Source organism: Flavobacterium bernardetii (assembly GCF_011305415.1).
Lineage (GTDB): Bacteria > Bacteroidota > Bacteroidia > Flavobacteriales > Flavobacteriaceae > Flavobacterium > Flavobacterium bernardetii.
The window spans coordinates 862,793-920,463 of record NZ_JAANOQ010000001.1 but is presented as its reverse complement, the minus strand read 5'-3'; the positions used below and the strand labels follow the sequence as shown (position 1 = coordinate 920,463).

Sequence of the window (57,671 nt, the reverse complement as noted above, 5' to 3'; positions counted from 1 at the left end):
AGTTTTTGACAAAGGTTTTAAAAACTTCAATTTCAATCAGTTAACCTTATCACATAATAATCAATTTATTGATTTTAATGGTGAAATGAGAGGAAGTACTTTTAAAGATTTTAATTTTACATTTAATGATGTAGATATTTCCAAAGTCACACCTGATATTAAGAATTTAGATCTTGGTGGAAGATTGAATGGAGAGTTAAAATACAAACAAGATAATTTAATATATGAACCTTCAACCAATTTAACCATTGATAGTTTAGTGGTAAATGATATTCCAGTTGGTGACTTAAAATTAGACGTTTCTGGAGATGAAAGTTTCAAGAAGTTTGATGTTAATGCTGCCATTTCACACGAAGGTGAAGAAACCTTTTTTACAACTGGATTTGTTGAAGTGGTTAATAATAAAACCATTTTAAATCTTGATGCTGGTTTTCAAAGTTTTAATATTAAGCCAATTGGTGGGTTCTTAACTGGGATTTTAGATAATGTTCGTGGTTTCGCTTCGGGTAGAGCACATATTGTTGGTCCTTATGATAATCCAGAAGTTGATGGTATTTTATATTTATCAAATGCCGGAATGAGAGTTCCATATTTGAATGTAGATTACGATTTTGAAAAAAACTCAATTATTGATTTAACAGAAGAGAAATTTATTTTCAGAAATATTGATATTAGTGATACTACTTCTGAAAAAACTAAAGGTGTTTTAAGTGGAACCATTTCACATGATAAATTTGCTGATTGGGAAATGGATTTGAGAATTACATCAGAAAGGTTACTAGTTTTAGATACTAAAGATTCTGATGATGCCTATTATTATGGAAAAGCCTTTTTTGATGGTTTTGCTACTATTGAAGGGCCAATTGAAGCTTTAGTAATTAATGCCAAAGGAGAAAGTGCTAGTGGTACTTCAATTAAAATTCCTGTAAACGATTCTGAAAGTGGAGGCGGTAGTGGTGAAATACATTTCACAACTCGGGAAGAGAAATATGGTATTAAGAATCCAAATAACAAACCGACTAAAACATATCAAGGAATCGATTTAAATTTCGATTTTGAAATTACTCCAGATGCAGAAATTGAAGTCATTTTAAACAGAGATAACGGACACGCCATGAAAGGAAGTGGTTTTGGTTCTATGTATATGAGTATAAACACTTTGGGTAAATTCCAAATGAATGGTGACTTTATCGTAAGTAAAGGAGAATATTTATTTAGATATGGAAGTTTTATCGATAAGAAATTTATGGTAAAAAAAGGTGGAACTATAAGTTGGGAAGGTGATCCATTAGGAGCCAAACTAAATTTAGAAGCCGTTTACAAAACTCAAGCCAATCCAAATGTTGTATTAGAGACTTCTAGTTTTAACCAAAAAATCCCAACCGAAGTAACAATTGGAATTACGGGAGAGTTAAATGCACCACAATCTGATTTTAATATTATTTTCCCAAATGTTAGTTCTGTTTTAAAAAGTGATTTGGAATACAAATTACAAGATAAAGATTTCAGACAACAACAAGCATTTGCCTTATTAGCAACTGGAGGATTTATTGCACCAAATAATACCAATTATTTTGGTTCGCTATTTGAAAAAGCAAGTAGTGTTTTTGGAGATGTATTATCCGATGGAGAAAATAAATTAAAACTTGGTGTAAATTATCAATTAGGAAACAAACAACAAGAAATCTCAGATAGAGCATTAGTGACATTAACTACGCAGATTAATGATAAGATTAGTATTAATGGTAACGTTGGAGTTCCTGTTGGTGGTATCAACCAATCGTATGTAGTTGGAAATGTTGAAGTTGAAATGCGATTAAACACAGACGGTACATTAACAGCGAACGTTTTCAATAAAGAAAATGACTTAAATTCTAATACAATAGGTCAAAACGTTGGTTATACTCAAGGAATTGGTCTTTCTTATAGTGTCGATTTTGATGATTTTAAAGAATTACTGCAAAAGTTATTTAGATCTCAAAAATCAAAAGATAATTCTAATGGACCTATTGATGAATCGGATGATTCTGAAACGAATCCAGAGTTTATCAATTTTATTGAGGAAACTAGAAAGCGACAAATCAAAGAAGAGAAAAAAGTCGACCCTAAAGACAGAGTTCCAGATATTAATGATTTGGATTAATTTAAATTTTCGATTCAATACTCTTTTGCTTTAAAGTGGAATCTAACTGGGTTCATATTGTGAATTTCAGTTTAAACCCAAAAAATTATTAACGAAAACGTTTGAAACTATTATTATGCTGAAAAATAACTTGATTATTTGGCATAATATGTAATTTCCTTTGCTAAATTTACAATAATATAATTTTTGAATATGTCATCAACAATTAAAAAAATTGGAGTATTAACTTCGGGTGGAGATTCTCCAGGAATGAATGCAGCCATAAGAGCTGTTGTTCGTGCTTGTGCTTATTATAAAGTAGAATGTGTTGGAATTTACCGTGGTTATCAAGGTATGATTGAAGGCGATTTTAAACCAATGGGACCTCGTGATGTAAAAAACATTATCAATAAAGGAGGAACGATTTTAAAAACGGCTCGTTCTAAAGATTTTATGACACCAGAAGGTAGAAAAAAAGCGCACGATAATTTAAAAGAAAGTGGCGTAGATTCATTAGTTGTTATTGGTGGCGATGGTTCTTTTACAGGTGCAGAAATTTTTAATGAAGAATTCGGATTCTCTGTAATTGGAATTCCTGGAACTATTGATAATGATATTTTCGGAACAAGTCATACTTTAGGATATGATACGGCTTTAAATACAGTTGTTGAAGCGATTGATAAAATTAGAGACACTGCTAATTCTCATAACCGATTGTTTTTTGTGGAAGTAATGGGAAGAGATGCAGGACATATTGCTTTAAACGCTGGAATTGGAGCAGGAGCAGAGGAAATTCTAATCCCAGAAGAAGATTTCGGATTAGAGAGATTGTTAGAATCATTAAAAAAAAGTAAAGAATCTGGAAAAGCATCAAGTATTGTTGTAGTTTCTGAAGGTGATAAAATTGGTAAAAATGTATTCGAACTAAAAGATTATGTAGAAGAAAATATGCCAGAATATGACGTTCGAGTTTCCGTATTAGGACATATGCAAAGAGGCGGCGCACCGTCTTGTTTCGATAGAGTTTTAGCATCAAGATTGGGAGTAAAAGCTGTAGAAAGTTTATTAGAAGGAAAATCGAATTTTATGGTGGGAATTTTGCAAGATAAAATTGCATTAACACCATTAGAACAAGCCATTAAAGGACAAAGCGAAATTGATATGGAACTGGTAAAAGTTTCAGATATCGTTTCTTCATAGAGAAAGAGCCAAGTAAAAAGAGCCAAGTAAAAAGGCAAAAGGCAAAAGTAAAAAGGCAAAAGTAAAAAGTAAAAAGTAAAAAGTAAAAAGAGATAAGTTAAGAGCAACTTTTCGATTTTGATAGACATAAATGATTCCATCGGAATCAAATATTTATAGCGGAATCATATATAATAATCCACAATCAATTAAAACCAAAAATGATTCCATCGGAATCAAATATTTATAGCAAAATCATATATAATAATCCACAAGCAATTAAAATCATAAATGATTCCATCGGAATCAAATATTTATAGCGGAATCATATATATAATCCACAATCAATTAAAACCAAAAATGATTCCATCGGAATCAAATATTTATAACATTTATAACATATGTCAACAGTAAAATTAGGAATAAACGGATTCGGAAGAATTGGAAGAATTGTTTTTAGAGAAACATATAATAGAGAAAATGTAGAAGTAGTAGCCATCAACGATTTATTAGCAGTTGATCATTTAGCATATTTATTAAAATACGATTCAGTTCATGGTCGTTTTGCAGGAAAAGTTGAAGTAAAAGAGGGAAAATTATATGTAAATGATAAATACATTCGTGTTACATCAGAAAAAGATCCAACATTAATTAAATGGGATGAAGCATCAGTAGATGTTGATGTTGTTGCCGAATGTACAGGAATTTTCACAACCTTAGAAACTGCAAATGCTCACATTAAAGGTGGTGCTAAAAAAGTAGTTATTTCATCACCTTCTGCAGATGCACCAATGTTTGTAATGGGTGTAAATCACGAGAAAGTTACTGCTGCAGATACAATTGTTTCAAACGCATCTTGTACAACAAACGGATTAGCGCCATTAGCAAAAGTTATCAATGATAATTTCGGAATTGTGGAAGGATTAATGACAACGATTCATGCGACAACTGCAACACAGTTAACCGTAGACGGACCTTCTCGTAAAGATTTCCGTGGTGGACGTTCGGCTTTATTAAATATTATTCCTTCTTCTACAGGTGCTGCTGTTGCGGTAACAAAAGTAATTCCAGAATTAAAAGGAAAATTAACAGGAATGTCAATGAGAGTTCCAGTTGCTGATGTTTCTGTAGTCGATTTAACTGTGAAATTAGCTAAAGAAACTACTTATGAAGAAATAATGAAAGTCCTTAAAAATGCTTCAGAAACTTCAATGAAAGGAATTTTAGGCTATACAGAAGACGATGTGGTTTCTCAAGATTTTGTATCTGATACTCATACTTCAATTGTAGATGCAAAAGCCGGAATTGGTTTAAACTCAACATTTTTCAAATTGGTTTCTTGGTACGATAATGAATACGGATATTCAAGCAAATTAATTGATTTAGCGGTACATATTAATTCTGTAAAATAATATTTAAAAAAGTGATTTGTTTTTATTAACGAATCACTTTTTTTATTTTTGCCAATCACTAACTAAACTAAAATGAAATTACTTGTAGATAGCGGTTCCACAAAAGCCGATTGGATTGCCATTGATTCGAATGGAAAAATTTTATTTACTACACAATCTTTGGGTTTAAATCCAGAAGTATTAACAAAAGAAGAAATTATTGCTCGTTTAGAAGCTAAATTTGATATTTCTCACAATAAAGATAAAGCTGATTTCTTATATTTTTACGGAGCAGGTTGCGGTACCGATAGAATGAAGAATTTTTTAACGGAAGTTTTTCAAGAATACTTTTCCAATGCAAAAGTTTCGGTTTACGAAGATACGTATGCAGCCGTTTTTGCGACTACTCCAAAAAATGAAAAAGCCATTGTTTGTATTTTAGGTACAGGTTCAAATTGTAGTTATTTTGATGGAAATGTTTTGCATCAAAAAGTACAATCTTTAGGTTATATTGCGATGGATGATTGCAGTGGAAACCGTTTTGGACGTCATTTAATTAGAGCGTATTATTTTAATAAAATGCCAAAACATTTAGCAGAAAGTTTTGAAAAAGAATATAATTTAGAAGCTGATGTAATTAAACAAAACTTCTATAAAGAACCTAATCCAAATGCCTATTTAGCAACGTTTGCCGAATTTTTAATCAAGAATAAAGACGAGGAAATTTGTCAAGGATTTATACGTGAAGAAATGGTTGCTTTTGTAGAAAATTACATCACGCAATTTGAAAATTATAAAGAAGTTCCTGTTCATTTTATTGGTTCTATCGCGTTTTATTTGAAAGACGAATTAGAAGCAATCTTGAATGAATACGGGATTAAATTAGGAAATGTTTTGAGAAGACCAATTGATGGTTTAATTGAGTTTCATGTAGCCAATAGTTAAAAAAAAATAAAACTAATTCCGTTAGTTAAAATATCAAAACCTTAGTGAATAGTACTATTTACTAAGGTTTTTTATTTGAAAAAGTCGGTAAAAAATCGTAATTTTGTAAGAGTACTTACTAATATAATTCTATTAACTATGAAAATCACCAAACTATTTAAAGCCTTTTTTGAAAGCGAAAAACTTGGTGGATTAGTCTTAATTATTTGTACTTTACTTTCTTTATTACTTGCTAATTCTTCTTTTGGCGAAAGCTATCATCATTTTTGGTTAACCGAATTTGCAGGTCAAAGTATCGAATATTGGATTAATGATGGATTAATGACTATTTTCTTTTTGTTAATTGGTTTAGAATTAGAACGAGAAATATATCAAGGCGAATTATCGAATATTAAAGATGCATTATTGCCTATTTTTGCAGCAATAGGAGGAATGTTAATTCCAGCTGCTATATTTTTATTTTTCAATTTTGGTACAGAAACCCAATCAGGAGCTGGAATTCCGATGGCTACAGATATTGCTTTTGCATTAGGAGTTTTGTCGTTATTAGGAAATAGAGTGCCACTTTCATTAAAAATATTCTTAACCGCTTTAGCCGTTATTGACGATTTAGGTGCGATTTTAATCATCGCTATTTTTTATACTAAAACCTTACTTTGGACGAACTTATTCATTGCCTTAGGCATGTTTGTGTTCTTATATATTTTAGGAAAATATTTTAAAGTCAAAAATTTAATTCCGTATTTAATTGGTGGTGTGATTATGTGGTATTTCATGCTGAATTCTGGAGTTCATGCAACAATTACTGGAGTTTTATTGGCTTTCGCGATTCCTTTTGGAAATGGTGGTGAGAAATCAACTTCGTATATTTTACAACATTTTCTTCATAAACCTGTGGCTTTTATCATTCTTCCTATTTTTGCTTTGGCGAATACAGCCATTGTAATGAGTGGAAATATTTCTGAAATTCTAACAGAAAATTATAGTTTAGGAATTGCACTCGGATTAATAATTGGAAAACCTCTAGGAATCTTTTTAATTACGTTTATCGCAGTGAAAGTTGGATTTTGTAAATTGCCTAGCGACTTAAATTGGAAATCGGTTTTAGGTGTTGGGTTTTTAGGAGGAATTGGTTTTACGATGTCGATTTTTATTACTCTATTAGCTTTTGATAATGAAACCGTAATTAATAATGCTAAATTTATCATTCTATTGTCTTCACTAGTGGCTGGAGTTGTAGGATTTGTATTTTTGAAAGCCACTTTGAAAGATTCGCATATTGAAGTTGAAGAATAAGTAAATCTTATATAATGTCACACTGAGCGGAGTCGAAGTGTCTTGTTGGTCTTCGACTCCGCTCTGACTGACAGGTATATTGAAATAATCATAAAGTATGAATAAAAAAATGGAAATAGCAGTCATTGCTCACGATGGTAAAAAAGCCGATATGGTTCAGTTTTTAAACAAAAACCGCGACATTTTACTAAAAGAAAATATTAAAATTATTGCTACAGGAACTACTGGCGGAAAAGTGGAAGCTACGGGCATAAAAGTAAAGAAAATGCTAAGCGGACCATTAGGTGGTGATGCACAAATTGCGGCTAGGGTAGCGGAAGGTAAAACCAAAATGGTGTTGTTTTTTAAAGATCCCTCAAGTAGTCATGCGCACGAACCAGATATTAATATGTTGATTCGTATTTGCGATGTACATAATGTTCCTTTAGCAACAAATGAGGCTACAGCACAAATGTTGTTAAATGCTTTGTTATTGGAGGAATAAAATTTCTTACGTTTTATATAGTTAGACCTAACAGTTATTGAATTTCTGTTAGGTCTTTTGTTATTATAGAAGTTCCCGATGCGTTTTTAGAACTTCCCGATTCGTTTTTAGAAGTTCCCGGTACGTTTTTAGAAGTTCCCGATACGTTTTTAGAAGTTCCCGATGCGTTTTTAGAAGTTCCCGATACATTTTTAGAACTTCCCGATACGTTTTTAGAAGTTCCCGATACGTTTTTAGAAGTTCCCGATGCAATTTTAGAAGTTATCGGAGCGTTTTTAGAAGTTGTCGGAACGTTTTTAGAAGTTGTCGGGACGTTTTTAGACTTTGTCGGAACGTTTTTAGACTTTGTCGGAGCGTTTTTAGAAGTTGTCGGAACGTTTTTAGACTTTGTCGGAGCGTTTTTAGAAGTTGTCGGAGTGTTTTTAGACTTTGTCGGAGCGTTTTTAGAAGTTGTCGGTGTGTTTTATGAATTTTTTATTGGAACTGATTGCAAATCCGCGGAATCGAATTCTTTTATTTAATTCTACTTTTCAAATCACATTCCTTTTCAATATTCATCTTTTTTTGTGAATTTGTAAATTCTTCACTTGATAATTCTTTTGCTGAAAGTTTTTTATATTCAGTTATTTGACAATCACAAAATTTATTTAAGTCATTGGTTTTCGAATATTTACTATTTTTAAGATTATTTAAAATATCTTTTTTCAAGGATTCTTCTATTTGATCTGTCCAAATCATTTTAGTATTTGAGTCAAAACATTCTTCCAAATTTAGAACACTCAATTTATTCTCAGTATTTAATGAAATTAGAATTTTATCAATTTTACCGGATTTTAATTCAGTTCTATATTTTTCTGAAATGTTAGTATCATTTGCAAGTTTTGTAACTACACAAATGCAATATAATCGTCTTTGATTTTCATCAGGAATTATTTTTTTTGAGCCATTCATCATTTCAGCTATATCGATTTCAATTCCATTTATTGTGATTTTTTCAGGAATTGCTTTGTAAGTAGTAAAATTTACGAACGCAAAAATTAAAAATATACCAAAACAAACGGCAACATATTTCAGAAATTGAAATGAAATAATTTTAACTTTCTCTTTTGATGTTCCACTACCAACTATCCAAGCACAAAAAAGTACAACTAAAAAACAACCAATTAAAACACCAGGTGAAGTAAAAGTTAAAAGTTCTCGACTTGCATTCGCATATTCTGAACCTGCTCCTGATAATAATAAAATGGCTAAAATTATTTTTAAAACTTTCATATTTTGTTTTTTTTTGAATTACTGTCAACGGATTTTTTTTATTAAGAAAAACTCAAAGTTGGGAGACTTTGCGCGGCTTGGGATGTAAATCTTAGCTATCTTGTATGTTTAATTTTACCATTCCATAATTTTGTTTGGCACTTCCAATATACCATTAGTATTTTCAAATTTTTCTAATTCCCAATGTTCAATAATTCTTTGAGCGCTTTCTGATGGTGATAGATTTGCATCAACTTGAGCTAAAGCTGTTTTTAGTTTTCCTGGAGTTAAACTCACAAAATTTATGCCTTCAAACTCCAGTCGCAAACAATTTGTTAGCATATTTTGAGATGCTTTTGCAATTCTGTAGGAATAACTAACATCTAAATTTTTAAAAGTTCCAATACTTTGATGCGTTATAGAACCTAATCTTGAATTAAGATTGATAACTGTGGTTTTGTTATTTTGAATTAAATTTGGTGAGATAGATTTCATAACTCTTAAAACGCCAAGACAATGAACATTAATTAAATCAATGATTTCTTTTGAATTTGCACTTTCTAAATTCATTCCTTCACCACCAATTCCTGCATTATTTATAACCAAATCAATAGTAGTGTCTTTAACGATTTTATTGATTTCAATTATGCAATTATCATTAGAAATGTCTGCTAAAATGAGTTCAACATTTTTAGGTTTGTTTTTTAGAAGCTCTTTATACGTTTCTTCGTTTCTCAATAATCCGAATACAAAATATCCTTTATCGACTAATTTATTAAAAAGTTCTTTTCCAAGACCTTTATTTATCCCTGTTATTAAAATCGTTTTCATTATTTTTTGTATTCTACAATTTGTTGTAAATGATATTCTAAATGTTCAACATAGTCTGAAATTAAATACTCAATTGTATAGTTTTTATCATCACTAGTTTTGCATTCTTTCAATAAATTTTCATTTGGAATATTCTTAATTAGATGAACTAATTGTTTATTATAAATTGTCCAAAATTGAATAATTTGATTTTTGTCAATTTGTTGATAAAAGTTGAATTTATTCCAATTGTTTTGGTCATAAACTATTTTAGGAATATTTTCAAACTGACATCGGACAAAGCGTTGATGATTGTTTGTAGCACTATCAATTAAATGTCCTAATATTTCTTTTTTACTCCATTTTTCAAGATTTTGTTTTTCTGAAAATTTAATTTCTTCAATCTCTGTTAATAGAGAAGGAATTGTATCGATTAAATATTGTAATCTTGAAATGCTATTTTTTGTCATTTTTTCTAATTTTTTGTAGACTTACCGCTAACGGGCCGACTATTGGTGAGGTTGCAAATTTCAAAATCGATTATATAGATAAAGATAAAATTTCTTGCGAAATGCAAATGTGAATTTACTACAAAATTCGCAATCTTGCCAAACGGTTTTTGGTAGTAGTACTTATTAGTACTTTGGTGTTTTCTCAATTATTTTTTTATTCAATTCTTTTTGTTTAGCTATAGTTTTCAAAAACACTTCCTTTTTTGGTAAATTTTCTTTTTGATATTTTTCTATTAGTGGAATTGTCAAAACTATTTTTAGAATATTATGATTATCTTGAATTGAATTTTGAGAGTTAGAAATTTGTTTTACAAGTTCATTAATTTCTTCAGATTCCGAATCGTATTTTTTATTACTTTTTTCGATTAAAGCTAAAATTCTTTTTTTACTTAAACTATCAGTAATTCGATTTGTAAATCCACTTGCGTTTTTATAAAATTGAGTTGATTTCTCGTCATAATTGTAAAAAATATTTTGAGTTTCAGATTGAGTTTCTTGAAACGTTTCTAATTCTGTTTCTAATTTTTTTAATTCAGGAGTTTTTTCTACTAATTCTGCATAAAGTTCGTCAATTAAATTCCCACCTCGTTTCGATAAACTTCTTAGTTTTATGTTATCTTGTAACGCTTCTGGATTTTGCGCTTCAGAATTTTTATTTTCATTCTCGTTTCCATTACAAGAAACTAACATAAAAATTGACGTTATTACCAATAAACTTAATAAGTGTTTTTTCATTTTTCTTTAATTATTTGTTGAATTTAAGATTTATGCGTTTTTCAGGCAGTATTACTAACGTTCCGGCGCTTTGCACAGTTGAGAACTTCGGAACTAATTATTTTCTGTTAAAGATAAAATTTCTTGCGAAATGTAAACGTGAATTTACTACAAAATTCGCAATCTTGCCAAACGGTTGTGGGCAAATGTTTTTTATTTTTCGTTTGTTATTTTATTTAGTACAAATTCTAAAGATTTTTCAGCATCAATTTCTATGTCAGGAATTATTCCGTGAGAATCTTTATCTGTCGAACCAATAGTATAGAATTTTTTTGTTGATATTGTTAAAGGCATTTCTGTAATTGGAAGTTTTGTGATTATCTTGTCACCATAACAAACTATCCAACCGCCTGTTTCTTCTCCAATTATTGTTCCCATTTTATAGTTTTTGAAGCATTGCGCAAAATTTGAAGCAGACGAAAATGTTCTTAAACTTGTTAAAAGGTATATATTACCATCAAAATGGTTTGGAGAATTATTAGGAACAATTAATCCATCGCTTTTCAGATTTACTATTTTCCCATTTTTTTGCTTAGAAATATATTTATAAGTTTCACAAAATGTACTGTCTTTTTTGCAATTCTGTTCATAATACTCTTTTTGTAATTGACTGAATTTTATGGTGGTTTTTCCGAATTGAGTGAATGGTTTTCTTGCAATGTATTTAAAAAGTTGGTCGCCTAAAGCTGAATTCCCACCACCATTTGCTCGAATATCAATAATTAAATTTTTAATTCCAAGTTTGTTAATTGAATCAAATGATTTTTTGAGAAATAAGTCAAATTTTTCTTCATCATTAAAGTATTTGAAATCAATTATTGCCGTTTTAATTTCTGGTTTTACAGTTAAAATATAATCGGCAGATTCATCAACAACTTGATTTTTAGGACTTTTTTTTGATTTAGCAATATCCATAAAATTCTTAAAACTTATGGCTTCGATTGTTTTAGTTTCAATAGTATCATTTGCTTTGTACTTAACTTCAAAATTTTCGTTAAAATCAAAATAAGTTTTTAATATCATTCCAAAAAAGTAAAAATTGGAACCCATTTTTAATCTGTATTCTTTGCTTTCACCACTTGTGTTTTCTATGATTTTTTCTATAATCTTTTCAGAAGAAATATTATTTATGCTTATTAATTCTGCATTCGATGGGATTGAAGAATGTTCTCCGAAAAACTCGTTTAAAATAATTGATTTTTTTTTGAAATTACAAGTTGCTGAAAATGGAAATAATTTACTTCCGTCATTTAAAATTTTCCTTCCAGGAAATTTAATTGAAGTATGTCCATCAGCAATCGATGCAACAAGCGGTGTAATTAATCTATAGAATTCTCTGTAATCAAGTCCACTTTTAAAATTTGATTTGATTTTATCGACTTCACCAAAAAAAATCTTTTTTGAAATCTTTGAAAAAGGATTAGGATGTGTTTGAATTATAGAATTTACCAAAAAATCTAAATCTTTATTCAATTCTACTTCGGAATATTTTTTATCGTTTGAATTTGTTTGAGAAAATACTTTTGAAGTTGAAATTACGATAATTAAAATTAAAACTATTTTTTTCATTCATTTTTCTTATTAATATTGGGCGTTATGTCAGTAGTATTTTATGGATATATTACCTTCCATACTTTACCATCAATATCTTCAAATTCTACAATTCCAAAATCATAATCATATAAAACTTTATTTACATTTTTAGTCAAAAGTGCTCCGTAAATTGGTGGAAATGTAGTAGTGTTATTATTTGAATTAATTTCGACTATTTTGTTAAAAGTATGTCCATTAATGTTTAACTGAATTTTATTATTTGAATTGTATATATTTAATTCAATGTTAAAAGGTCTATCCACATCGTCATAAAATGTACTACTTGATTCCGTATTCCAAATTGGATTATTTAGCGTGTTTTTAAAGATATTTTGACTTTTAGAAAAATTATAAATGACCTGATTATATCTATAATTACTTTCGTTTTCAACAATTTCTAGACGTACAATTTTGCTGTCATAGTAGTAGTCTAAAGAACTGTAACTACCTACAAAACCACTTCCCGAATATTTAGATTCTTTTTTAAAAATGTTTGACATAACTTTATAGTGAAGTTTTTCTCCAAACTGATTTTCATAAGTTATTATTTGGTTTTCTATATAATTGTAATTTATGATTAAATTCAAATCAGAATCATTGAACTTATAGTATGGATGATTATCTTCTGGTTCTTTCGAACAAGATACCAATTCAAAAATTCCTAAAAATAATAAACAAATTATAATATGTTTTTTCATAAATATTTGAATTTAAACGTTTTTACTTAAGGTTACTGCTAACGTTCCGGCGCTTGGCACAATTGAGAACTTCGGAACTGATTATTTTCTGTTAAAGGTAAAATTTCTTGCGAAATGTAAACGTGAATTTACCACAAAATTCGTAATCTTGACAAATGCTTGTTAGCCGTTCGGTTTTTTTGTTAAATTTTCACTTGACTCCAATTTTCTCCACTTTTTATTCTTCTGATTTGCATTTCACTTACGCCAAATTGTTTTGCAATCATTTTTAATCTTGTTCTTTGTTCAGGTTTTGCTAAAAGTTTTTTTATTAGCATAACTTTGGTAACTGTTAGTTTTCTTCCGTTTGCTTTTAAGTTATGCTCAATTAATCTTTTTCTTGCGTTAATAACGTTTGGACTTTTATTCCAAAACTCAAGCATTTCTTTTCTTGTTGCCCATCTCAAATTTCTGTAATCGTCATTATCTCGTTTTCTGTCTAAATGTAAGACGCAAGTTTGTTCTTCTGAAGTTTTTGGTATAAAATATTCAGCAATGAGTTTTGAGAAAAATATATGTTTGTTAGTTATCTTTCCATCATTGTAGATTTTATATTTGAATATCTTGTAGCCATCAGCAGTTCCGCCTTTTAATTCTCTGCCAAATTTTATATCATTTATAAAACTAATTAATCTTCCTTTATTGGAAATTGCGTAACGCAATTTTAGCTTATCTTCAATTATAATTTCCCTAAATTCTTCGTTTGGAAAAACTCTAATTGGTATCATTGGTTCAAGTTTCATTTCAATCTAAATTTTATTTTTTACGATTTTTCTGCGTTCCGCAAAACTGACCGCTAACGTTCTCAGGCTTGGCGTCAGTTGCGAACTTCGGAATCGATTATTTTCTATCAAAGATAAAATTTCTTGCGAAATGTAAACGTGAATTTACTACAAAATTCGCAATCTTGCCAAACGGGTGTTAGCAGTAGGTTTTTATTTAGTAAGTTTAAATCTCATTGGTTTTTTCTGATTCTTATTCAGTAATTCCATTTCTGAGTTATTTAATTTCAATACTTTTAATTCAATTTTTGTATTTCCAGCATCATAATTGATAATTTTGGTTACCTCGTCAAATTTATATTTTGAACTTATTCTGGTTACCAACTTTTTTTTATCGTATTCTTCAAAAATCAAACTATCATTAGTGAAAGTTGTTTTCAGACTATAATTTTTAGGATATTGAGAATCCAAATTTGTTCTTTTCCAGCTTCCAATTAGTTCTTTTTGTTCAACATTATCTATTCTTTTCTAACTTCTAATCAGCTCATTTTGTTCAACATTTTTATTACAAGAAACTACCAAAAAAAATATTAAAAATGTATAGAATATAGTTCTCATGAAGTAGGGTTTTAAATCGCTTACAACGTTCCGGCGCTTGGCGAGGTTGCGAAGTTCGGAACCGATTATTTTCTATCAAAGATAAAATTTCTTGCGAAATGTAAACATGTATTTACTACAAAATTCGCAATCTTGCCAAACGCCTGTTGTGTGTAGTTTTTTTATTTACAAAAGTTAATAATATAATTTCGGACTTTAAAATTTTTTATGTCGCCAACTTTTAAAAATGAATTACAAGCTTCTTCATTTTTATTAACAGCTAAATATGAAATTCCTAAATTAGTAAATGTTTCACTGTATAAAAAACCCAATCTTTCTCTTGTAGAATTTAAATCCATAAGATTAAGTTTTTCATATTCGATTATTGCTTTATCAAATTCGTTATTCTCAAAGTGTAAATTCCCTTTTTTGTGAATCGCATAAAACTCTTTCTCTATTTTTTCAGTTAACCCTTTAAACATTTGAAAGAAATTAAAGTTATGTTTTATTAAAAAGTCTTTACCAGTTTCATTTTTAAAATACGTTTCAGCTTTATTTAATGCAACAATAAACTCGTTATCAAATGATTTTGAAATACCGCTTAAAATTTTAATGTCTTTAATTTTTCCATCTTTAGACAAAACAAATTCTGATTTAAATAAATTATTTTTTGTTGATTCAGATGTGTATTTCGAGATGTTTTTTCTTAAAAAGTCTTCAAAAGTTAATTCGTTATTAAATTGTGGTTTATAAATTTCATTTGAAATGTAAAGAGTATCTTGATTTCTAATTTCAATATCTGATTTGAATTCAATGTTTTTACTTAAAAAATCTTCTTTTTTTGATAGAATTTGAATCTTGTCATCACCTTTTTCCTGAATTAATAAATTGTTGTTTTCGAATGAAAAAAGCAATTCTCTGAAATCTAGTTTTATTGAATTATTTGAATATTTAGCATTAAATTTTTGGTCATTTATTTTAATTGAGTTTGTTAAAAAATCATATTTGGTAAAAATTGAATATGAAATATGATTTATTTCCAAAGGATTTCCATTTTCATAAATTGTTTTTTCTAAAATCCAAGTTCCAGTTAACTTTTGGGAATGAACATTTATAAAATTTATAAAAGTCAATAGTAAAAATATTTTCTTTCTCATTTTTTTTAAAATTACACACAACTCATAAATATGTGAACATTCGTTTACAAATAATTATAAGTGTTTATTGTTGTTTGTAAATATAAATAATTTCCACAAATTAACTCAAATTAGGATTTGTATTTATACCTATCAAGTCTTGGTGAGTATAATGTTTCGTGTTTTATGAGAGGAATTCGCGCTATTGGGATGTTTTGAATTAATTGGTTCTTAATTCGTATTCAATTTCGTTATCCTCTAAATCGGCAATTTTGATAAAATTAAGTTGTTCGAGAAGTTGTATTGCTTTTTCGTTGGTTTTAGTTGTTATGGCCCAAATACGATTTAGCTTGATAGTATTTAGTCCAAATTCTATGGCTAATTGCATGGCTGAAGTCATAAAACCTTGTCCGCGATAATTAGGTAATAAGATGCAACCAAGTTCTCCAGCACCTTTATCGAGTCCACGATAATAGCCACAAGTTCCGATAATTTTGTTTGTTAGTTTGTCTGCAATTCCCCAATGAATAGAATTCCCGTTCGCGTAGTCTAAGTTTATTTTAGTTTGCATTTCTGTAGCTTTTTGTACAGAAGTTGCTTGAATACCATCGTAAAAAGAAATTTCAATAAGGTCTTTAATATCTTCAGCTACAATTTGTCGCAATGAAATTGTTTCTCCAGAAAGCGTTGGGAAAATAGGATATGGAGGTAGTTTCATTGTGGTTGTTTATTAATGAAAGTGAAAGGAATCGCAAACGAAAGGTAATACGGATCGCAAATCTGTTGTATAGCGATGTTTTTTATTTAATTATTTGTTTTAACATTGCTTCAGACATACTTAATAACAACTTTGCCCTTCCTTCAGCTTTTTCAGATTTTAAGGTGTAGTACAAAGGTTTGTCTTCAAAATAATACCAATCCATTACTTTTTTATTACTACCTTCCATCATATATTCTTCAACTTTTATTAATTTATTTTCATTATAATAAAATGTTGTTGATGTTGTCATTTCTCGAGAGTTTCCATCTAGACTCATAGTTGTATAAACTAAATTCTCGTATTTCTTAAGTTGATTTTTATCAACTTTCATAGTTAAATAAGTTTTCGTTTTTAACCCATATTCTGGTTTATCCAAAATTATAGTGTCTCTTGTAATTTGATAATTGGATTGATTAATGGTATTTACTATTACATCAATATCTTTAATTTTTGAAGTTTCTTGAGAATAAGATTTAGTTATCATCAGGAATACTATTATAAAAAATGTATGTGTTTTCATTTTTATTTTTTTTATTTTATTTGTTTTTCACCCACCCCGTTTTTGTATTCTTCTTTACTTTAGGATAAATATCATCATTTGTATTTGGTTTTCTATCATTGCCAGAAGAAAAGAGTAAAAATTTATCTCCAAGATTTTCGTAATTAAAATATTTTTGTTGTTTTTCATTTACTCCTTGAGTAAGATCTTGAATAAATACAACTTCATTTTCTGATTCCAATTGTTGCAAGCTATCTGGATATTTACCATTTTCAATTTTATAATATTCAACGTTTTTAATTAAGCGATTCAAATGAATTTGAGATACTTGTCCCCAACTGTCTTTTCCTAAATCTGAAACAACTCCAATGTAATAGATAGAAGAATAAACTATAACTGTAAAAAGAATTCCACCGAGTCCGATTAGGGTTAACTTTTTGTCTTTGTATTGTGTAATGCCAAGAATTATTAAAACAACGCCAACAAAAAAACCAACAAGAGGAATAAATCCTAAAAGTCCCATCAAATAGGGAGGTTTTTTCTTATCACTTTCAAACTTTTGTATTGGTTTATTTACAGTTTCTTCCATTTTATAAATTTGTTTTAAAATTATTTTTATTGTTCTATGGCTTGGTGGTAGTTATTCTCTTTCGACATATTTGTCACTTACCCAGCCTCGTAATTTTTGCTCTTTAAATTCAAAGTTGATTGGATTACATTTCTCTGCAATCATGCTATTTTCGACTTCAACAAATAGCCATTTTCTATCTTTTTCTATAAGTTCAGATAGCACTTTAATTCTCGAAGTTATTTTTAATTTAGCGATGATGTTGGTTCCATCTTCACAAGCGTAGGTGAATGTTTCCTTAGCTTTTCCTTCTAATTTTTCTATACTTGGTGAAAATCTTAAATTATAATTGTCAAGGCTAACTTTTACAAAAAAAGGATTTGTTGAATAACTAAAGGGTGTCAATAGTGATATTTGTTCAGTGTATTCGCTATTTGTTAAAACATAATTGTCTTTAAGTGTTGTAGATGTTTGATTAAATTCAAATGTTCTGTTTGAAAAATAAGGACTTTCTCCGCAACAATGTGTTAAACCCAAATTCAAAATTTTCTTGTTCTCAACATTCCATAAAAAAGAGGAAGTACATTGTTCACTTATTTGCTCTTTATAAAGTCCACCAACGTTTAGGAATACTTTAATACATTTTGGTTCACCGCATTGGTATAAATAAATAATATCGTCTTTGCCGTCATTGTTTAGATCAATAATTTGTTTGTCAAACTTTCCCATCATTGCATTTTCCTTTATCTCACTTTCAATTTTGTCAAGTTGAGAAGTTTGCCCAAATATTTGAGTTATAAAAGTTAAAAAGAGTAGTGTTAATGTTGTTTTCATACTATTTGTTATTTTTTAAAAGTAACTTATTTAATTAAAAGTAAATATTGGGCATTTTCATGTAATCCAATTGTAAATATAAATCCTTTGTCATAATTGATAATCTCAAAAGCTCCTTCTTTGTCTAGTTCTAAGAGAACTTCATGTACTGCATAAAAACCTGCAAATGTATAGGCGTTGTCAAGTTCACTACAACCAATTTCCCAATAAATACCTTCGTTCTCTTCTATTTCTTGATATTTTTCTGGTAAATTATCATACTCTAATTGCTCAAGATTATCAAAAAATGATAAAGTAATTCCACAAGGCCCATAAAATTCATAAACTAATTCATAATCCCCAAATTCTATGTCTATCTGACTTAATAATTCATGAGTTTCTTTAAAGTAAATGTTGTCTGTTTGCTCTGGTTTAATTTCTATAGGTTTATCTGCAAAAATTCCAAAAGGGTTTGCTATTACATCTTTTTCATAATAAAAGCCACCATATTCAAAATGAATAGCATTTAATTTTCTTGTGTCATTAGTCTTTTGTTTTAGAGAATATTGGATGCCTTCTAAAATTTCCTGTTTTAATTTTTTTTTGTAGTTATCAAAATCGTAATCTTTTAATTGATCAAAAATTTTTATAAAAAAATCATCAACATTTTCAGTTGCTTCAAAATCTGAATAATATCTATTTTTTAAAAGTCTAAGATGATTTGTTATGTAGTTATTGGTCATTTTTTCTTTAAGGTTTTATCATTATTACTTTGGTAAACAAAAAATCGGTTTGTGAATTATTGAATTATAACTATTGTGCTAAACCGTTGTTGGTAGTAGTTTTTATTCAAATTTAACTTTGGCTAATATTTCATTTAAAATATTGAAATTTATTTCTTCTTTTTGTTTAAAATAAGGCCCAGCAGTTTCTTCAGTCTCACTTATTTTCCATGAATCATCTAGCCAATATTTCAATTTTCCATTTTCATCAAAGATAAATTTAGCAAGATCCCAATCGCTACACCATAGCTTACCATTATTAAAATATAGAGTAAACTTACCGGTAAATTCTCCTCCATCATCTGTGACACCAAATTCAGCTTTTATTGGTGTTTTGTCATTATTATACCATACTGTAACTGGTGTGTTTTCAATTTCGCTTAATAAAATTTTAGTTTCTACTTTGTTGGATTGACTAGCAGAAATATTAATCTCATCTATTTTTTTTATAATTTTTTCTACCATTTCATCATTATATGATTCGTCATTCATTTCTGTTTGGTCAGAATTAGCTTCAGGTTTTGTTTTATCAGGAGTTAGATTCGTTGGAGTAATAATATTTTCAGAATCTTTCGGTTGATTTTGTTTGCATGAAATCGTAAATATAAATGAGGCAATTATTATGAGTTTAAATTCTCTTTTCATTATTTATTAGTTATGTGATGTAAATCTTTGTTTAATTTAAGTTTAAGCTAAATGTGCTAATGTGTTTATTCAGTTTCTTAATTGTAATAGATCCAATTTTATAGCTAAAAGATTTTCTTCTAGATCTTCATCTTTTTTACACTTTGATTCCATTTCATAAAATGTTTCAAACGCTTTGTCTATTTGATTAGTTTCTTTATAAACGTCTATTATTTGATACATATATGCCAGATCTTTAGTTTCGTTAAATTGATCTGTTGCTATTTCGATAAACTGAGTCTCCACCTTTTCTGCCGCTAGATAATCCCCCATTTTTCTTAGTGCACGAGCTTTATGAGTTAAAATTATTTCTTCGTTATCTATCATAAAAGATTTGTCATAAGATTCTACAGCTAAAAGAAATTTATCTTGTAATTCATAAATTTTAGCCATGTTAAAGTAACATCTAGCAATTGGATTTATAAAATCACTATCGTCATATTCTTCATGGAAAATAATGGCTCTTTTGAAAGCTTCAATGGCATTATCCCATTCTTCCAATGATTCTAAAACGTCTCCTTTATCTTCGTATAAATTTCCAAGATTATAGTAATCTTTAGGAACAATACTTATTTGTATGTTACAACATGATAGGATTTCTTGTTGTAGTTCCGTTTTATTTTTGAATTGTTTTAATGTATGTTCTGAATCTGTTTCTGGATTGTAAAAAGTAGATCCTTCAAATTCTAACCTATTGATATTATAAAGCAAAAGTTGTTTCTGATTCCAAAGAGAAATGTTATTAATATCAAGTTTGATTGCATTTTCAATTGAATCTATTGCATCTTCATAATTTTCAGCACATGATTGCATTGTTGACAACATACTCCATCCTTCAATATGATTTGGATAATAATTCAGTAAGTTTTTGAAGGCTTCTATAGCTTTTGGATATCTTGATTCACGATACTGATGGTAGATTTTTTCGGCGATTGTAAAAAGTTCTTTTTCTGATTTCATGATTTTTTTGAATTTGGCAAAAAATTACCACTAACTCATAAATTTGCGGACATTTATTTATTAAGTTTTGGTTAATGGTTGTAAATATAAAATATTTCCCACAAAAAAATCCTCAAATTGCGAACAAAATGAGGATTTGTATTTTTATATAAAAGAGTGTTTATTTTATCGCAACTGCAGAAATTTCTACGTTTACATTTTTTGGTAAACACGCTACTTGCACCGTTTCTCTTGCGGGTGCTGTAGCTTCATTGAAGTAAGAACCGTAAACACCATTAATTTTAGCGAAGTTACCCATATCGCTAATGAAGATTGTAGTTTTCACTACGTTTTCAAAAGTCATTTCAGCGGCTTCTAATACGGCTTTTAAGTTTTCCATGACCAACTTAGTTTCGTCTTCAATGTTGTCTAAAACCAACTCATTCGTTGCTGGGTTAATAGCAATTTGTCCTGAAGTGTACAACGTGTTTCCAACTAAAACTGCTTGGTTATATGGACCAATAGGAGCAGGCGCTTTTTCTGTAAATATTATTTTTTTCATTTTTATATTCTTTAAACTTTTAACTTATCCCTTTTTACTTAGCTCTTTTTACTTTTTACTTTTTACTTTTGCCTTTTTTCTAATTATCTCAACCTCGCATCGGGTAATTTTCGTTTATCCCATTTGATATCGCTCAATATAGAAGATTTAATTCCGATGAAGAAATTCCAGTACGAATACACACCAATTGGAACAATACTAAAACTCATTCTCCAACTTTCTAAATCTCTTTCAAAACGCAATTGAGTTCTTACAATACCTTTACTGGCGAAATCATATCCTGAAGAAAAACCCATTTTCCATCTCACAGCCAAATCTACATTTCCTGAAACCATTAACGAGTTGGTTGTAATTTCTCTTTGATTAGAATCATTACTATAGGTTAGGGAATAAGCCAAACGTAAATCCCAAGGGAACGAATAGTTGAACAATTTTGTTTGTTGTTTTTTAGTATCGTCTTTTTTAAATAAACTTTCATCCTGATTTCCTAAATCTGTAGCTGAACCAAATAAATCATCTTCACGTCCACCATTTTGAACATTTTGTGTTGATTTTTTTTCAGTACTAAAATCGTTACTAGCAACAGAATAGTTTAAAGTAATGTTAGAACTTGTCATTCTAACTAAACCATTTCCATTATTTATGCTATATTCATCAATTTTTATGTTATTTTCATCTAAATCATAAGGGTCAAATCGTGCTCCAAAATTCACACCTAATTTATTATCAAATAATGAAGTTCCTCCTATAAAATCAATTGGAGCTAAATTAAATTCTTCTGCAGCAAAATTATAACTTGTTGAAAAGTTAAACTGATTTAATAAAGATATTTTTTTACTTTCTCCTTTTTTACTGTCTTTATCTAAAACTTTAGCTTCCAAAGTGTTTGCTAAACCAAATCCAATAGAATTATATATCGTTTTGCTAGGTGCTCCAAATAAGGTGCCTTCAAATCTACTATAGTCAATGTAATTTCCTAAGTTATCTGTGTATTGTTGATAAAATTCGTCAAAACTTGGCGTATATCCGTAAGAAAGAGTTGGGCGCATTAAATGTCTAATGGCTTGTATTTTGTTGGTTTCCTTAAACGTATAGGTTCCGTAAACGGTTGTTCCAATACTTGTAGTGAAATTATAAGTTCTGAAAGCGTCAAATCCATTTTTTCGAACTGTTTCTACTTCATTAGTGACTGGATTATAAAACTTTTCGTTTGTATTAAAAACCCAATTTTCTGTAAAATTAGTTCCTGTAGTTACACTAAAATGCTTAAAAATTTTAAAGTTGGTAGAAAGTGGAATGCTATGAGAAATTCCAGCTAATGCCGTATCAAACATTTCAGATTTAAACAAAAATTCTTCTTTTGTAGCAATTCTGTTTTCTCCTCTTAAACTATATTGAAAATTAATGTTCTGAAAAACACCTTTTTTTATTCCATCTCTTTTAGAAAAAGGAAAAACTCTATCAACACTAGCATTAAATGAAGGTAAAGTTAAATTTACAACTTCCGTATTGGTGTTTTGATTGTGAGTAACCGCAACTGCAAAATTGACTAAGGGAACAGTTGGAATTGTTTTGGAATAACTGATAGAAGAACTTAGTGTGTTATTTAAATTGGAACCAACATTGATTAAATTTAAAGATTGACGAAAGTATTTACTACTACCAAAGTTGACAGAAGATGAAAATCTTGAATTAGCAGATGCTTTTGCATCTTGAGAATGTGACCATTGAATGTTATACTGATTGGTTTTAGAATAATCTGGAAATCCTTTTTCACCAAAAACCTGATTTTCGTATCTAAACTGTACTCTACCATTATATTTATATCTTTTTGCGTAAGAAGTTTCAGTTCTTATTGCATAACTTCCGTTGGTATAATAATCTCCTAAAACGGCTAAATCGTAATAATCACTTAAAGCAAAATAATATCCACCATTTTGTAAAAAATAACCACGTTCATTATTTTGCCCAGGTGCCGGAATAATTACACCAGAAGTGTTTTTATCGGTCATAGGAAAAAAAGCAAACGGCACACCAATAGGAGTAGGGACATCTGCAATGTACATATGCGTTAAACCGGTAACAAACTTCTTTTTAGGAACCAATTTTGCTTTGTACGCTAAAAAATAATATTCTGGGTTTTCAATATTTGTTGAAGTAGTGAAACGCGCTCTTTGAAAAAAGATTACGGAATCATTTTCTCTTTTGGAAATTTCAGATTTAAGAAACATTTCACCTTGCTTACTTTTGGTATTCCATATTAAAGCTTTTCCAGTTTTGGTATTAAAACGAATTGAATCTGGTTCTATAACGTTTTCTCCTTGTTTGAAATAAGGATATTGTGTGTATTTTCCAGTACTGTCTTTTATTCTACCAGCATAAACTTCGTTTTTTTCGTAGTCTAAAACAATAATTCCCGATTTCAATTCGAAATCTATATAATGTAGTTCTGCTTCGTTATAAAGAGTTAACCTTTTTTTACGTTGGTCTAACTTTTCATAATCTTTAGCTTTTCTGTTGACAATTCCTTCTAATAAAGGTTTTTTAGTAGAGTCTTTTTTAACTAATGCTTTCGTGGCAACTAATTCATTTACATTTACTTGAGCACTATCTTTAGGAGTAGTGGTTTGAGAGTAAATTTCTGAATTACATGCAATTAGAAAAAAAAATAAAAAAACGATATGATTAATCTTTGTACTCAAATCTATAAATACTATTTTTGTAAAAATTGGTTCAATTTTTGATGGGTCAAACTTACGTATATTTTTTGTTAAATTTAATTATTTAGTAAAATTATAACTTATTTAAAAATGAAAAAAATAGTATTATATATATTACTCTCTTTATCAGTCTTTTCTTATGCTCAAGAAAAGAAATTTAAAGTAGTTTTAGATGCTGGTCATGGAGGTAAAGATCCAGGAGCAGCCAAAAACGGTTGTATAGAAAAACATATAGCTTTAGATGTAGTTTTAAGAATTGGAAAAATTTTAGAAGCTTACCCAGAATTTGATATAAAGTATACCAGAACAACTGATGTATTTATACCTTTAGTAGATAGAGCAAAAATTGCTAACGATTTTGAAGCAGATTTATTTGTTTCTGTACATTGTAATGCTTCGGTTTCTCCAAAACCTTATGGCGCTATGACATTGGTTATGGGATTGTCTCGTACTGGAATGAACTTCGAAATTGCTAAAGCAGAAAATGCCGTAATTTCATTAGAGGAAAACTATAAAGAAAAATACGAAGGTTTTGATCCGAATAATCCAAATACACAAATCGGATTGAAAATTATGCAAGAAGAAACTTTAATGCAAAGTATTGATTTTGCTAGTGCGGTTCAAAACTATTTTAAAAATTCTTTACAAAGAAAAGATTTAGGAATGCACCAACAACCACTTTGGGTTTTAGATGCAACGGTTATGCCTGGTGTTTTAATTGAATTAGGTTTCTTGAGTAATTTACAAGAATCTAAATACATGAAATCGGAGGAAGGGAAATCCAATTATTCTCAAATTATTGCACGTTCTATTATTGAATATAAAAACAATTTAAAAGGTACAAATACAATTCCAAATGTTTTGGATATTAAAGAACCAATAATTACTGAGCCAGAAATTGTGGTAGTAACTACAGATTCATCAACTGTAGTAAATTCAACTATTATTGAAGCGGTTCCAGCGGGTTCAGGATATAAAGTTCAAATTAGTTTTAGTACTAAGAAATTAGAATTAATTCCCGAAAACTTTAACGGATTAACTAATATTTCTGTATTGGAAATCAACGGCGGTTACAAGTATTATTATGGTGAAGGAAGTATGGAAACTTGCAAAAAATTATTAGCCGAAGCCAAATTAAAAGGATATAAATCTGCTTTTATAGTAGAATCAAAATAAAGAAATGACAAAATTAGCACAATTACTATTTGTACTTTTATTAACGATTACGGCACAATCTCAAACGAAAAAGTTTAAGGTTGTTTTAGATGCTGGACACGGCGGAAAAGATTACGGAGCTACGTATCACGGAAATATTGAAAAGAAAATTTCATTAAATACGGTACTAAAAGTTGGAGAAATTTTATCAAAAGAATCTAATATTGAAGTCGTTTACACGAGAAAAACTGATGTTTTTGTGGAATTGAATGAACGTGCTAACATCGCAAATAGATCAAAAGGACATTTGTTTGTTTCTATGCATTGTAACGCAAACGACAATCAGGCTGCAGCCGGAAATGAAACTTATGTAATGGGAGTTACCCGAAATGCGGCGAATTTAGAAGTAGCAAAAAAGGAAAATGCCGTAGTTACTTTAGAAAGTGATTATAAAATTAAGTATGATGGATTCGATCCAAAATCGCCAGAATCGGTGATGGGAATTTCTATCATGCAAGAAGAAAATATCCAGCAAAGTATTGATATAGCTGGAAAAGTACAACAAGCTTTTACGAAATTTACCACCTCTAAGAACAGAGGTGTTAAACAAGCTGGTTTCTTAGTATTAAGAGAAATTATTATGCCTCGTGTACTTATTGAAATGGGATTTGTGTCAAACAAAAACGAAGGTGCGTTTCTGAATTCTTCTGAAGGTCAAAATAAATTAGCAGAAGCCATTTCAAAAGCAATTTTAGGATATAGAGATGATTTTTTTAAATTAGAATCAGGCGTTACTCCAAAAAAAGATGTTGTTAAAAAAGAGGAACCTAAAAAAACAGATGTTAAACCTTCAACGGATAACAAAACTGCAGTTGATGGAGTTACTTTTAAAGTTCAAATTTCTGCAAGTGGAAAAAAATTAGAAACATTACCTAAAAACTTTAAAGGATTAAAAAATATTTCAATCGAAAAAGAAAATGCGATTTATAAATATTTTTATGGTACAACAACTTCGTATGCTATTGCAAAACAATTGTTAGCAGATGCAAATGCAAAAGGCTATTCTTCTTCATTTATAGTGGCTATAAAAAATGGTAAAAAAATTAAATTAAGCGAGGCAATCAAATAAATATTGCTATTTTTGTTTTTTTAAATCAATGATATTTTGAAAATTACCAGAGAAATTAAAGTTGCCGTTTTAGTTATATTATCCATAGTATTATTTTACTGGGGTTTTACTTTCCTTAAAGGGAGAAATTTATTCGATAGTAGCAATAAATTATACGCTGTTTATGACAATGTTTCCGGTTTAGTTGTTGCTGCTCCAGTTACGATAAACGGATTAACTATTGGAAAAGTGAATTCTATTGAAATGCTACCTGATGGTAAAATGAATGTAGAATTAGTAATTACGAACGAGCAAATTAAAATTGCAAAATCGAGTATAGCACAAATTAAGGATACGGGATTAATTGGTGGTAGAGAAATTGCCATTCTTAATAATTTTTCAGACAAAAATTTTGTTGAATCAGGCGATACTTTACAAACATCAGCTAAATTAGGATTAACTGCCGAATTAGCCAATCAAATCGGACCTGTAAAAGATAAAGTCGAAATTCTTTTAGAGAATGCAAATAAATTAATTGAAAATTTAAATGCGACTTTAGATGCTGCTACGCAACAAAAACTAAAAATAGCTATCGCTTCTTTAGAAGTTACTATGTCTGAATTTAGTCAAGCATCAAAAAATATAAATGGAATTTTAGTGGATACTAAACCGAAACTAAGTTCTACTTTATCTAATTTTGAAAAAACTTCTGCTAATTTAAATAATATATCTACTTCTTTGGATAAAGCCGATTTAGGAGCTACAGTTAAAAAATTAGAAGCGACTTTGACTAATGTTAACGGAATTATGGCTAACTTAGAGCAAGGAAAAGGTACGATGGGTAAATTATTAAGCGACGACGCGATGTATAATAATTTAACTAAAACATCAAAAGAATTAGAATTATTATTACAAGATTTACGATTAAATCCTACGCGATATGTGAATGTGTCTGTTTTCGGTAAGAAAAACAAACCATATACAACACCAACTACTGAAACAATTATTGAACAACCTAAAAACTAAACCTTATGAGTTTTTTACCAAATATTATTTTTGCAATTGTCCTAATAGTAGGCGTTGGCTTTTTTGCTAAAAATGTTAAAAAAATAATACGAAATATTAAATTAGGACAAGACGTAAACAGAACAGATAACGCTGCTGCACGTTGGAAAAACATGGCATTAATTGCTTTGGGACAGAAAAAAATGTTTACCAGACCAATTCCTGCAATTTTACACTTTACCTTATATGCAGCATTTGTAATTACTCAAATTGAGTTATTAGAAATTATTGTAGACGGACTTTTTGGAACACATCGTTTCTTTAAAACTGGTTTAGGTGGATTTTATACGTTCTTAATTAGTTTCATCGAAATCCTTTCTTTATTAGCTTTACTTGCTACTGTAGCTTTTTTATCAAGAAGAAATTTATTAAAATTACCTCGTTTTAATAAAGCAGAAATGTTAGGTTGGCCAACAAAAGATGCGAACTTAATCTTAATCATGGAAATTGTTCTAGTTACTTGTATTTTCACCATGAATGGAACAGACGAAGTTTTATATTCATTAGGGAAATCTCATTTTGAAGGAACTGGTTCATTTAATTTTGCAATTTCTCAAAATTTAGGACCTGCTTTATTTGGTGGAATGAGCGAAAGTGCTTTACACATTTTAGAAAGAGTAGGATGGTGGGGACATTTATTAATGGTAATTGCTTTCTTAAATTATTTATACTTTTCTAAACATTTGCATATTTTATTAGCGTTCCCAAATACATTTTTTGCTGATTTAAATCCAAAAGGTCAATTCGACAATTTAGAAAGTGTGACGAATGAAGTAAAATTAATGATGGATCCAAATGCTGATCCGTTTGCAGCACCAGCGAATCCAGATGCCGTTCCTGCAAAATTCGGAGCTTCAGATGTTCAAGATTTAAATTGGGTACAATTATTAAATGCCTATACATGTACAGAATGTGGTCGTTGTACTTCATCATGTCCAGCAAACATTACAGGTAAGAAATTATCGCCTCGTAAAATTATGATGGATACACGTGACAGATTAGAAGAAGTTGGAAAAAACATGGATGCCAATAATGGTATTTTTGTTCCAGATAATAAGTCTTTATTAAACGATTACATTACTCCAGAAGAACTTTGGGCTTGTACATCTTGTAACGCTTGTGTGGAAGAATGTCCAATAAATATTAGTCCTTTATCTATTATTATGGATATGAGACGTTATTTAGTAATGGAACAAAGTGCTGCTCCAATGGAATTAAATGCAGTTATGACAAATATTGAAAATAACGGTGCACCATGGCAATACAACCAACAAGATAGAGTAAACTGGAGAAACGAAGCATAAAACAACAACAACAACAACAACAACTACAACAACTAAGCATGAAAAAAGAAGAAATTGAAGGGAAATTACAAGAATTAACCGTAAATGGCGAACATTTAAGTCCAATATTACCAGAAGGAATTAAAAATTACCTAATTGATATAGACGGAACCATTTGTGATGACATTCCAAACGAAGAACCGGAAAGAATGGCTACGGCAAAAGTATATCCAGATGCTTTAGAAACTTTGAATAAATGGTATGAGGAAGGTCATGTTATTTTCTTTTTTACTTCTCGTACAGAAGCACACAGAGAAGTTACTGAAAAATGGCTAAATGATCATGGTTTCAAATATCATGGTATGGTAATGGGAAAACCACGTGGTGGAAATTACCATTGGATTGATAATCATTTAGTTAAAGCAACAAGATATAACGGAAAGTTTACAGATTTAATTGAAAAAGATGTAACCATACAAGTTTTTGATGATGAATTAAACGATTAATTCATTAAAAAAAAGGAAACTAAGTAGAAACTGAAATACATTCAGTTTAAATAACAGAACAAACATAAAATAATATGTCAGAAAATTTAGTAGTACCAACAATGGCCGAAATGATGGCACAAGGACAAACACCAGAAGTTTTGTTTTGGGTAGGTTGTTCAGGTAGTTTTGATGATAGAGCAAAAAAAATTACAAAAGCTTTTGTTAAAATATTAAATAAAGCCAAAGTTCCTTTTGCTGTTTTAGGTACGGAAGAAAGTTGTACTGGTGATCCTGCAAAAAGAGCTGGAAATGAATTTTTATTTCAAATGCAAGCCATGATGAATATTGAAGTCATGAATGCTTATGAAGTAAAGAAAATCGTTACAGCTTGTCCTCACTGTTTCAATACGATTAAAAATGAGTATCCAGAATTAGGTGGGAAATATGAAGTAGTGCATCATACAGAATTTCTAAAATCATTATTAGATTCAGGAAGATTAACTATTGAAGGTGGAAAATTTAAAGGAAAACGTATTACATTTCATGATCCGTGTTATTTAGGTCGTGCTAACAATATTTACGAAGCACCAAGAGATTTAATTCAAAAATTAGATGCTGAGTTAGTAGAAATGAAACGTTCTCGTGCCAACGGTTTATGCTGTGGTGCTGGTGGCGCACAAATGTTTAAAGAACCAGAAAAAGGGGATAAAGACATCAACGTGGAAAGAACAGAAGATGCTTTAGAAACACAACCAGAAATTATTGCCGCAGGTTGCCCATTTTGTAACACGATGTTAACCGACGGAATTAAAAATAAAGAAAAAGAAGGCTCAGTTCAAGTTATGGATATTGCTGAATTGATTGCTAATGCTCAAGATTTATAATGAGAAATATATTTTTAGCAATATTTTTTTTAATTACCACATTCGGATTTAGCCAAAATATTGATGAAAAAAAATTGGAAAAATTATCAAATAGTCTTTCTGAAAGTACCTGTAATTGTGTACAAAGATCAAATAAGGCGAATGGCGAATGGATGGATGCCATTTATTCTTGTTATTTAAATGCTTTTAAAGAAAATGATTTGCAATTCAAACAAATAATTGGTGAAAATTATTTAAATGAAGAAAACGCACCTTATATATATCAAATTCTAACAGATGCTAAAACTTATTGGCTTGATGTTTGTTCACAAAAATTGAACCTTATAGAAGAAGATTGGTCTCCAAATTTTGTTATTTATTTTTATACTAAAAAAGTTTTAAAATACGATATAGTTTCTTATTCTTTAAAAGCAGAAGAAGATGAAGAAGAACAAGAACAAGAAGTAGCGTCAGATTTATCTCATAAAGATGTTGAATTTGAAGTTTTTTATGTAAAAACATATGAAGATGAAGATAAAGATATTCATATTGTTGTTAAAGATGAAACTAATGAAATATATGATTTAGTAGCTTTTAATGGTTTAAACAACTTCATGCTACAATTGACATCGAAACAAATTAAAGTCAATCAAAAAATTAAAATCTCTGTTCGAGAATATGAAATTAATGATGAAGAAACTGGTGAAAAATTGAGTACTCAAATTATTATTGATTTAAAAAAAATCTAAAATTGAATTCATATACAACGTAATAGATTTATAAATGAAAAATATTATTTTATTAGCAGTTTTTTTAATCACATCATTGGGTTTTAGTCAAAATATTGATGAAAATAAATTAAAAGAATTAGCAAATACCATTTCTGTAAATGGATGTAATTGTGTGAAACAAGTTCAAAGTTCAAATGGAGATTGGGTAGATTCTGTGCAAAGTTGTTTTGTAGAATCATTTAAAAAAAATGAACTGAAAGTAAAACAAGTATTAGGTGAGAATTATTTAGATGAAGAAAATGCACAAAATATATTGCAAATTATCAATTTTGCTGAAGCATATTGGATAGATGTTTGTTTAGATAAATTAAAATCGGATTCAATTTTTACTTTAAATTTACTGCATTATTTTAATGAAAATGCTAATTTAACGTATGATTTAACCTCATTCATTTATAAAGATTCTGAAGGAAATACAGAAGTTGAAGAAGAAATTGTTGAAGATCCAACTTTCGAAGTTAAAGGTGTTGTTGTTAAATTATATTTTGATGAACTTGAAACACAATACCTAGTTGTTAAAATTGATAATAAAGAAGTTCATTTTATGGCTTACAATGAATTTGATAATTATCAACCTTATTTTAAAGAAAAAAAGTTAAAAGTAAACGATAAAGTTGCTATAAAATATTCAGTACTTAATTTATTTGATGATGACAAAAATGATTATGTGGATGAAAAAAGGATTTTAAATATTGAAAAAATATAATAATGTATATACCATTCGAAAATTTACCAGAAGATTCTAAAATTTGGATTTACCAATCGAACAGAAAATTATCTGACGATGAAGTAACTGCCATTGATATAAAATGCAAAGAATTTGTTGAAAATTGGGCTGCTCACGGTACCAGTTTAGAAGCTTCATTTCTTTTAAAATATAATCGTTTTATCATTTTTGCAGTCAATCAAGAAGTGCAAGCGGCTACAGGTTGTTCTATTGATGCTTCTGTTCATTTTATTCAACAATTAGAACAAGAATTTCAAATTGAATTGTTAGATAAAATGAATGTTACCTACAAAATAGGAGAACACATCGCACATAAAACGCTTATCGATTTCAAAAAAATGGCAAAAGAAAAAGCAGTAACCTCAAAAACTATTGTTTTTAATAACTTGATAAATACCGTTGGAGAATTAGAAGAATTTTGGGAAGTTCCAGCTGAAGAAAGTTGGCACAGTAGATTTTTCTAAAAAAAAAATACCTAACTTTGGAATCATCATTAGTTTTTGTAACTTTTGATGATTTTTTGTAATTATAAATTTTGGCAAGAATATTGATTTAAAGATATTATCTAATTAATTTGAGAATTCGTGGCAAAATGCATTACATTTAAATAACTATTTGAAAAATTTTACATGAAGCGATTAATTATTTTATTTATAGTTTTTAGCCAAACCATATATAGTCAAAATAAAATTAACACTCAACCCGAACAAGTTTGGGTAGATAGTACTTATAACTCACTTTCTTTTGAAGAAAAAGTAGGCCAATTATTCATGATTGCCGCATATTCCAATAAAAAAGAAGATCATGCTAAAGATTTAGACAAATTAATTACCAAATATAAAATTGGTGGATTAATCTTTTTTCAAGGTGGACCAAATCGTCAAGCGAAATTAACCAATCGTTTTCAAGAGAAATCTAAAATCCCAATGCTTATTGGTATCGATGCTGAATGGGGTTTAAGTATGCGAATTGATTCTACTCATTCTTATCCTTGGAACATGACTCTTGGTGCGATTAAAGACAATTCTCTACTAGAGAAAATGGGAATGCAAATGGCTGATCAATCGAAAAGATTAGGCATTCATTTCACTTTCGGACCAGTAGTTGATATCAATACTAATCCAAAAAACCCAATTATCGGAAATCGTTCTTTTGGTGAAACGAAAGAAAATGTAGCCGAAAAAGCAGTGGCTTATATGCGTGGCTTGCAATCGTATGGTGTTTTTGCAACTGCGAAACATTTTCCTGGTCACGGTGATACTTCAACGGATTCACATCACGCATTACCAACAGTTGATTTTTCTAGAGAACGTATTGAAGAAGTAGAATTATATCCTTACAGAGAGTTGATTAAGAACGGATTAGCTAGTGTGATGGTAGCGCATTTAAATGTGCCAAGTATAGAGTCACGTGAAAATTATCCCTCTTCTTTATCTGAAAAAGTAGTGACAGATATTTTAAAAAATCAATTAAAATTTGAAGGTTTAATTTTTACAGATGCCTTAAATATGAAAGGTGCGAGTAATTTCAAACAACCTGGAGATATTGATTTAGCGGCTTTTTTAGCAGGAAATGATGTGTTGCTTTTCGCTGAAAATGTTCCAACTGCTATTGAAAAATTCAAGCAAGCTTTTAATGATAAATTATTCACGGAAGAAAGATTAGCACATTCCGTAAAGAAAATTTTAAAATATAAATATAAAGCAGGTTTAAATAATTACTGTCCAATTGAATTTGAAAATTTATATACCGATTTAAATAAGAAAGAATACAAAGCTTTAAACCTGGAAATGTATGAAAATGCCATTACAGTTTTAAAAAATGAGGAAGACATCATTCCAATTAAAAATATTGATAAAGAAAAAATCGCTTTTGTAAAAATAGGTGATGGAGATGGTTCTTTTTTTATAGAAAAATTAAAGGAATATGCTGAAATTGATGTCATCACAACTAAAAATTTAGATTCACTTTTAGTTAAAATTAAAGACTATTCGAAAGTAATTGTTGGATATCACAAACCTGAAGGCATTTGGAAGAAAAATGAAATGACTTTCAATGAAATCAATTGGATTGATAAAATTTCAAAACACAATAAAACAATTGTTACGTTTTTCACTAAACCATATTCTTTACTGAGAATTCCAACTTTTTTAGAAACAGAAGGTCTAATTGAAGCGTATCAAAATAATGAATTTTCGCAAATTGTAGCTGCAGAAATCATTTTCGGTGCGAAAGAAGCCAAAGGTGTTTTACCGGTTTCTTTAAAAAAAAACTTTAGTGCAAATGATGGAATTCCTACTAAAAGTGCGCAACGATTAGGTTTTGCATTTCCGGAACAAGTCAATATGAATTCGGATGTTTTGGCAAAAATCGATTCTATTGCTAATTATGCCATAAAAAGCAAAGCAGCGCCAGGAATGCAAATTTTGGTTGCAAGAAGAGGTCAAGTCGTTTACAGAAAATCATTCGGTTATCATACGTATGATACCATTCAAAAAGTGCAAAATTCAGATTTGTACGATTTAGCTTCTTTAACAAAAGTATTGAGCACGTTGCCAAACATCATGCAAGATTATGAAAAAGGAAATATCAATTTTAAAACCACTTTATCGGAACTTATTCCTAGTTATAAAAATTCAAATAAAGCGGATATTAATCTTTTAGATATGTTAACGCATCAAGCAAAATTACCAGCTTGGACACCTTTTTACGCAAAAACATTAGATACTTTAAAAAAACCTAGTGCAAAATATTATAGAAATTTTAAATCGAAGGACTTTCCTTTTAAGGTTTCAAACAATTTATATTTACGAAAAGATTATAACGATACAATTATAAATTTTATTAAAGAAACGGATTTATTACCTTTTAAACAATACAAATACAGTGATTATACGTTCATATTATTGAAAGAATACTTGGAAAAATCTCAAAACACAACTTTAGATAAATTGTCAGAAAATAATTTTTATAAAAGTTTAGGAGCTTCTACTTTAACTTATAATCCATTAGAAAAGTTCGAATTGAATAGCATAACACCTTCAGAAATTGATTCCTATTTTAGATATGAAACGGTTCACGGTTATGTTCACGATATGGCTGCCGCAATGCAAAATGGAGTTGGTGGTCATGCAGGTTTGTTTTCTAATTCGCTAGATGTGGCAAAAATGATGCAAATGTATCTGCAAAAAGGAAATTATGGAGGTATTACATATTTTACTCCAGAAACTTTTGATGCTTTTAATACATGTTATTTCTGTAAAATTGGAAATAGAAGAGGAGCAGGCTTTGACAAGCCGCAATTAGGTAGCGAAGGTCCAACTTGTGGTTGTACAAATAAATCGAGTTTTGGACATACAGGTTTTACAGGAACAATGGTTTGGGCTGACCCTGATAAGGAATTGGTTTACATCTTTTTATCAAACAGAACTTATCCAGATGCAAATGTGAATAAATTATCTAAGTTGAACATTCGAGAAAACATTCAAAAAGTGATTTATCAATCTATAACTGATTAATTATGACTTCAGACGCCAAAAATCCTGATGAATACATCAATTCTCTGCCAGATGATAGAAAAGTTGCTATGGAAAAATTAAGAAATGTTATTCTTATAAATCTTCCAAAAGGCTTTCAAGAAGGTATGAATTATGGTATGCTGGGCTATTATGTTCCGCATTCAATTTATCCAAACGGTTATCATTGTAAACCATCTGACCCATTGCCTTTTATGGGATTTGCCTCTCAAAAAAACAGCATTAATTTTTATCATATGGGAATTTATGCAAATAAAGAATTGTACGATTGGTTTGTTGGAGAATATCCAAAATATTCAACTCGAAAATTAGACATGGGAAAAAGTTGTATCCGTTTTAAAAAATTTGAAGAAATTCCGTTTGATTTAATTGGAGAATTGGTCACGAAAATTTCAGTTGAAGATTGGATTGCAACATATGAATCAGCATTTTTAAAAAAATAATATTCAATTTACTTATGAAAATAGCAATGGTTTGTTATCCTACTTTTGGTGGGAGTGGAGTAGTAGCAACGGAGTTAGGTTTAGAACTAGCTAAAAAAGGTCATGAAATTCATTTCATTACTTATAAACAACCTGTGAGATTGTCGTTATTAAATCCGAATATATATTTTCATGAAGTAAACGTACCAAATTATCCTCTATTTCATTATCAACCATACGAATTGGCATTGTCTAGTAAATTGGTAGACATGGTGAAATTATATAAAATTGATGTTTTACACGTACATTATGCCATTCCTCACGCTTATGCGGGTTATATGGCAAAGCAAATGTTAGCTGAAGAAGGTATTTCATTGCCAATGATTACGACACTTCACGGAACAGATATTACTCTTGTTGGAAATCATCCATTTTATAAAAGTGCGGTTACATTTAGTATCAATAAATCTGATTTTGTAACGAGTGTTTCTGAAAGTTTGAAGGAAGACACCTATAGATTATTTGATTTGAATAAAGAAATTCACGTAATTCCTAACTTTATTGAGATTAATGAAAATGCAGATTTGGAAAAATCAATTTGTCAACGTTCTGTTTTAGCGGGTTCTAATGAAAGAATTATTACTCATATTTCGAATTTTAGAAAAGTGAAAAATATTCCAGATGTAGTGAAAGTTTTTTATAACGTTCAAAAGGAAATTCCTTCAAAATTAATGATGGTTGGTGAAGGTCCAGAAAAAGCAGTTGCTGAAAAATTGTGTGAAGAATTAGGTATTTCTGATAAAGTAATTTTCTTCGGAAACAGTAATGATATCAACCAAATTTTAAAATATTCGGATTTGTTTTTATTACCATCTAAAACCGAAAGTTTTGGTTTGGCAGCATTAGAAGCAATGGCGTTTAATGTTCCAGTTATTTCTAGTAATTCAGGAGGAATTCCGGAAGTAAATGAAGAAGGAATTTCTGGTTTTTTAAGTGATGTTGGTGATGTGGAAAACATGAGTAAAAATGCCATTACAATATTAAAATCGGATGAAACTTTAGAACAATTTAAAACATCTGCGTTTGAAGTGGCAAAAAAATTCGACATCAAAAATATTCTTCCATTATATGAAGATTTGTATAATCAAGCAATTAATTTATAATCATGAATCATTTTAAAAAAATAATTTCTCTAATTAGTATTTCAGTGCTATCGCTGTCTTGTAAAACACAACAACCAGTTGTTGATAAAAATGATGTGTATGAAGTTGTTTATAAAAGTCAGATTGGCGGAAAAAAGGAAAAATCGAATCTAATTATTAAAAATTACGAAGATTTTAATGCTTTAATTTCGGAATTGAATATTGATGAACAAGAATATGAAAAACTTTTGAGCATAGATTTAGAAAAACACGATTTGCTAGTTTGCTTTTTAGGTGAAAAAAATACTGGTGGTTATGATATTGATATAGATAATGTAATATTTTCAAAGTCAACTTCAGATGTAACTTTAAAAGAATTGGTTCCTGAAAAAAATGCCATGGTAACGATGGTTATAACTGCACCTTACATGTTTGTAACCTTACCTAAGAATAAAACAATACTAGTAAAATAAAAAAAGGCCTTTCAATTTTGAAAGGCTTTTTTTATTTTTATGGATATACTATTTTTAGAATTTATATCTAACTCCTAAACCAATATCTGGACCAAAATTATCTTCTCTAAAATCATCTGAACTGAAATAAAATTCAGGTCTTAAATCTAATGATAACTGAAGTGGAAAATCAAAATTATATTCAACACCAATATCTCCTGTTAATATAAAGAAGGCACCTGAATTTTCAACATAATAATCATGTCCATTATTCCAATATTGACTTCTCCATGAACCTAAACCAGCACCTGGACCTGCGTACCAATTAAATCCTCCATCAATATTCCAAACCCATTGGTATAATCCAATTAATTTTACGGCATCGTAATGGTTCGAATCTCTCCAACCTAAATCAAATTCTAAACGATTATTTTTAGATAAGCTTCTTTGATAAGAAACTTCACCACCAAAACCATCGTTATCACCTAATCTAAGTCCAATAGCATTTTTAGAAATGTTTTGCCCCTGAGCAAATACTGTTCCCAACAGTATAAAAGCAAATAAAATTGTTTTCCTCATAAATATGAATTTAAGATTATAAACATAGATAACGCTTTTAACAAAAAAATAGTATGCTAATTAACTACAAAAGTATCTAAAAACTCTTCTTGTGTTTGTGAATTACTTGCAGGAATGCCCAATTGACTGGCATAAGCAGCATCTAAATTGTAGTTTGTCAATGTTTTAGTGTAAACAACTCCAATATTTTTTGATAAGTATTGAGTAGAAGTTATTACATCTTGTGGTTCTAAAACAGTGGTTGTAAATGTAATACCTGCAACAGTTATTGTTGTAGTTACTTTAACGTTTACCACAATTTTTGTATTCTTAACATTTGGATATATTTTACCATCAGGAGAAGTAAAAGTCCCAATGTTTTTACCTCCAATTGCTTTTAATTTATATTCAACATTTAATGGAATACCATTTACCGTTTGCTGAAAAGAACCTACTTTTTCATTAAGCAATTCCCCTTCCGTTGCATATTCTTTAAAAATGATAAAATCTACAACATTTAAATCTAAACCAATTGGTAAGGTCTGACCTTGAGCTAAATCTAAGCTTCCAGTAAGTAATAATTTACCCGAAGATTTTCTTAAGTTGTTGTTGTTTAAGGATGAAGTATAAAAACCAGTTGGTGTATTGTTTTGAGTTCTAAATTCTTTATAAGTGTGTGCACCAATTGTTTCATCTCCCAAAACATATAAATGATCATTTGTAGTAGTAGCTCCAACAACAATATAATCCCAATAATTTCCATTGTTTAATGGCAAAGCGTTTGTAAAATCACTTGTTTCGATTACTGAAGGCGCTTCATCTTCACTAGAACATGAAAATAAAGAAATGCTTAAAATAATTAATAATATTTTTTTCATTTTAGTAGTTTTTTTGATTTATTTAATGAATTAATAATAAATATCTGTTTAGTTTATTGGTTATTTTTGCTAATATAAAAAAAACATTCAATATTTTTGTTTAAAAATTAAACAGATGGCAAATTCAATTGGAAAACTTTTTACTTTAACCACTTTTGGCGAATCACATGGAATTGCATTAGGCGGAATTATAGATGGTTGTCCTTCAAATATAAATATCGATTTCGATTTTATTCAAAATGAGTTAGATAGAAGAAAACCTGGACAATCAAAAATTGTAACCCAAAGAAAAGAAGCCGATGAAGTGAAATTTTTATCTGGTATTTTTGAAGGAAAAACAACAGGAACTTCAATAGGATTTATCATCGAAAATGGAAATCAAAAATCTAACGATTACGACCATTTAAAAGATACATTCCGACCAAGTCATGCCGATTTCACCTACGATAAAAAATACGGAAACCGTGATTATAGAGGTGGTGGAAGAACTTCTGCAAGAGAGACAGTCAATTGGGTTGTAGCAGGCGCAATTGCTAAACAAATTATTCCTGAAATTAAAATTAATGCTTTCGTTTCTTCAGTTGGAGAAATTTCTATCAATAAACCTTACCAAGATTTAGATTTTAATTTAATCGAATCCAATCCAGTTAGATGTCCTGATTTAGAAAAAGCTTCTGAAATGGAAGAATATATTCTAAAAATTAAAAAAGAAGGCGACACTGTTGGTGGAACCGTTACTTGTGTGATTCAAAATGTGCCAATTGGTTTAGGAGAACCAGTTTTCGATAAATTACACGCACAATTAGGAAAAGCAATGCTTTCTATAAACGCTGTTAAAGGTTTTGAATATGGTGGCGGATTTTGTGCTTCAAAAATGAAAGGAAGCGATCACAACGATTTATTTAACGAAGACGGAACTACAAAATCAAACTTATCTGGAGGAATTCAAGGTGGAATTAGCAACGGAATGGACATTTATTTCCGAGTTGCTTTCAAACCAGTTGCCACATTACTACAAAAACAAGACGTTTTAACCAACGATGGAAAAATTGTTGAGCAACAAGGAAAAGGTCGCCACGATCCGTGTGTAGTTCCAAGAGCTGTTCCAATTGTAGAAGCTTTAGCCGCAATGGTTTTAGTTGATTTTACTTTGATGGATAAGGCGAGTAAATAAATAGTTAAAGAATATTCAATACTAATAAAAAAAAGCTTGATGTTTTTACATCAGGCTTTTTTTGTAACTATTTTACATATTTATTTATAATATATTGACTAACCGGTTTTAATGCTTTTCCAGTTTCTGGATGAAGTCCGTGTGTATTAAAAAATTCTGGTTTTCCATTTACTTTACAATACCAATATAATGGCTTCTCATTTTTAAAAAATGTAGTGGTGTCTGAAACTTCTATTTTGATTAATTGACTTTTATTTTCATCAAATGGAATTATTTCAGATTGCATCATAAATCCCTTCTGTTTATCACTTTGGCAATCCACAACTTCAAAATGATTCTTTTGCCATTGCATACATTCTGGTTCTGAAAAAACAATACTTTTTCCAGCATAACCAACTGAACCAATTCCAATCAATCCAAAAATTCCAATTGCAATTTTCTTTTTTATATTCTTTCTTGATTCAGTTGTTTTAATTTCTAAAAGAGATGTATTTCTTTCTTCATCAATTGTATTTAATTCTACTATTTCCACTTCTTCACTTAAAGATTGAATACCAAAAGACTTAGTGTTAAAAACACGAAATGGTCTTGGTTTAAAATCGACTAAAAGTGCTGTAATATTTATGGCTTCTATATCAGTTAAATCTGTTTCCTTTTTTAGAAAAGTTTCAATTGGTCTAAACTTATCAGTTAGAGATTTTAGTTTATTTCGATTACTTGCTTCATACTCAAAACCAAAAACTAAATTAAAACTTAACTTATCTTCCTTATTGTTCGATTCTTTTAATCTTTCCTCACATAATTGTCTCAATTTGGCTCTTGATGGATTAATTAAAAAACTAGAATATTTTCCTTGTTTTTCAATTTCATAATGAGTTCTAATAGCTTTTTTGTAAGCTTCTAAACTCTCAGTTCTTGTTGTCATATCGGAACAATTAGGAATTTTTTGGAATTAACGGAATTTCAGGAATTCCTTATAAACACTCACTCAAAAACGTAATTCCTTTGCTTCAGAATCAGTTATCGTTTTAACTAGCTATTAAAACAAATGTACAAAACTGATTTAAAAAAGTGCTGCTATACATGACTGAATTTTTATTCGGGAAGTATAATCTGAAAGTTTTGTCATAGCGCACTTACACTTCCCAAACAAAAGATTACTCAAAATTGTTGTTGTAAAAAGCAACACAATTATCGCATTCGGAATAGTTCCGAACAGCTAAACTTATGTCAATTTTTAAATTTTATTTTTATGAAAAAATATCTTTTTATCGCAATTATTTCTGGTTTTGTTACTTCATGTACTAATGATAGTAGCGAAGTGTTATTACCTCAAAACAAAAAAATGGAAACAGCTGATTTTTCCGATATGGAAAAAGATACTATTATTATCACTAATACTACCAATACTACTACTACAAATCCAGATCCAGACTCTGATACTGGTGGTCAAGGAGGTTCAACACCAATTAAACCACCAACTCCGTAATTAAAATTACTAATTATTTTTAATATTTAAATTAGAATACTTAATTTCGGGAAATGATACTCAAAAAAGTACTTTTCCCGATTTTATTTTTAATCCTATTATCTTCTTGTGATTCAGATGATTTATCTGTAAAAAAATATAAAGAATATACAAATAAAGGATTCGAATTTTTTAATAAAAAAGAATATGATTCTGCTTTCGTTTATTTTGAAAAATCCAAATCATTTTCTTCTAAAACAAATAAGGATAATACAATTGTATTTCCCATTTTAATGATTTCTGATATTCAGAGAATTAAAAACGATTATCATGGATGTGAAGAAAGTTTAACTGAGGCATTAAAATATGTAGACAAAAAGACGGATATTAGTTATTTAACTTTTATATACAATAATTTTGCACTATCATATTCTGAACAGGCTGATTATGAAGAAGCTTTAAAATATTATAATTTAAGTCTTAAAATAGCTTCTGATGATTTATCAAAATTAATTATCAAGAATAATATTGCATATAATTTATTAAAACAAAATAAATTTTATGATGCTAAAAATATTTTAGAACCAATTAAGAATAACGATTCATTAAAGAAGAATCCTTATGAATTAGCTAGAGTTTTAGATAATCTTGGATATGCAAAATTTAAATTAAATGATAAAAGTGCAATTGATGATCTAATAAAAGCAAAAAAAAATAGAGCAGAAAACAATGATGATATTGGATTAACTGCAACCTCAATGCATTTGGCTGAGTATTATGAAAATTCAGATAATAATTTAGCTAAGACTTATGCCTTAAAAGCTTTCAAATATGCTTCTAAAGTAGAAAACCCAGATGATAAATTAGAAGCGTTACAATATCTGACTAGAGTTTCATTAGGAGAAGAATCTAAGAAATATGCATTAAAATCTTTTCTTTTAAATGATAGTATTAAAACGGTAAAACAGCAGGCAAAGAATCAATTTGCTAAAATAAAATATGATTCTAAAAAAGCTATTGAAGAAAGTCAAAAACAAAAACAATTAAAAGAGTATTTCTTTATTGGGATTATACTCCTTTGTGGTTTTGGTATCCTTTTCTATTACAGAATTAAAAAGAAAAACAAAAGGAAAATTAAAGAAACAGTTTATCATACTGAAACTCGAATTTCCAAAAAACTGCATGATGAGTTAGCAAATGATGTACATAATGCCATTGCTTTTGCTGAAACACAAGATTTAGAGAATCCAATAAATAAAGAAACATTATTAGAAAATTTAGATACTATTTATATTCGTGCCAGAAATATTTCAAGTGAAAATAAGGATATTGATACTGGAGAAAATTATCTAGAAAAATTAAAAGTAATGATTGCTTCGTATAACTCTAACAGTACAAATGTAATTTTAAATACGGCATCATTTGATGACAAAAACATTAGTAAAGAAATTAAGATTACCATATATAGAGTACTACAAGAATTAATGGTTAATATGAAAAAACATAGCCATTGTTCAATTGTTAGTATAGGTTTTAAATCCAATAAAAAAGCAATAGAAATTAATTATTCTGACAATGGAATTGGAAGTGCTAATTTGTTAAATTTAAAAAATGGTCTTCAAAATGTGGAAAACCGTATTTTTTCTATCAATGGAACAATTAATTTTGACACAGCATCCGATAAAGGATTTAAAGTTAAAATTGGGATACCTAAATAAATAGACTATATGTTTAAAAAAGTTTTAATTGCAGAAGATTTTGATAGTATTAATATCGCCGTAAAACAAACACTAGAGCAACTTGGTGTAGAAGAAATTCATTATGCAAAATACTGTGATGATGCTTTATTAAAGTATAAAAAAGCTATTCAAGACAATGAACCATTTGATTTATTAATTAGTGACTTATCTTTTGTTGCTGATTATAGAAAAGTGGAAATTCCTTCAGGAGAAAAACTTATTGAAGTAATTAAAAAATTAAATTCTGATATTAAAGTTATTGTTTATTCGGTTGAGGATAAATCATATACTATTAAATCCTTATTTAAGGAACAAAATATTGATGCTTATGTACATAAAGGAAGAAATAGCATTAGCCAATTAAAGACAGCTATTGAAAGTTTATTATATAACAAAAAATTTATTTCTCCTGAATTAGCTCATATTTTACAAAGTAAATCAACAAATGAAATTGATAATTATGATATTGAATTATTAACTCATTTAGCAAGTGGTGTAGCTTTGGAAGAGATGGAACCTCTTTTTAAAAAACTAAATATTACTCCTAATAGTAAAAGCACTATTGAAAAAAGAGTGGCTAAACTTAAAGATTACTTCAAGGCAAATAATAATATTCATTTAATTGCTATTACCAAAGATTTAGGTATTATCTAAAAATTTTATCATTTAAAAAAATAAGCACTTTACGGATTCACGTAAGGAATAGATTTTTATTGGTTTTAAGTTTGTTTTTATCTCAAATAAGTTTTAAAATGAAACAAATCATTATGAATAAGATGATACTTATTTTAATGTTTCTTTACTGTTCTTGTAAGAATAGTAATACTGCAGATTATGATAACTCTATTTTGATAGATTCAAGTTCAATTGTAGTGGACACTATTTCATCGAATAATATGAATTCAATGGATGACACGGTTGATAATCAATTAAAAAGAATGCTAGAAAATAGATTATCTTATGAAGAAGTCATGCAGTCAAATTCAGTTGAAGACTATGAAAATTTTATAGAACACAATCCACAACATGAAAAAATAGAAAATGTAAAAGCAAAATTGATTGAATTGAAGTTTAACTAAAAAATATAATAATAAAAATATAGGATAATGCAAGCAGTCATCAAAATAACCTTAGCCATTTTACTATTAGGCTGTTTAATACACTTTCCTTACGGATATTATCAATTTGTACGTTTTGTTGCTATGGTTGGGTTTGCTTATTTAGCTTTAGAAGCACATCAAAAGAACCAAAGTAAGCAAGTTTTTATCTATGTTGTATTAGCATTACTATTTCAACCATTAATTAAAATTGCTTTAGGTAGAACTATTTGGAATATTGTAGATGTATTGGTAGCCATCGGTTTATTAGTATCTTTGAAAATAAATCAGAAAACAAATGAATAAAATAGCATTATATGTTTTTTTAATTTTAGTAACAAGTTCCTTTAAATTAACAGAAAAAGAAGTATTTATCTGTGGTCCAAAAGGAGCCAAAAAATATCATTATTCTCAAAATTGTAGAGGTTTGTCACAGTGTGATCATAAAATATTTAAAGTAAAAGTTTCAGTAGCTGAAAATTATAATTTAACTCTATGTGGTTGGGAAGATTAATTATACTATTATTTTTATTTTCGTCTAATATTTTCTCCCAAGTCAAACTACTTTCTTGGAATGTAGAAAACCTTGGAAAATCAAAATCAGAGGCAAATATTACTTTTATTGCAAAAACAATTAAAGACTATGATGTTGTGGCTTTACAAGAAGTTGTAGCAGGTGAGGGTGGTGCACAAGCAGTTGCGAAATTAGCGGATGAACTAAACAGAAAAGGCTCCAAATGGGATTATATTATTAGCGATCCAACAAGTAGTAGTGCTTATAAAACTGAACGCTATGCTTTTTTATGGAAAACCAGTAAAGTTAACAAAATAGGAGAGGCTTGGCTAGAGAAAAAATTTAATTTAGAAATTGATAGAGAACCTTATTATTGTACATTTCAATACAATAATAAACAATTTACCATCGCGAATTTTCACGCTATTACTAAAAGTAAACAACCTGAAACAGAAATAAAATACTTTAAGTTATTACCTAATCAGTACCCTAATTTAAATTTACTTTTTGTTGGAGATTTTAATTGTCCACAATCTCATACTGTATTTAATCCATTAAAAAAAATGGGGTATAATTGTGTATTTACCAATCAAAAAACATCGTTGAAAAAAGAATGTATTGAAAACGTATGTCTAGCCTCAGAATTTGACAATATCTGGTACTTTTCTAATAAAATTTCTGTAAGTAATTCAAAAGTAATTCATTTTTACAACACATTTTCTTCACTAAAAGAAGCAAGAGAAATTTCGGATCATATACCAATTACAACAGAAATTCTTTGTAAATAAGTATCATAAGATCAATACAACTCCGTCGGTTTCTAAAATAATACATCGGGATGTCTGAATCAACTGAGTAATTTTTAAAAATTAGACATAAAAAAACTCCTTAATTTCTTAAGGAGTTAAATATTGGTGGGCAATGAGGGGTTCGAACCCCCGACCCCCTCGGTGTAAACGAGGTGCTCTGAACCAGCTGAGCTAATTGCCCCAATAAAATGCGCTACTTCCGTATTGCGAGTGCAAATATACACTCAATTTTTATATTTCCTAGTAAAAATATAAAATAATTAATTAAATTTTATTTCCTCCAAAACAACTTGATTCGTTTTGTTTATTATAGTAAATGTAACTTTTTTATTACCAGGTAATTGAGAATCTATAATATATTTCTTTCCATGTTTGTATGGAAGGTTACTTTTATCAAAATCTACATCTCCTCTAGAAATAGCAACATCAATTTCTTTAAGATTAGTTATTTTTTTAGCCAAAATGCTGTCCACGGCGGCAGAAGTTTTAAAAGGTTTACTTCTAATATCTTTAATAACTCTGCAATTTGGGAAATAACAAAAGGTAACTCCTCTTGATTCTGCTTTTGCTGATAAAAATTCTCCAACAAAATAAAATCCAATTAATAATCCAAATATATAAAAGGCTAATCTCCAACGTAATGTCATGGTACTATAAAATTAATTTTGGCAAAGATAGAAAAAGTTAGAAGTAGGGAGTTAGAACTTAGAAGTTTTTTATCAATTTTAACGTCAATTAAAGATTCAAATCTTAAATTTGTTTTTTTTACAGAAACATTTGTATTCAAATAATAGATAAAAAATTTGAGGGTTTTAAAAAGTGAAAAATAAATTCACTTTTTAGAAAAATAAAATCCTAACAAAATTCTTTTAAAATGTTATTTTTATTACTTTTGAACAAAATTTTACAACAACAATTATGACTTTTGAAAGACAGAATTTAACTAACGAAGAATTAATTCATTTATATAAAAAATTAGTAAAACCAAGACTAATTGAAGAGAAGATGTTGATCCTTTTACGTCAAGGTAAAGTATCAAAATGGTTCTCAGGTATTGGCCAGGAAGCTATTTCTGTTGGAATTACTTGTGCTTTGGATAAAGATGAATATATCTTACCAATGCACAGAAATTTAGGAGTTTTCACTTCTCGTGAAATTCCTTTACATCGTTTATTTTCGCAATGGCAAGGTAAAGCTACTGGTTTTACTAAAGGTCGCGATAGAAGTTTCCACTTCGGAACGCAAGAATATAAAATTATCGGAATGATTTCGCACTTAGGCCCACAATTAGGTGTTGCAGACGGAATCGCTTTAGCTAATAAATTAAAACAAAACGGAAAAGTAACGGCTGTTTTCACTGGTGAAGGCGCAACTTCTGAAGGTGATTTTCACGAAGCTTTAAACATTGCTTCAGTTTGGGATTTACCAGTTTTATTCGTAATTGAAAACAATGGTTATGGACTTTCAACGCCAACTAACGAACAATATCGTTGTGAAAACTTGGCAGATAAAGGTGTAGGTTACGGAATGGAAAGCCACATTATTGATGGAAATAATATTTTAGACGTTTACACGAAAATTACTGCTTTAAAAGCGTCAATGACTGAAAATCCTCGTCCTGTTTTACTAGAATTCAAAACGTTCAGAATGCGCGGACATGAAGAGGCGAGTGGTACAAAATATGTTCCTCAAGAATTAATGGACATGTGGGCGGAAAAAGATCCTATTGAAAACTTCAGAGTGTATTTAAAAGAAACAAGTGTTTTATCTGAAGAAGTAGATGATCAAATTCGTGCAGAAATTAAAGCTGAAATCGACGAGCATTGGGCAATTACACAAACTGCTCCAGAAGTTGTAGCCGATTTGCATGAAGAATTAAACGACGTTTACATGCCATATACGCATGAAGAATTTAATCATTCTGATGCGAAAGAAAATATTAGAGTGGTAGATGCGATTTCTCAATCCTTAAAACAATCTATGGAACGTCATGATAACTTAGTTATTATGGGTCAAGATATTGCTGAATATGGTGGTGCTTTCAAAATTACAGAAGGTTTCGTAGATGCTTTTGGTAAAGAAAGAGTTAGAAATACACCAATTTGTGAAAGTGCTGTAGTTTCAACAGGAATGGGATTATCTATAAACGGACATAAAGCCATTGTGGAAATGCAATTTGCCGATTTCGTTTCTACAGGTTTCAATCCAATCGTAAATTTATTAGCGAAACAACATTACCGTTGGAATGAAAAAGCTGATGTTGTAGTCCGTATGCCTTGTGGTGGTGGTACGCAAGCCGGACCTTTTCACTCTCAAACTAATGAGGCTTGGTTTACAAAAACACCAGGTTTAAAAGTAGTTTATCCAGCATTTCCATACGATGTGAAAGGTTTATTGAATACTGCAATTAATGATCCAAATCCAGTTATGTTTTTCGAACATAAACAATTATATAGAAGTGTGTATCAAGATGTACCAACAGATTATTACACCATTCCTTTCGGAAAAGCATCTTTAATTAAAGAAGGAAACGATGTAACAATTATTTCTTTCGGTGCTGGAGTACATTGGGCTTTAGATACTTTAGCTAAAAATCCAGAAATTTCTGCTGATTTATTAGATTTAAGAACGCTTCAACCTTTAGATACGGAATCAATTTTCGCATCGGTACAAAAAACAGGAAAATGTATCATTTTACAAGAAGACACTTTATTTGGTGGAATGTCTAGTGATATTTCTGCATTAATTATGGAAAACTGCTTCCAATATTTAGATGCTCCTGTGAAAAGAGTTGGTAGTTTAGAATCTCCAATTCCTTTCGTAAAAGCAATTGAAGATCAATATTTGCCAAAAGCACGTTTCGAAACAGATTTAAAAGAATTATTACAGTATTAGTAAAATTCTAATCCTATAAATTATTAAAAGCGCACTTGTTGCGCTTTTTTTGTGCTTTGTATAAATAATTGTGTGTTTTTTTAAGGGTAATGAAAATAAATAATGAATTTTTTGTGAATTCTATTTTTATTATCTTGCTAAATTAGTATATTTATGCAAAATTTATATATATGGAGATTTTAGCCTGCCCAAAATGTCAAAATAATCAGATAGTTAAGAGTGGAATTGTCAAAAATAGACAAAGATATTTGTGTAAATCTTGCAATTACTTCTTTAGTGTTAATAAATTAGGTAAGAAAATTGACGATTATTACGTAACAAAAGCACTTCAATTATATTTAGAAGGATTAAGTTTCAGAGAGATAGAACGTATTATCGGGGTTTCACATGTTTCAATTAGTAATTGGGTGAAAGAATTTAAAATCAAAAAACCTGAAAATTCTAATTATCATCCTACTTATAAAATTTTTAACCATCTTGAATTAGTAGAATTCCTTAAAAATAAAGATGTTTTGTCGGGTGCTGGAATGATTATTACAGAACTAGGCGATAAGTTTATGCTAATAAAATGGGAACGTTTCAAAGATTAACTATACTTGTTAACACATATATATATCAAAATTTTTTTCATGTGTTATTTTTTAGAATTTGGCTCCACTAAACAAATACTAATCAATATTTAATTATGAAAAAAATACTAACCTTATGTTGTTTTGCAGCCTCCTACTACGGCTTTTCGCAAACAACACCAGCGCCAGTAGTTGCACCAGTGGTTACAACTGCTACTACAGAAAAAGAATGGGACGTAAGCTGGTACGGCTTTATCAGAACGGATTACATTTGGGATACCCGAAAATCAGCACAAGTAAGAGAATACAATTTAAATTTATATCCTCTAGACGAAGTTTTAGATGTTAATGGAGCAGATTTAAATGACACAGGAGCTTCCAATTTTCTTTCAGTAGTTTCTCGTTTGGGAGCGAAAGTTAAAGGCCCAAATGTTTGGGGAGCTAAAATTTCAGGAACTTTAGAAGGTGATTTCTTCGGAAACACAGAATCTACAATTGGATTATTGCGATTAAGACATGCTCACGTAAATTTGGATTGGTCAAAAACGTCTTTATTAATGGGTCAAACTTGGTATCCAACTTTTATTCCAGAAGTATTTCCAGGTGTAGCCAATTTTAGCACAGGAATCTTATTTAACCCTTTCGGATGGGCTTCGCAAGTTAGATTAAAACAAAATTTCACAAAAGAATTCTCAGGAGCTATAACAGCTTACAAAGAAAGAGAATTTACTACTCAAACTGCCACAGGTGGAACTCAAAATTCAGCATCAATTAATTCATCAGTTCCAACAATTCACGGACAATTACAATTTAAAAACAAAAATTGGATTGCAGGTTTGGGAGCAGAATTTAAATCTTTACAACCTTTAACAGAATCAGGTGGAAAAGTTTCTAACGAAAAAGCAAACAGTACTTCTTTTGTGGGATATGCAAAATACTCAAACGATAAATTTTCTGTAAAAGCATATGGAATTACTGGAACTGATATGGCAAATTTAGTTATGTTAGGTGGATTTGTAGGCTATACACAAGCTGGACAAGTTGAAAAGTATGAATCATCAAAAACTACTGCTTATTGGATTGATATTGCTAGTAATAACAAAAAAGTAGCGCCAGGATTATTTTTTGGAATGACGACTAATGACGGAACTTCAAGAAATTTAGCAGCAGGTGAAACAGTTAAATATTACATGAGAGGCGTTGCAGGAACTAGAGTTGTAGAACAAGTAATGAGAGTTTCAGGAAGAGTAGATTTCAAACAAAATAAATTTAGAGTCACTCCAGAAATTGAATATACTGGAGCAACTTGGGGCGATTTAAACGCTAATGGTGACGGAACTGCAAATTTAAATAAAAAAGACGTTTCTAATATGAGATTTATGATTTCATGTGCCTATTCTTTCTAAAAATAAAACCAACTTAATAATTTATAAATATGAGCGATAAAAAAACAACAGGAATTTGGAAAGTTATTTCTGCTTCCTCAATGGGTACAATGATTGAATGGTACGATTTCTACATCTTTGGAAGTTTAGCCGTTGTAATTTCAACAAAATTTTTCCCATCAGATAATCCAACAGCAGCTTTCTTATCTACTTTAGCAACATTTGCTGCTGGTTTCGTAGTTCGTCCTTTCGGAGCTTTATTCTTCGGACGTTTAGGAGATATTATTGGACGTAAATATACGTTTATGGTAACACTGCTTTTAATGGGTGGAGCCACGTTCCTTATTGGATGTATTCCAAGTTATGAAACGATTGGTTTTATGGCACCTTTATTAGTTCTTGTACTTCGTTTATTACAAGGTTTAGCGCTTGGTGGTGAATATGGTGGCGCAGCAACTTATGTAGCTGAACACGCTCCAGCTGGCCAAAAAGGATATTGGACTTCATGGATTCAAACCACTGCTACTGTTGGTTTATTCATTTCATTAATGGTGATTTTAATTACAAAAAGCACTTTATCAAAAGAAGCTTTTGACGAGTGGGGTTGGAGAGTACCATTTTGGGTTTCTATCTTAATGGTTTTAGTTTCTTACATGATTCGTAAAAACATGCATGAATCTCCAGTTTTTGCAAAAGCAAAAGAAGAAGGAAAAACAAGTACAAATCCGTTAAAAGAAAGTTTCGGAAACAAATACAATTTAAAATTTGTATTATTAGCTTTATTTGGAGCTACAATGGGTCAAGGTGTTGTTTGGTATACAGGTCAATTTTACGCCATGAACTTCCTGAAAACTGTTATGAGTGTAGATTCTTCTCAAGTAGATATGCTTTTAGGAATTGCTTTAATTTTAGGTACACCTTTCTTTATTTTCTTCGGTTGGTTGAGTGATAAAATAGGTAGAAAATACATCATGATGGGTGGTATGTTAATTGCGATTTTATTATACAGACCTATTTACAAGCAAATGTATAAAACTACAGATTTAACTTTAAAAACTGAAGTTGTAGCGAATACAAAAGTAGTTCCATCAATGAAAGAAATTGATGCCACAAAAATGGATTCCATTTATACAACAACAAAAACATATACCGACGGAACTGCCGTTGAAGAAATTCAAACTAAACATTTCGAAGCAGGTAAAATAATGCTTGACGATAAAGGAAAAGATAAAATTGAAACAAAAGTTACGAAATCTATAAATAGTAGCGACAAGTGGATGCTAGTTTTCCTAGTGTTTATTCAGGTTATTTTTGTAACAATGGTGTATGGTCCAATCGCAGCTTTCTTAGTAGAAATGTTCCCAGTGAAAATTCGTTACACATCAATGTCGTTACCGTATCACGTTGGAAATGGTATTTTCGGTGGATTGCTACCAGCCATTTCAACTTATTTCGTAACTTCGGCTAAAGATGCTGGAAACCCAGAATTTTACTTAGAAGGACTTTGGTATCCAATCGGTATTGCAGCAGTTTGTTTCGTAATCGGAATGATTTACATTGACAGAAAAATTAATACTCTTCACGACTAAAAACATAAAAATATGAACGCAATAAAAAAATATTTAGGTATAGTTTGGATGGCTCTTTCCGCTGCCGTAGCCTATTATAGTTATGAAATTTTCGGAGGAAAATTTTCAACAGGAAAACAAGAAGATTTAGTTTTTGCAATTATTATTTTCTTCGTTTTATTACCTTTAATCGTTTCTGGATTAGCTATTTTCGGATGGTATTCATTTAAAAACGAATATGAAGATTAATTTGATTTAATTTATTTTTTGTTACTAAAAGCTCTTATTCATTTAAGAGCTTTTATGCATTTAAATCAGTAGTGTTTTAAAAACTTTATGTAAATTAGTCAAACCAATAATTTAGTTTATAAAATATAACTTAGCGCCTTAGTGCCTTTGCGGCAATTAATATGAAAAAAAGACACCAACAGAAATTAGTTATCGTTTCAATTGTATTGCTCATTTGTTTGAATATGCCAATTGTATTACTATTTGATTCTTCCAGAAATGTTTTTGGATTTCCAAGTAGTTATATTTTCATTTTTTCCACTTGGTTACTTTCTATTTTAGTTTCCTTATATATTATGATTCGATACAATGAATAGCGTTATTCTTCTTATAATTTTGTCCATCTATTTGGCCATTTTATTTTATATCGCACATTGGGCAGAAAAAAATAACAACAGCAAATGGACAAATAATCCTTACGTTTATACATTATCTTTAGCTGTTTATTGTACAGCTTGGACGTATTATGGTAGTGTCGGAGTAGCAGCTGATAGTGGCTTAAGTTTTCTTCCAATCTATTTAGGTCCAATAATTATTGCACCGTCTTGGATTTTAATTCTAAAGAAAATCATTAGAATTTCGCGAGTAAATAAAATTTCAAGTATAGCCGATTTTATCTCTTTACGATACGGAAATAGCCGTTTTTTAGGAGCAATTGTTACTGTAATTTGTTTAACAGGAATCATTCCTTACATTTCTTTACAACTAAAAGCCATTGCTGAAACGTTTCATATCGTAACAAAAACTCCAATCAATTCTCTAATTTTTGATGATACCACAACTTATGTGGCTGTTGCATTAGCTTTATTTGCGTCTTATTACGGAACACGTTATGTAGATGCTTCCGAAAAAAGAAAAGGAATCGTAACTGCCGTGGCAATGGAAAGTGTTTTAAAACTGGTTTTCTTCGTAATCATAGGCGTTTACGTAACATTTTTTGTCTTCGATGGTTTTGACGACATCTACCAAAAAGCAAGTTTATTAGAAAATTTCAAAGAAAAAAACACAATCGGTGGTTTGCCTCAAGCCATAAACTGGTTTCTACTTTGTGTGCTTTCTATGTTTGCTATATTTTTATTACCGAGACAATTTCAAGTTTCAGTTATAGAAAACAATCGCGAAAAGCACATTAATACAGCAGTTTGGTTGTTTCCTTTGTATTTGTTGATATTCAATATTTTCGTCTATCCAATAGCTTGGGGTGGAAATATTTTGTTCGACGGTCAAGATGTAAATTCCGATGTGTATTCTTTATTAATTCCACAATTATTCAATAATAGAATTTTAACGGTTTTGGTTTTTCTTGGCGGATTTTCAGCTGCGATTTCAATGATTGTGGTTTCGTCAATTGGACTTTCAACAATGGTAACTAACAATATATTAATTCCCTATAACTTACTTGGAAAACTAAAAAGTGCAGAAACAATTAGTAATAAAAGCATCTTGAACAGTAGAAAAATAGGCATCTTTTTGTTAATTATTCTTTCGTATTTCATTTACAGATATTTTGGATTAAATTATAATTTAGTTTCCATCGGAATGGTTGCTTTTGTTGTGATTTCACAGTTAGCACCTGCTTTTTTCGGAGCTTTATTTTGGAGAAGAGGCTCTCGTTTAGGTGCGATTTATAGTATAATTATCGGATTTATTTTTTGCTTGTTCACGTTGTTAATTCCATATAGTATCGGAATTACCAACAGTCAAAGCACCTTTATTTCTAACGGTTTTTTAAATATCGAATTATTAAAGCCTTTTCAATTATTCGGTTTAGATTATTTAGATCCAATTCCACACGCTTTATTTTGGAGTTTACTTTTCAATTCAGTTACGTATTTTGCTGTTTCTGTGAGTTTTAAAGGAAATTATCGAGAAAGAAATTATGCAGAAATGTTTGTAGATATCAACAAATACATCACCAATCACGAAAATGCATTTATCTGGAAAGGAACGGCTTACAGAAATGATATTGAGAAAGTATTAATTCGATTTTTAGGCGAAGAACGAACCAAACGCGCTATGAATATTTTCAACGTAAAATATAACGTTGATAAAAATATAGAATTGGCAGATGCCCGATTAATTAAGTTTTCCGAAAATTTATTAACCGGACATATTGGAACAGCTTCCGCGAGAATTTTAATTTCAAGTGTAGTTAAAGAAGAAAAAATTAGTTTACCAGAAGTATTAAAAATTTTAGAAGAATCGAAAGAAAACATAATTGTTAATAAAAAACTAACAGAAACCTCTAATGAATTAAAGGAAATCACAGCTAAATTACAAGATGCTAACGAGTCGTTAATGATAAAAGACCAGCAAAAAGACGAATTTTTAGACACCGTTACACACGAACTTCGAACGCCAATTACGGCTATTCGTGCTGCAAGTGAGATTTTACACGATGATGACGAAATTCCAGAGGAACTTAAAAAGCAATTTTTACAGAATATCATTTCAGAATCAGATCGATTAAATCGGTTAATTGATAAAATTCTCGATTTAGAAAAATTTGAAACGGGGAAACAAACCATTCATCCAACTCAAAATAATTTGGTTGTTACTATTGAAAAATCAATTGAACCTTTACAGCAATTAATTAAAAACAAGCACATTACGGTTCATATAGAAAGTAAATCAAAGGTAAATGCTTTTTATGATGAAGATAGAATTGTTCAAGTGATAACTAATTTATTATCAAATGCGATCAAGTTTTGCCCAGAAATTGACGGATTAATTACCATTCAAATCAAGGAAAAGAATAATTTTATTCATACTTTCGTGCAAGACAATGGAAAAGGAATCCATCCCGATGATTTTGAGGTTATTTTTGATAAGTTTTATCAATCTACCAATCAAAATATTAAGAAACCTGTTGGTAGCGGATTAGGATTAGCCATTTGCAAACAAATTATGGAATATCACAAAGGTAAAATTTGGGCAGAGCAAACCGTTAAAGGCGCTTGTATTGTTTTCACTTTACCAAAAAATAAGAATACAGAAACCGTATAATTATGAAGAAAATTTTAATTGTAGACGACGAACCAAACATAGTAATGTCATTGGAATATACTTTCAAAAAGAATAATTTTGAAGTGTTTATTGCACGTGATGGTCAGGAAGCATTGGATATTGTTAAAACGGATTTTCCAGATGTAATTATTTTAGATGTGATGATGCCAATGGTGGATGGGTATGCCACGTTAGAACAAATTCGAAAAGATGCTAATTTATCACATACTAAAGTGATTTTTCTTTCTGCAAAAAATAAGGCTAGCGATATAGAAAAAGGAATGGCTTTAGGTGCAGATGCGTATTTAACCAAACCCTTTTCCATTAAAAAAGTAGTGGAAACAGTTTTAGAACTCCTTTAAAATAAATAAATAGTTTCAAAAGGCTGAAGGATTTTTTCTTCAGCATTTTTTTTATGATTTTTCGATAAATTCATATATACCTTTTTAGCAAGTTTGTTTTCTTAGGCTTAATAATATTCGTTATATTTACGTTATTAATATGAAAATAAAGCAATAGAAATAATGAATTATCAAGAATTATATAACGAAAGCACGCAAAATCCTGAAAAGTTTTGGGCACAACAAGCCAATCAAATAGAATGGTATAAAAAACCTTCAAAAATTTTATCTACAGATGAAAATAACTATCCACTTTGGTTTGCGGATGGTGAAATTAATGCTTGTTATTTAGCTTTAGATAAACATATTCAAGATGGATTTGGAGAAAATATTGCTATAATATATGATTCACCAGTAACACAAACTGTTAAAAAGTATACATACAATGAAGTCAAAACGGAAGTGGCTAAATTAGCTGGTGGCATGTTGTCTTTAGGTTTGAAAAAAGGAAATACGGCTGTAATTTATATGCCAATGATTCCTCAAGCTGCTTTTGCGATGTTAGCTTGCGCTAGAATTGGAGTAACGCATTCAGTAGTTTTCGGTGGATTCGCACCACATGAATTAGCAATAAGACTTGACGATTGTAAACCTAAAGTAGTTATTACAGCGTCTTCTGGAATTGAAATCGACCGATTAATTGCTTACAAACCTTTAGTGGATGAAGCTGTCGAATTAGCGGAACATAAACCTAAAAAAGTTATCGTTTTAAATAGAAAATTGGGAGCCAGAATTCCCTTTAAAAAGTACGATGTTGATTATGATGCTTTAGTTTATGGTTCTGAAGAAGCACCTTGTGTTCCAGTAGAAGCCACTCATCCTTTATATGTTTTATATACTTCTGGTACGACTGGAAAACCAAAAGGAATTGTCAGAGATACAGGCGGTTATGCAACGGCACTTAAATATTCAATGCAATACATTTATGGTGTAAAACCTGATGAAGTTTTTTGGGCAGCGTCAGATGTTGGTTGGGTAGTTGGACATAGTTATATTGTTTACGGACCACTAATTAACAGAAATACAACTATAATTTTCGAAGGGAAACCAATCCGAACTCCTGATGCAAGTACATTTTGGAGAGTCATTGCTGAGCATAAAGTAAATGTGATGTTTACCGCTCCAACTGCTATTCGTGCCATCAAAAAAGAAGATCCAAACGGCGAATTTATCAAACAGTACGATTTATCAAGTTTAAGAACGCAATTTTTGGCCGGTGAACGTTGTGATATAGCAACTTTAGAATGGTATCAACAACATATTCCTGTTCCAGCCATCGATCATTGGTGGCAAACGGAATCTGGTTGGCCAATGATTGCAAACATGATGGGAGTGGAGTTTTTACCTATAAAACCTGGTTCTGCAGGAAAAGCTGTCACAGGTTATAACATTCAAATTTTTAATGAAAATGGAGAAGAATTAGGTCCGAATGAAGAAGGTTATGTAGTCATCAAATTACCATTACCTCCTGGAACGATGTTGGATTTATGGAAAGATAACGAACGATTCAAAGCAGGATATTTGAATAAATTTCCAGGTTATTATTTTTCTGGTGATGGCGGATTTAAAGATGATGAAGATTATATTTTTATAACAGGTAGGGTAGATGATGTAATCAATGTGGCGGGTCACCGATTATCCACTGCTGAAATGGAAGAAATTGTTTCTTCTCATCATTCCGTTGCAGAATGTGCTGTTATTGGTATTAATGATGAATTAAAAGGACAAATTCCTCTTGCGTTAGTGGTTATTAAATCTGGTGAAAACATGGAACATTTTCAATTGCAACACGAAGTTGTAAAATTAGTTCGTGAACAAATTGGCGCTGTAGCATCTTTACGTGATGTAATTATCGTTCAAAGATTACCAAAAACACGTTCCGGAAAAATTTTAAGAAAATTAATGCGAAGTATTGTAGATGGAGAAAATTTCCAAATCCCATCCACAATTGATGATGAAGCCATTATTGAGGAATTAAAAAACGATTTTATAAATGCCAAAATAGGATCTTTTAAATAAGTTAACTATACCTATTTAGCAAAAAAAATCTTTAACGCATGAATAGAATACTTATATTTACAGTATTAAACAGAAAATTATCGAAGAATGAGTTACTATAAAATCAAAGATTTAGAAAATTACTTCAAAATGTATAAAAAATCAGTACGCGAACCAAAAAAGTTTTGGGATCGTATTGCTGATGAAAATTTTACTTGGTATCAAAAATGGGATAAAGTTTTTGATGTTGACATGCAAGAAGCTAATTTTAAATGGTTTTTAAATGCAAAAGTAAACATCACTAAAAACTGTATCGACAGGCATTTAGCAAAACGTGGTGATAAAACTGCCATAATTTTTGAACCAAATGATCCAAAAGAAGAAGCATTACATATTTCTTATAACGAATTATACGA

At 29.7% G+C, this 57,671-nt stretch carries 58 protein-coding genes and 1 tRNA gene (2 of these 59 running past the window's edge); 36 read left to right on the top strand and 23 right to left on the bottom strand.

Going from position 1 to position 57,671, the window contains the following annotated elements; genetic code table 11:
• From G6N05_RS04500 to G6N05_RS04475, 6 genes are all read left to right on the top strand, one after another.
• On the top strand, positions 1 to 2,143 hold the end of the coding sequence (locus tag G6N05_RS04500) for a translocation/assembly module TamB domain-containing protein (protein WP_449404051.1). It extends 2,369 nt beyond the left edge of the window; the window shows 2,143 of its 4,512 coding nt (coding positions 2,370–4,512); the start codon falls outside the window, past its left edge; the stop codon is at positions 2,141 to 2,143.
• 192 nt (positions 2,144 to 2,335) lie between these two features.
• On the top strand, positions 2,336 to 3,322 hold the full coding sequence (gene pfkA, locus G6N05_RS04495; RefSeq protein ID WP_166125347.1) for a 6-phosphofructokinase: 987 nt from the start codon (positions 2,336 to 2,338) through the stop codon (positions 3,320 to 3,322).
• 380 nt (positions 3,323 to 3,702) lie between these two features.
• Positions 3,703 to 4,713, top strand: a complete 1,011-nt coding sequence (gene gap, locus G6N05_RS04490; protein WP_166125346.1) for a type I glyceraldehyde-3-phosphate dehydrogenase — start codon at positions 3,703 to 3,705, stop codon at positions 4,711 to 4,713.
• A 72-nt stretch (positions 4,714 to 4,785) separates the two neighbouring features.
• A complete protein-coding gene (locus G6N05_RS04485; protein WP_166125345.1) occupies positions 4,786 to 5,637 on the top strand; it encodes an N-acetylglucosamine kinase in 852 nt (283 codons plus the stop codon).
• Between the two features lie 138 nt (positions 5,638 to 5,775).
• On the top strand, positions 5,776 to 6,933 hold the full coding sequence (nhaA, locus tag G6N05_RS04480; protein ID WP_166125344.1) for a Na+/H+ antiporter NhaA: 1,158 nt from the start codon (positions 5,776 to 5,778) through the stop codon (positions 6,931 to 6,933).
• 109 nt (positions 6,934 to 7,042) lie between these two features.
• Positions 7,043 to 7,417: a methylglyoxal synthase gene (locus G6N05_RS04475; RefSeq protein ID WP_166125343.1), complete on the top strand. Its 375-nt coding sequence runs from the start codon at positions 7,043 to 7,045 to the stop codon at positions 7,415 to 7,417.
• 513 nt (positions 7,418 to 7,930) lie between these two features.
• On the opposite strand, the gene G6N05_RS04470 is transcribed toward G6N05_RS04475, so the two are convergent.
• From G6N05_RS04470 to G6N05_RS04385, 18 genes are all read right to left on the bottom strand, one after another.
• Positions 7,931 to 8,689: a hypothetical protein gene (locus G6N05_RS04470; protein ID WP_166125342.1), complete on the bottom strand. Its 759-nt coding sequence runs from the start codon at positions 8,687 to 8,689 to the stop codon at positions 7,931 to 7,933.
• A gap of 114 nt (positions 8,690 to 8,803) precedes the next feature.
• Positions 8,804 to 9,499 (bottom strand): SDR family NAD(P)-dependent oxidoreductase, encoded by a 696-nt coding sequence (locus tag G6N05_RS04465; protein ID WP_166125341.1) that lies wholly within the window; start codon positions 9,497 to 9,499, stop codon positions 8,804 to 8,806.
• On the bottom strand, positions 9,499 to 9,948 hold the full coding sequence (locus tag G6N05_RS04460; RefSeq protein WP_166125340.1) for a DinB family protein: 450 nt from the start codon (positions 9,946 to 9,948) through the stop codon (positions 9,499 to 9,501). The genes G6N05_RS04465 and G6N05_RS04460 overlap by 1 nt, the downstream gene beginning before the upstream one ends.
• A gap of 165 nt (positions 9,949 to 10,113) precedes the next feature.
• On the bottom strand, positions 10,114 to 10,725 hold the full coding sequence (locus G6N05_RS04455; RefSeq protein WP_166125339.1) for a hypothetical protein: 612 nt from the start codon (positions 10,723 to 10,725) through the stop codon (positions 10,114 to 10,116).
• Positions 10,726 to 10,917: 192 nt separating this feature from the next.
• A complete protein-coding gene (locus G6N05_RS04450) occupies positions 10,918 to 12,333 on the bottom strand; it encodes a S41 family peptidase (protein WP_166125338.1) in 1,416 nt (471 codons plus the stop codon).
• A 41-nt stretch (positions 12,334 to 12,374) separates the two neighbouring features.
• Positions 12,375 to 13,055: a hypothetical protein gene (locus tag G6N05_RS04445; RefSeq protein ID WP_166125337.1), complete on the bottom strand. Its 681-nt coding sequence runs from the start codon at positions 13,053 to 13,055 to the stop codon at positions 12,375 to 12,377.
• A gap of 182 nt (positions 13,056 to 13,237) precedes the next feature.
• On the bottom strand, positions 13,238 to 13,837 hold the full coding sequence (locus G6N05_RS04440) for a hypothetical protein (protein WP_225875123.1): 600 nt from the start codon (positions 13,835 to 13,837) through the stop codon (positions 13,238 to 13,240).
• 192 nt (positions 13,838 to 14,029) lie between these two features.
• A complete protein-coding gene (locus G6N05_RS04435; protein ID WP_166125336.1) occupies positions 14,030 to 14,287 on the bottom strand; it encodes a hypothetical protein in 258 nt (85 codons plus the stop codon).
• Positions 14,288 to 14,595: 308 nt separating this feature from the next.
• Positions 14,596 to 15,570, bottom strand: coding sequence for a hypothetical protein (locus G6N05_RS04430; RefSeq protein WP_166125335.1), 975 nt, complete (start codon positions 15,568 to 15,570; stop codon positions 14,596 to 14,598).
• A 199-nt stretch (positions 15,571 to 15,769) separates the two neighbouring features.
• The gene (locus G6N05_RS04425) at positions 15,770 to 16,267 is read right to left on the bottom strand and encodes a GNAT family N-acetyltransferase (protein ID WP_166125334.1); all 498 of its coding nucleotides are present in this window, start codon (positions 16,265 to 16,267) and stop codon (positions 15,770 to 15,772) included.
• An 82-nt stretch (positions 16,268 to 16,349) separates the two neighbouring features.
• Entirely contained in the window at positions 16,350 to 16,829 is a 480-nt protein-coding gene (locus G6N05_RS04420) for a hypothetical protein (RefSeq protein ID WP_166125333.1), read from the bottom strand.
• Positions 16,830 to 16,845: 16 nt separating this feature from the next.
• On the bottom strand, positions 16,846 to 17,397 hold the full coding sequence (locus G6N05_RS04415) for a type II secretion system protein GspG (RefSeq protein WP_166125332.1): 552 nt from the start codon (positions 17,395 to 17,397) through the stop codon (positions 16,846 to 16,848).
• 51 nt (positions 17,398 to 17,448) lie between these two features.
• On the bottom strand, positions 17,449 to 18,210 hold the full coding sequence (locus G6N05_RS04410; RefSeq protein ID WP_166125331.1) for a hypothetical protein: 762 nt from the start codon (positions 18,208 to 18,210) through the stop codon (positions 17,449 to 17,451).
• Between the two features lie 26 nt (positions 18,211 to 18,236).
• Positions 18,237 to 18,932, bottom strand: a complete 696-nt coding sequence (locus G6N05_RS04405; RefSeq protein ID WP_166125330.1) for a hypothetical protein — start codon at positions 18,930 to 18,932, stop codon at positions 18,237 to 18,239.
• A 102-nt stretch (positions 18,933 to 19,034) separates the two neighbouring features.
• Positions 19,035 to 19,616: a hypothetical protein gene (locus tag G6N05_RS04400; protein WP_166125329.1), complete on the bottom strand. Its 582-nt coding sequence runs from the start codon at positions 19,614 to 19,616 to the stop codon at positions 19,035 to 19,037.
• Between the two features lie 69 nt (positions 19,617 to 19,685).
• On the bottom strand, positions 19,686 to 20,615 hold the full coding sequence (locus G6N05_RS04395) for a tetratricopeptide repeat protein (RefSeq protein ID WP_166125328.1): 930 nt from the start codon (positions 20,613 to 20,615) through the stop codon (positions 19,686 to 19,688).
• Between the two features lie 160 nt (positions 20,616 to 20,775).
• A complete protein-coding gene (locus G6N05_RS04390) occupies positions 20,776 to 21,156 on the bottom strand; it encodes a RidA family protein (RefSeq protein ID WP_166125327.1) in 381 nt (126 codons plus the stop codon).
• Positions 21,157 to 21,239: 83 nt separating this feature from the next.
• A complete protein-coding gene (locus tag G6N05_RS04385) occupies positions 21,240 to 23,858 on the bottom strand; it encodes a putative LPS assembly protein LptD (protein WP_205729731.1) in 2,619 nt (872 codons plus the stop codon).
• 108 nt (positions 23,859 to 23,966) lie between these two features.
• On the opposite strand from G6N05_RS04385, the gene G6N05_RS04380 reads away from it, so the two are divergent.
• The 13 genes from G6N05_RS04380 to G6N05_RS04320 all read left to right on the top strand — a co-directional run bounded on the left by G6N05_RS04380 (position 23,967) and on the right by G6N05_RS04320 (position 36,929).
• Complete coding sequence (locus G6N05_RS04380) at positions 23,967 to 25,052, top strand: N-acetylmuramoyl-L-alanine amidase family protein (RefSeq protein ID WP_166125326.1); 1,086 nt, start codon at positions 23,967 to 23,969, stop codon at positions 25,050 to 25,052.
• Between the two features lie 4 nt (positions 25,053 to 25,056).
• Positions 25,057 to 26,160, top strand: coding sequence for an N-acetylmuramoyl-L-alanine amidase family protein (locus G6N05_RS04375; protein ID WP_166125325.1), 1,104 nt, complete (start codon positions 25,057 to 25,059; stop codon positions 26,158 to 26,160).
• Between the two features lie 36 nt (positions 26,161 to 26,196).
• The gene (locus G6N05_RS04370) at positions 26,197 to 27,165 is read left to right on the top strand and encodes an MlaD family protein (protein ID WP_166125324.1); all 969 of its coding nucleotides are present in this window, start codon (positions 26,197 to 26,199) and stop codon (positions 27,163 to 27,165) included.
• A 5-nt stretch (positions 27,166 to 27,170) separates the two neighbouring features.
• On the top strand, positions 27,171 to 28,508 hold the full coding sequence (locus G6N05_RS04365; protein WP_166125323.1) for a (Fe-S)-binding protein: 1,338 nt from the start codon (positions 27,171 to 27,173) through the stop codon (positions 28,506 to 28,508).
• A gap of 38 nt (positions 28,509 to 28,546) precedes the next feature.
• Complete coding sequence (locus G6N05_RS04360; RefSeq protein WP_166125322.1) at positions 28,547 to 28,993, top strand: LNS2 domain-containing protein; 447 nt, start codon at positions 28,547 to 28,549, stop codon at positions 28,991 to 28,993.
• A 74-nt stretch (positions 28,994 to 29,067) separates the two neighbouring features.
• Positions 29,068 to 29,859, top strand: coding sequence for a (Fe-S)-binding protein (locus tag G6N05_RS04355; RefSeq protein ID WP_166125321.1), 792 nt, complete (start codon positions 29,068 to 29,070; stop codon positions 29,857 to 29,859).
• Positions 29,859 to 30,587, top strand: coding sequence for a hypothetical protein (locus G6N05_RS04350; RefSeq protein ID WP_166125320.1), 729 nt, complete (start codon positions 29,859 to 29,861; stop codon positions 30,585 to 30,587). The genes G6N05_RS04355 and G6N05_RS04350 overlap by 1 nt, the downstream gene beginning before the upstream one ends.
• A gap of 34 nt (positions 30,588 to 30,621) precedes the next feature.
• Positions 30,622 to 31,335, top strand: a complete 714-nt coding sequence (locus G6N05_RS04345) for a hypothetical protein (RefSeq protein WP_166125319.1) — start codon at positions 30,622 to 30,624, stop codon at positions 31,333 to 31,335.
• 2 nt (positions 31,336 to 31,337) lie between these two features.
• The gene (locus tag G6N05_RS04340) at positions 31,338 to 31,820 is read left to right on the top strand and encodes an ABC transporter ATPase (protein WP_166125318.1); all 483 of its coding nucleotides are present in this window, start codon (positions 31,338 to 31,340) and stop codon (positions 31,818 to 31,820) included.
• Between the two features lie 165 nt (positions 31,821 to 31,985).
• Positions 31,986 to 34,874 carry a glycoside hydrolase family 3 N-terminal domain-containing protein gene (locus G6N05_RS04335; protein ID WP_166125317.1) on the top strand — a complete coding sequence of 963 codons (2,889 nt, stop codon included), beginning with the start codon at positions 31,986 to 31,988 and terminating at the stop codon, positions 34,872 to 34,874.
• Between the two features lie 2 nt (positions 34,875 to 34,876).
• Positions 34,877 to 35,335: an iron chaperone gene (locus G6N05_RS04330; RefSeq protein ID WP_166125316.1), complete on the top strand. Its 459-nt coding sequence runs from the start codon at positions 34,877 to 34,879 to the stop codon at positions 35,333 to 35,335.
• A gap of 14 nt (positions 35,336 to 35,349) precedes the next feature.
• The gene (gene bshA, locus G6N05_RS04325; protein ID WP_166125315.1) at positions 35,350 to 36,477 is read left to right on the top strand and encodes an N-acetyl-alpha-D-glucosaminyl L-malate synthase BshA; all 1,128 of its coding nucleotides are present in this window, start codon (positions 35,350 to 35,352) and stop codon (positions 36,475 to 36,477) included.
• Positions 36,478 to 36,479: 2 nt separating this feature from the next.
• Positions 36,480 to 36,929 carry a protease complex subunit PrcB family protein gene (locus tag G6N05_RS04320; protein WP_166125314.1) on the top strand — a complete coding sequence of 150 codons (450 nt, stop codon included), beginning with the start codon at positions 36,480 to 36,482 and terminating at the stop codon, positions 36,927 to 36,929.
• A 54-nt stretch (positions 36,930 to 36,983) separates the two neighbouring features.
• Here G6N05_RS04320 and G6N05_RS04315 read toward each other — a convergent pair whose 3' ends face one another.
• Together G6N05_RS04315 and G6N05_RS04310 are read right to left on the bottom strand one after the other, a co-directional pair.
• On the bottom strand, positions 36,984 to 37,487 hold the full coding sequence (locus G6N05_RS04315) for a hypothetical protein (RefSeq protein WP_166125313.1): 504 nt from the start codon (positions 37,485 to 37,487) through the stop codon (positions 36,984 to 36,986).
• A 56-nt stretch (positions 37,488 to 37,543) separates the two neighbouring features.
• Complete coding sequence (locus G6N05_RS04310; RefSeq protein ID WP_166125312.1) at positions 37,544 to 38,344, bottom strand: hypothetical protein; 801 nt, start codon at positions 38,342 to 38,344, stop codon at positions 37,544 to 37,546.
• Positions 38,345 to 38,459: 115 nt separating this feature from the next.
• Between G6N05_RS04310 and aroC the strand changes: the two genes are divergently transcribed.
• Entirely contained in the window at positions 38,460 to 39,518 is a 1,059-nt protein-coding gene (aroC, locus tag G6N05_RS04305; protein WP_166125311.1) for a chorismate synthase, read from the top strand.
• Between the two features lie 67 nt (positions 39,519 to 39,585).
• On the opposite strand, the gene G6N05_RS04300 is transcribed toward aroC, so the two are convergent.
• The gene (locus G6N05_RS04300) at positions 39,586 to 40,443 is read right to left on the bottom strand and encodes a hypothetical protein (protein ID WP_166125310.1); all 858 of its coding nucleotides are present in this window, start codon (positions 40,441 to 40,443) and stop codon (positions 39,586 to 39,588) included.
• Between the two features lie 327 nt (positions 40,444 to 40,770).
• On the opposite strand from G6N05_RS04300, the gene G6N05_RS04295 reads away from it, so the two are divergent.
• From G6N05_RS04295 to G6N05_RS04265, 7 genes are all read left to right on the top strand, one after another.
• Positions 40,771 to 41,007 (top strand): hypothetical protein, encoded by a 237-nt coding sequence (locus G6N05_RS04295; protein ID WP_166125309.1) that lies wholly within the window; start codon positions 40,771 to 40,773, stop codon positions 41,005 to 41,007.
• A gap of 53 nt (positions 41,008 to 41,060) precedes the next feature.
• Positions 41,061 to 42,704 (top strand): tetratricopeptide repeat-containing sensor histidine kinase, encoded by a 1,644-nt coding sequence (locus G6N05_RS04290; protein ID WP_166125308.1) that lies wholly within the window; start codon positions 41,061 to 41,063, stop codon positions 42,702 to 42,704.
• A 9-nt stretch (positions 42,705 to 42,713) separates the two neighbouring features.
• Entirely contained in the window at positions 42,714 to 43,379 is a 666-nt protein-coding gene (locus tag G6N05_RS04285; RefSeq protein ID WP_166125307.1) for a helix-turn-helix domain-containing protein, read from the top strand.
• 113 nt (positions 43,380 to 43,492) lie between these two features.
• On the top strand, positions 43,493 to 43,804 hold the full coding sequence (locus G6N05_RS04280) for a hypothetical protein (protein WP_166125306.1): 312 nt from the start codon (positions 43,493 to 43,495) through the stop codon (positions 43,802 to 43,804).
• Between the two features lie 27 nt (positions 43,805 to 43,831).
• Positions 43,832 to 44,128 carry a DUF6804 family protein gene (locus G6N05_RS04275; RefSeq protein ID WP_166125305.1) on the top strand — a complete coding sequence of 99 codons (297 nt, stop codon included), beginning with the start codon at positions 43,832 to 43,834 and terminating at the stop codon, positions 44,126 to 44,128.
• Positions 44,121 to 44,336: a hypothetical protein gene (locus G6N05_RS04270; protein WP_166125304.1), complete on the top strand. Its 216-nt coding sequence runs from the start codon at positions 44,121 to 44,123 to the stop codon at positions 44,334 to 44,336. The genes G6N05_RS04275 and G6N05_RS04270 overlap by 8 nt, the downstream gene beginning before the upstream one ends.
• Positions 44,324 to 45,124: an endonuclease/exonuclease/phosphatase family protein gene (locus G6N05_RS04265; RefSeq protein ID WP_394351440.1), complete on the top strand. Its 801-nt coding sequence runs from the start codon at positions 44,324 to 44,326 to the stop codon at positions 45,122 to 45,124. Before G6N05_RS04270 ends, G6N05_RS04265 begins: the two co-directional genes overlap by 13 nt.
• Before the next feature lie 124 nt (positions 45,125 to 45,248).
• Here G6N05_RS04265 and G6N05_RS04260 read toward each other — a convergent pair.
• Positions 45,249 to 45,326, bottom strand: a tRNA-Val gene (locus tag G6N05_RS04260).
• 79 nt (positions 45,327 to 45,405) lie between these two features.
• Positions 45,406 to 45,792 carry a DUF4258 domain-containing protein gene (locus G6N05_RS04255; protein ID WP_166125302.1) on the bottom strand — a complete coding sequence of 129 codons (387 nt, stop codon included), beginning with the start codon at positions 45,790 to 45,792 and terminating at the stop codon, positions 45,406 to 45,408.
• A 271-nt stretch (positions 45,793 to 46,063) separates the two neighbouring features.
• Between G6N05_RS04255 and G6N05_RS04250 the strand changes: the two genes are divergently transcribed.
• From G6N05_RS04250 to acs, 9 genes are all read left to right on the top strand, one after another.
• Positions 46,064 to 48,040: an alpha-ketoacid dehydrogenase subunit alpha/beta gene (locus G6N05_RS04250; RefSeq protein WP_166125301.1), complete on the top strand. Its 1,977-nt coding sequence runs from the start codon at positions 46,064 to 46,066 to the stop codon at positions 48,038 to 48,040.
• 170 nt (positions 48,041 to 48,210) lie between these two features.
• Positions 48,211 to 48,630 carry a transposase-like zinc-binding domain-containing protein gene (locus tag G6N05_RS04245; RefSeq protein ID WP_091313709.1) on the top strand — a complete coding sequence of 140 codons (420 nt, stop codon included), beginning with the start codon at positions 48,211 to 48,213 and terminating at the stop codon, positions 48,628 to 48,630.
• A gap of 95 nt (positions 48,631 to 48,725) precedes the next feature.
• Positions 48,726 to 50,015, top strand: a complete 1,290-nt coding sequence (locus G6N05_RS04240) for a hypothetical protein (RefSeq protein WP_166125300.1) — start codon at positions 48,726 to 48,728, stop codon at positions 50,013 to 50,015.
• A 29-nt stretch (positions 50,016 to 50,044) separates the two neighbouring features.
• The gene (locus G6N05_RS04235) at positions 50,045 to 51,583 is read left to right on the top strand and encodes an MFS transporter (protein WP_166125299.1); all 1,539 of its coding nucleotides are present in this window, start codon (positions 50,045 to 50,047) and stop codon (positions 51,581 to 51,583) included.
• Between the two features lie 12 nt (positions 51,584 to 51,595).
• Complete coding sequence (locus tag G6N05_RS04230) at positions 51,596 to 51,811, top strand: DUF6814 family protein (RefSeq protein WP_166125298.1); 216 nt, start codon at positions 51,596 to 51,598, stop codon at positions 51,809 to 51,811.
• A gap of 348 nt (positions 51,812 to 52,159) precedes the next feature.
• Entirely contained in the window at positions 52,160 to 54,856 is a 2,697-nt protein-coding gene (locus G6N05_RS04225) for an ATP-binding protein (protein WP_166125297.1), read from the top strand.
• Positions 54,857 to 54,858: 2 nt separating this feature from the next.
• Positions 54,859 to 55,218: a response regulator transcription factor gene (locus G6N05_RS04220; RefSeq protein WP_166125296.1), complete on the top strand. Its 360-nt coding sequence runs from the start codon at positions 54,859 to 54,861 to the stop codon at positions 55,216 to 55,218.
• A 153-nt stretch (positions 55,219 to 55,371) separates the two neighbouring features.
• Positions 55,372 to 57,276: a propionyl-CoA synthetase gene (locus G6N05_RS04215; protein ID WP_317167474.1), complete on the top strand. Its 1,905-nt coding sequence runs from the start codon at positions 55,372 to 55,374 to the stop codon at positions 57,274 to 57,276.
• 87 nt (positions 57,277 to 57,363) lie between these two features.
• Positions 57,364 to 57,671, top strand: partial view of an acetate--CoA ligase gene (acs, locus tag G6N05_RS04210; RefSeq protein ID WP_166125294.1) — the start only. 1,600 nt of this gene lie beyond the right edge of the window; 308 of the gene's 1,908 nt are visible here — the first part of the coding sequence; its start codon is at positions 57,364 to 57,366; its stop codon lies off the right edge, out of view.

Coding starts and splice junctions, on each gene's coding strand:
- pfkA (WP_166125347.1), top strand. CDS start 2,336: ATGTCATCAACAATTAAAAAAATTGGAGTATTAACTTCGGGTGGAGAT.
- gap (WP_166125346.1), top strand. CDS start 3,703: ATGTCAACAGTAAAATTAGGAATAAACGGATTCGGAAGAATTGGAAGA.
- G6N05_RS04485 (WP_166125345.1), top strand. CDS start 4,786: ATGAAATTACTTGTAGATAGCGGTTCCACAAAAGCCGATTGGATTGCC.
- nhaA (WP_166125344.1), top strand. CDS start 5,776: ATGAAAATCACCAAACTATTTAAAGCCTTTTTTGAAAGCGAAAAACTT.
- G6N05_RS04475 (WP_166125343.1), top strand. CDS start 7,043: ATGGAAATAGCAGTCATTGCTCACGATGGTAAAAAAGCCGATATGGTT.
- G6N05_RS04470 (WP_166125342.1), bottom strand. CDS start 8,689: ATGAAAGTTTTAAAAATAATTTTAGCCATTTTATTATTATCAGGAGCA.
- G6N05_RS04465 (WP_166125341.1), bottom strand. CDS start 9,499: ATGAAAACGATTTTAATAACAGGGATAAATAAAGGTCTTGGAAAAGAA.
- G6N05_RS04460 (WP_166125340.1), bottom strand. CDS start 9,948: ATGACAAAAAATAGCATTTCAAGATTACAATATTTAATCGATACAATT.
- G6N05_RS04455 (WP_166125339.1), bottom strand. CDS start 10,725: ATGAAAAAACACTTATTAAGTTTATTGGTAATAACGTCAATTTTTATG.
- G6N05_RS04450 (WP_166125338.1), bottom strand. CDS start 12,333: ATGAAAAAAATAGTTTTAATTTTAATTATCGTAATTTCAACTTCAAAA.
- G6N05_RS04445 (WP_166125337.1), bottom strand. CDS start 13,055: ATGAAAAAACATATTATAATTTGTTTATTATTTTTAGGAATTTTTGAA.
- G6N05_RS04440 (WP_225875123.1), bottom strand. CDS start 13,837: ATGAAACTTGAACCAATGATACCAATTAGAGTTTTTCCAAACGAAGAA.
- G6N05_RS04430 (WP_166125335.1), bottom strand. CDS start 15,570: ATGAGAAAGAAAATATTTTTACTATTGACTTTTATAAATTTTATAAAT.
- G6N05_RS04425 (WP_166125334.1), bottom strand. CDS start 16,267: ATGAAACTACCTCCATATCCTATTTTCCCAACGCTTTCTGGAGAAACA.
- G6N05_RS04420 (WP_166125333.1), bottom strand. CDS start 16,829: ATGAAAACACATACATTTTTTATAATAGTATTCCTGATGATAACTAAA.
- G6N05_RS04415 (WP_166125332.1), bottom strand. CDS start 17,397: ATGGAAGAAACTGTAAATAAACCAATACAAAAGTTTGAAAGTGATAAG.
- G6N05_RS04410 (WP_166125331.1), bottom strand. CDS start 18,210: ATGAAAACAACATTAACACTACTCTTTTTAACTTTTATAACTCAAATA.
- G6N05_RS04405 (WP_166125330.1), bottom strand. CDS start 18,932: ATGACCAATAACTACATAACAAATCATCTTAGACTTTTAAAAAATAGA.
- G6N05_RS04400 (WP_166125329.1), bottom strand. CDS start 19,616: ATGAAAAGAGAATTTAAACTCATAATAATTGCCTCATTTATATTTACG.
- G6N05_RS04395 (WP_166125328.1), bottom strand. CDS start 20,615: ATGAAATCAGAAAAAGAACTTTTTACAATCGCCGAAAAAATCTACCAT.
- G6N05_RS04390 (WP_166125327.1), bottom strand. CDS start 21,156: ATGAAAAAAATAATATTTACAGAAAAAGCGCCTGCTCCTATTGGTCCA.
- G6N05_RS04380 (WP_166125326.1), top strand. CDS start 23,967: ATGAAAAAAATAGTATTATATATATTACTCTCTTTATCAGTCTTTTCT.
- G6N05_RS04375 (WP_166125325.1), top strand. CDS start 25,057: ATGACAAAATTAGCACAATTACTATTTGTACTTTTATTAACGATTACG.
- G6N05_RS04365 (WP_166125323.1), top strand. CDS start 27,171: ATGAGTTTTTTACCAAATATTATTTTTGCAATTGTCCTAATAGTAGGC.
- G6N05_RS04360 (WP_166125322.1), top strand. CDS start 28,547: ATGAAAAAAGAAGAAATTGAAGGGAAATTACAAGAATTAACCGTAAAT.
- G6N05_RS04355 (WP_166125321.1), top strand. CDS start 29,068: ATGTCAGAAAATTTAGTAGTACCAACAATGGCCGAAATGATGGCACAA.
- G6N05_RS04350 (WP_166125320.1), top strand. CDS start 29,859: ATGAGAAATATATTTTTAGCAATATTTTTTTTAATTACCACATTCGGA.
- G6N05_RS04345 (WP_166125319.1), top strand. CDS start 30,622: ATGAAAAATATTATTTTATTAGCAGTTTTTTTAATCACATCATTGGGT.
- G6N05_RS04340 (WP_166125318.1), top strand. CDS start 31,338: ATGTATATACCATTCGAAAATTTACCAGAAGATTCTAAAATTTGGATT.
- G6N05_RS04335 (WP_166125317.1), top strand. CDS start 31,986: ATGAAGCGATTAATTATTTTATTTATAGTTTTTAGCCAAACCATATAT.
- G6N05_RS04330 (WP_166125316.1), top strand. CDS start 34,877: ATGACTTCAGACGCCAAAAATCCTGATGAATACATCAATTCTCTGCCA.
- bshA (WP_166125315.1), top strand. CDS start 35,350: ATGAAAATAGCAATGGTTTGTTATCCTACTTTTGGTGGGAGTGGAGTA.
- G6N05_RS04320 (WP_166125314.1), top strand. CDS start 36,480: ATGAATCATTTTAAAAAAATAATTTCTCTAATTAGTATTTCAGTGCTA.
- G6N05_RS04315 (WP_166125313.1), bottom strand. CDS start 37,487: ATGAGGAAAACAATTTTATTTGCTTTTATACTGTTGGGAACAGTATTT.
- G6N05_RS04310 (WP_166125312.1), bottom strand. CDS start 38,344: ATGAAAAAAATATTATTAATTATTTTAAGCATTTCTTTATTTTCATGT.
- aroC (WP_166125311.1), top strand. CDS start 38,460: ATGGCAAATTCAATTGGAAAACTTTTTACTTTAACCACTTTTGGCGAA.
- G6N05_RS04300 (WP_166125310.1), bottom strand. CDS start 40,443: ATGACAACAAGAACTGAGAGTTTAGAAGCTTACAAAAAAGCTATTAGA.
- G6N05_RS04295 (WP_166125309.1), top strand. CDS start 40,771: ATGAAAAAATATCTTTTTATCGCAATTATTTCTGGTTTTGTTACTTCA.
- G6N05_RS04290 (WP_166125308.1), top strand. CDS start 41,061: ATGATACTCAAAAAAGTACTTTTCCCGATTTTATTTTTAATCCTATTA.
- G6N05_RS04285 (WP_166125307.1), top strand. CDS start 42,714: ATGTTTAAAAAAGTTTTAATTGCAGAAGATTTTGATAGTATTAATATC.
- G6N05_RS04280 (WP_166125306.1), top strand. CDS start 43,493: ATGAATAAGATGATACTTATTTTAATGTTTCTTTACTGTTCTTGTAAG.
- G6N05_RS04275 (WP_166125305.1), top strand. CDS start 43,832: ATGCAAGCAGTCATCAAAATAACCTTAGCCATTTTACTATTAGGCTGT.
- G6N05_RS04270 (WP_166125304.1), top strand. CDS start 44,121: ATGAATAAAATAGCATTATATGTTTTTTTAATTTTAGTAACAAGTTCC.
- G6N05_RS04255 (WP_166125302.1), bottom strand. CDS start 45,792: ATGACATTACGTTGGAGATTAGCCTTTTATATATTTGGATTATTAATT.
- G6N05_RS04250 (WP_166125301.1), top strand. CDS start 46,064: ATGACTTTTGAAAGACAGAATTTAACTAACGAAGAATTAATTCATTTA.
- G6N05_RS04245 (WP_091313709.1), top strand. CDS start 48,211: ATGGAGATTTTAGCCTGCCCAAAATGTCAAAATAATCAGATAGTTAAG.
- G6N05_RS04240 (WP_166125300.1), top strand. CDS start 48,726: ATGAAAAAAATACTAACCTTATGTTGTTTTGCAGCCTCCTACTACGGC.
- G6N05_RS04235 (WP_166125299.1), top strand. CDS start 50,045: ATGAGCGATAAAAAAACAACAGGAATTTGGAAAGTTATTTCTGCTTCC.
- G6N05_RS04230 (WP_166125298.1), top strand. CDS start 51,596: ATGAACGCAATAAAAAAATATTTAGGTATAGTTTGGATGGCTCTTTCC.
- G6N05_RS04225 (WP_166125297.1), top strand. CDS start 52,160: ATGAATAGCGTTATTCTTCTTATAATTTTGTCCATCTATTTGGCCATT.
- G6N05_RS04220 (WP_166125296.1), top strand. CDS start 54,859: ATGAAGAAAATTTTAATTGTAGACGACGAACCAAACATAGTAATGTCA.